At 65.6% G+C, this 57,671-nt stretch carries 42 protein-coding genes (1 of these 42 only partly in view); 25 read left to right on the top strand and 17 right to left on the bottom strand.

Going from position 1 to position 57,671, the window contains the following annotated elements; all coding sequences use genetic code 11:
* Together SRU_RS09525 and SRU_RS09520 are read left to right on the top strand one after the other, a co-directional pair.
* Positions 1–2,742, top strand: the 3' portion of a protein-coding gene (locus SRU_RS09525; protein ID WP_237701701.1) for a PD-(D/E)XK nuclease family protein. 351 nt of this gene lie to the left of the window's left edge; 2,742 of the gene's 3,093 nt are visible here — the last part of the coding sequence; its start codon lies off the left edge, out of view; it ends in the stop codon at positions 2,740–2,742.
* A 48-nt stretch (positions 2,743–2,790) separates the two neighbouring features.
* A complete protein-coding gene (locus SRU_RS09520; RefSeq protein ID WP_112904208.1) occupies positions 2,791–6,216 on the top strand; it encodes a UvrD-helicase domain-containing protein in 3,426 nt (1,141 codons plus the stop codon).
* A gap of 35 nt (positions 6,217–6,251) precedes the next feature.
* Here SRU_RS09520 and SRU_RS09515 read toward each other — a convergent pair whose 3' ends face one another.
* Both SRU_RS09515 and SRU_RS09510 read right to left on the bottom strand, forming a co-directional pair.
* Positions 6,252–7,658: an aminopeptidase P family protein gene (locus SRU_RS09515; RefSeq protein WP_112904206.1), complete on the bottom strand. Its 1,407-nt coding sequence runs from the start codon at positions 7,656–7,658 to the stop codon at positions 6,252–6,254.
* 107 nt (positions 7,659–7,765) lie between these two features.
* Positions 7,766–8,170, bottom strand: coding sequence for a hypothetical protein (locus tag SRU_RS09510; RefSeq protein ID WP_103017016.1), 405 nt, complete (start codon positions 8,168–8,170; stop codon positions 7,766–7,768).
* 256 nt (positions 8,171–8,426) lie between these two features.
* Here SRU_RS09510 and SRU_RS09505 point away from each other — a divergent pair, with 256 nt between their 5' ends.
* Positions 8,427–9,230, top strand: a complete 804-nt coding sequence (locus tag SRU_RS09505; RefSeq protein ID WP_237701700.1) for a TerB family tellurite resistance protein — start codon at positions 8,427–8,429, stop codon at positions 9,228–9,230.
* A gap of 28 nt (positions 9,231–9,258) precedes the next feature.
* Here SRU_RS09505 and SRU_RS09500 read toward each other — a convergent pair whose 3' ends face one another.
* The 6 genes from SRU_RS09500 to SRU_RS09475 all read right to left on the bottom strand — a co-directional run bounded on the left by SRU_RS09500 (position 9,259) and on the right by SRU_RS09475 (position 16,294).
* Positions 9,259–9,825: an FxsA family protein gene (locus tag SRU_RS09500; protein ID WP_011404544.1), complete on the bottom strand. Its 567-nt coding sequence runs from the start codon at positions 9,823–9,825 to the stop codon at positions 9,259–9,261.
* 129 nt (positions 9,826–9,954) lie between these two features.
* A complete protein-coding gene (locus tag SRU_RS09495; protein WP_013062236.1) occupies positions 9,955–10,725 on the bottom strand; it encodes a ferredoxin--NADP reductase in 771 nt (256 codons plus the stop codon).
* Between the two features lie 157 nt (positions 10,726–10,882).
* Positions 10,883–11,878, bottom strand: coding sequence for an AAA family ATPase (locus SRU_RS09490; protein ID WP_011404542.1), 996 nt, complete (start codon positions 11,876–11,878; stop codon positions 10,883–10,885).
* A gap of 74 nt (positions 11,879–11,952) precedes the next feature.
* Positions 11,953–13,347 (bottom strand): peptidylprolyl isomerase, encoded by a 1,395-nt coding sequence (locus SRU_RS09485; RefSeq protein WP_011404541.1) that lies wholly within the window; start codon positions 13,345–13,347, stop codon positions 11,953–11,955.
* A gap of 54 nt (positions 13,348–13,401) precedes the next feature.
* Positions 13,402–14,271 (bottom strand): peptidylprolyl isomerase, encoded by an 870-nt coding sequence (locus tag SRU_RS09480; protein WP_112904202.1) that lies wholly within the window; start codon positions 14,269–14,271, stop codon positions 13,402–13,404.
* Between the two features lie 22 nt (positions 14,272–14,293).
* Positions 14,294–16,294 (bottom strand): peptidylprolyl isomerase, encoded by a 2,001-nt coding sequence (locus tag SRU_RS09475; RefSeq protein ID WP_237701699.1) that lies wholly within the window; start codon positions 16,292–16,294, stop codon positions 14,294–14,296.
* 358 nt (positions 16,295–16,652) lie between these two features.
* On the opposite strand from SRU_RS09475, the gene gltX reads away from it, so the two are divergent.
* Positions 16,653–18,119, top strand: a complete 1,467-nt coding sequence (gene gltX / locus SRU_RS09470; RefSeq protein ID WP_112904198.1) for a glutamate--tRNA ligase — start codon at positions 16,653–16,655, stop codon at positions 18,117–18,119.
* A 33-nt stretch (positions 18,120–18,152) separates the two neighbouring features.
* Here gltX and SRU_RS09465 read toward each other — a convergent pair whose 3' ends face one another.
* From SRU_RS09465 to SRU_RS09440, 6 genes are all read right to left on the bottom strand, one after another.
* The gene (locus SRU_RS09465; protein ID WP_011404537.1) at positions 18,153–20,519 is read right to left on the bottom strand and encodes a glutamine--tRNA ligase/YqeY domain fusion protein; all 2,367 of its coding nucleotides are present in this window, start codon (positions 20,517–20,519) and stop codon (positions 18,153–18,155) included.
* A gap of 92 nt (positions 20,520–20,611) precedes the next feature.
* On the bottom strand, positions 20,612–21,157 hold the full coding sequence (locus SRU_RS09460) for a hypothetical protein (protein WP_011404536.1): 546 nt from the start codon (positions 21,155–21,157) through the stop codon (positions 20,612–20,614).
* 44 nt (positions 21,158–21,201) lie between these two features.
* Positions 21,202–22,239 (bottom strand): methylmalonyl Co-A mutase-associated GTPase MeaB, encoded by a 1,038-nt coding sequence (meaB, locus tag SRU_RS09455; RefSeq protein ID WP_011404535.1) that lies wholly within the window; start codon positions 22,237–22,239, stop codon positions 21,202–21,204.
* Positions 22,240–22,283: 44 nt separating this feature from the next.
* Positions 22,284–24,437: a methylmalonyl-CoA mutase gene (scpA, locus tag SRU_RS09450; RefSeq protein WP_011404534.1), complete on the bottom strand. Its 2,154-nt coding sequence runs from the start codon at positions 24,435–24,437 to the stop codon at positions 22,284–22,286.
* Between the two features lie 64 nt (positions 24,438–24,501).
* Positions 24,502–26,523, bottom strand: a complete 2,022-nt coding sequence (locus tag SRU_RS09445) for a methylmalonyl-CoA mutase family protein (RefSeq protein WP_112904191.1) — start codon at positions 26,521–26,523, stop codon at positions 24,502–24,504.
* Positions 26,524–26,582: 59 nt separating this feature from the next.
* Positions 26,583–27,146: a TrmH family RNA methyltransferase gene (locus SRU_RS09440; RefSeq protein ID WP_011404532.1), complete on the bottom strand. Its 564-nt coding sequence runs from the start codon at positions 27,144–27,146 to the stop codon at positions 26,583–26,585.
* A gap of 139 nt (positions 27,147–27,285) precedes the next feature.
* On the opposite strand from SRU_RS09440, the gene SRU_RS09435 reads away from it, so the two are divergent.
* From SRU_RS09435 to SRU_RS09405, 7 genes are all read left to right on the top strand, one after another.
* Positions 27,286–27,873, top strand: a complete 588-nt coding sequence (locus SRU_RS09435) for an LEA type 2 family protein (protein WP_237701698.1) — start codon at positions 27,286–27,288, stop codon at positions 27,871–27,873.
* A gap of 47 nt (positions 27,874–27,920) precedes the next feature.
* A complete protein-coding gene (cmk, locus tag SRU_RS09430; protein ID WP_011404530.1) occupies positions 27,921–28,604 on the top strand; it encodes a (d)CMP kinase in 684 nt (227 codons plus the stop codon).
* Positions 28,605–28,826: 222 nt separating this feature from the next.
* Positions 28,827–31,442: a 30S ribosomal protein S1 gene (rpsA, locus tag SRU_RS09425; RefSeq protein WP_011404529.1), complete on the top strand. Its 2,616-nt coding sequence runs from the start codon at positions 28,827–28,829 to the stop codon at positions 31,440–31,442.
* Between the two features lie 160 nt (positions 31,443–31,602).
* On the top strand, positions 31,603–33,024 hold the full coding sequence (locus SRU_RS09420) for a malic enzyme-like NAD(P)-binding protein (RefSeq protein ID WP_112904189.1): 1,422 nt from the start codon (positions 31,603–31,605) through the stop codon (positions 33,022–33,024).
* Positions 33,025–33,081: 57 nt separating this feature from the next.
* Positions 33,082–33,819 (top strand): DUF434 domain-containing protein, encoded by a 738-nt coding sequence (locus SRU_RS09415; RefSeq protein ID WP_112904187.1) that lies wholly within the window; start codon positions 33,082–33,084, stop codon positions 33,817–33,819.
* A gap of 79 nt (positions 33,820–33,898) precedes the next feature.
* Positions 33,899–34,249, top strand: a complete 351-nt coding sequence (locus SRU_RS09410) for a hypothetical protein (protein WP_011404526.1) — start codon at positions 33,899–33,901, stop codon at positions 34,247–34,249.
* A gap of 178 nt (positions 34,250–34,427) precedes the next feature.
* Positions 34,428–34,736, top strand: a complete 309-nt coding sequence (locus SRU_RS09405) for a hypothetical protein (RefSeq protein ID WP_011404525.1) — start codon at positions 34,428–34,430, stop codon at positions 34,734–34,736.
* Between the two features lie 138 nt (positions 34,737–34,874).
* Here the strand turns inward: SRU_RS09405 and SRU_RS09400 are convergent, their stop codons facing one another.
* On the bottom strand, positions 34,875–36,362 hold the full coding sequence (locus SRU_RS09400) for an aldehyde dehydrogenase family protein (RefSeq protein WP_112904185.1): 1,488 nt from the start codon (positions 36,360–36,362) through the stop codon (positions 34,875–34,877).
* A gap of 189 nt (positions 36,363–36,551) precedes the next feature.
* Between SRU_RS09400 and SRU_RS09395 the strand changes: the two genes are divergently transcribed.
* The 13 genes from SRU_RS09395 to SRU_RS09335 all read left to right on the top strand — a co-directional run bounded on the left by SRU_RS09395 (position 36,552) and on the right by SRU_RS09335 (position 53,637).
* Entirely contained in the window at positions 36,552–37,754 is a 1,203-nt protein-coding gene (locus SRU_RS09395; protein ID WP_013062220.1) for a pyridoxal phosphate-dependent aminotransferase, read from the top strand.
* Between the two features lie 107 nt (positions 37,755–37,861).
* Positions 37,862–38,999 (top strand): peptide chain release factor 2 gene (prfB, locus tag SRU_RS09390; RefSeq protein WP_011404522.1). Its coding sequence is split into 2 segments (ribosomal slippage): positions 37,862–37,930 and positions 37,932–38,999, totalling 1,137 coding nucleotides; the frame shifts between segments, so codons are not numbered across the junction.
* A gap of 257 nt (positions 39,000–39,256) precedes the next feature.
* Positions 39,257–39,739: a ribosome maturation factor RimP gene (rimP, locus tag SRU_RS09385; protein ID WP_118826748.1), complete on the top strand. Its 483-nt coding sequence runs from the start codon at positions 39,257–39,259 to the stop codon at positions 39,737–39,739.
* Positions 39,740–39,802: 63 nt separating this feature from the next.
* Positions 39,803–41,443, top strand: a complete 1,641-nt coding sequence (gene nusA / locus SRU_RS09380) for a transcription termination factor NusA (RefSeq protein ID WP_011404520.1) — start codon at positions 39,803–39,805, stop codon at positions 41,441–41,443.
* Positions 41,444–41,513: 70 nt separating this feature from the next.
* Positions 41,514–44,603: a translation initiation factor IF-2 gene (gene infB, locus SRU_RS09375; RefSeq protein ID WP_011404519.1), complete on the top strand. Its 3,090-nt coding sequence runs from the start codon at positions 41,514–41,516 to the stop codon at positions 44,601–44,603.
* A 76-nt stretch (positions 44,604–44,679) separates the two neighbouring features.
* Complete coding sequence (gene rbfA / locus SRU_RS09370) at positions 44,680–45,078, top strand: 30S ribosome-binding factor RbfA (RefSeq protein ID WP_011404518.1); 399 nt, start codon at positions 44,680–44,682, stop codon at positions 45,076–45,078.
* Positions 45,079–45,344: 266 nt separating this feature from the next.
* On the top strand, positions 45,345–46,280 hold the full coding sequence (locus SRU_RS09365) for a bifunctional riboflavin kinase/FAD synthetase (RefSeq protein WP_011404517.1): 936 nt from the start codon (positions 45,345–45,347) through the stop codon (positions 46,278–46,280).
* Positions 46,281–46,405: 125 nt separating this feature from the next.
* Positions 46,406–46,672, top strand: coding sequence for a 30S ribosomal protein S15 (gene rpsO / locus SRU_RS09360; RefSeq protein ID WP_011404516.1), 267 nt, complete (start codon positions 46,406–46,408; stop codon positions 46,670–46,672).
* A gap of 141 nt (positions 46,673–46,813) precedes the next feature.
* The gene (pnp, locus tag SRU_RS09355) at positions 46,814–48,952 is read left to right on the top strand and encodes a polyribonucleotide nucleotidyltransferase (RefSeq protein WP_237701697.1); all 2,139 of its coding nucleotides are present in this window, start codon (positions 46,814–46,816) and stop codon (positions 48,950–48,952) included.
* A 149-nt stretch (positions 48,953–49,101) separates the two neighbouring features.
* Positions 49,102–50,088 (top strand): UDP-glucose 4-epimerase GalE, encoded by a 987-nt coding sequence (galE, locus tag SRU_RS09350; protein ID WP_011404514.1) that lies wholly within the window; start codon positions 49,102–49,104, stop codon positions 50,086–50,088.
* Between the two features lie 260 nt (positions 50,089–50,348).
* A complete protein-coding gene (locus SRU_RS09345; RefSeq protein ID WP_011404513.1) occupies positions 50,349–51,170 on the top strand; it encodes a segregation and condensation protein A in 822 nt (273 codons plus the stop codon).
* A 534-nt stretch (positions 51,171–51,704) separates the two neighbouring features.
* The gene (locus tag SRU_RS09340; protein WP_112904175.1) at positions 51,705–53,306 is read left to right on the top strand and encodes a carboxypeptidase regulatory-like domain-containing protein; all 1,602 of its coding nucleotides are present in this window, start codon (positions 51,705–51,707) and stop codon (positions 53,304–53,306) included.
* Between the two features lie 88 nt (positions 53,307–53,394).
* Positions 53,395–53,637: a hypothetical protein gene (locus SRU_RS09335; RefSeq protein ID WP_011404511.1), complete on the top strand. Its 243-nt coding sequence runs from the start codon at positions 53,395–53,397 to the stop codon at positions 53,635–53,637.
* Positions 53,638–53,761: 124 nt separating this feature from the next.
* Here the strand turns inward: SRU_RS09335 and SRU_RS09330 are convergent, their stop codons facing one another.
* Both SRU_RS09330 and SRU_RS09325 read right to left on the bottom strand, forming a co-directional pair.
* The gene (locus SRU_RS09330; RefSeq protein ID WP_011404510.1) at positions 53,762–54,073 is read right to left on the bottom strand and encodes a hypothetical protein; all 312 of its coding nucleotides are present in this window, start codon (positions 54,071–54,073) and stop codon (positions 53,762–53,764) included.
* Positions 54,074–54,244: 171 nt separating this feature from the next.
* Positions 54,245–56,029 (bottom strand): SLC13 family permease, encoded by a 1,785-nt coding sequence (locus tag SRU_RS09325; protein ID WP_164923594.1) that lies wholly within the window; start codon positions 56,027–56,029, stop codon positions 54,245–54,247.
* A gap of 447 nt (positions 56,030–56,476) precedes the next feature.
* Between SRU_RS09325 and tuf the strand changes: the two genes are divergently transcribed.
* A complete protein-coding gene (gene tuf, locus SRU_RS09320) occupies positions 56,477–57,667 on the top strand; it encodes an elongation factor Tu (protein ID WP_011403793.1) in 1,191 nt (396 codons plus the stop codon).
* Positions 57,668–57,671 lie beyond the last annotated feature (4 nt).

The raw sequence follows: 57,671 nt of genomic DNA, 5'->3' as shown, positions 1-57,671 counted from the left end.
ATCGAGACACTCCGGCGGAATGGCGCCCCGCTAGCAGACGTGCAGGCGCGTGCCCAGACGGAAGATGCGTCGGCGACGTTTCGGGTGGTGGCGGACTGCTACGAGGGATACCTGGACGCGCTGGACGCACACGGCCTCTACGACGACGCGCAGGTCCTCCGGTGGGCTGCCGAATCTGTGCGAGAGGCAACGCCCCCAGCCGTAGAGGCCTCCGTGGTGGCGGTGTGCGACGCCGTAGACCTGCCGGAAGAGGCCCAGCAGTTTGTGCGGGCCGTCCGGGCCGGGGCCGAGGCATTCTACCGGATCGGCCGCCCGCAGCCGGAGGCCCCGCCTCCGCAGACGGCCGCTGCGCGCTTTGTGGACGCCCCGCTGCCGCCCGGTGAAACGGCAAATGGGACGGTGCAGGAGGTTCATGTGCGGCGGGCGGTCGGGAGTGCCAAGGAGGTGGACGCGCTCGTCCGCGATCTCCTCGACGCCGACGTCCCGTTCGACGAGGTGGAGATTGCCGTGGCGGGGGAGCAGCCCTACGTCTCCCTGATCGCCGACCGGGCCGCGCGCGTGGGCCTGCCGGTGTCCATCGCGACCGGGGTGTCTGCGGGACAGACCCGCACGGGCACGGCCCTCCTCGCGTTCTTGGAGTGGGTGACCGAGGACTTCGACCCGGCGGTCCTGATCCGGATGCTGCGGAGTGGGCATCTCCGCATCGACCGGATGCGTTCCGAGATGGAGAACGAGACGGGGGCGGGTTCCCTCGAAGCCCACGAGGTTGCCACCCTGCTGGCCGCACGCCGCTACGAGCCCGGGCGGGACGGGTACGCCAAGGCCCTCGGGGCCGCAATTGGGGAACTCGAGGACCGCATCGCGGAGCTGGAGGAGCAGGGGCTCGAGCCGGAGCGGGATCGGGAGCGGCGACGGGCACTTCGGTTCGTTGCCCGACTCGTGGAGGCCCTGTTGGACCTCGTCCCGCGAGAGGCCTCCGTGCAGGAGATGGCGGCGCGGGCACAGCGGTTCGTCGAGCGGTTCGGGCCCGTCGACCCGCCCCCCGAGGACAAACCGGAGGCGGATCGGACGCTCGACGAGGCGGGCCGTACCGTGCTTTGGCAGCGCCTCGACCGCCTCGTACGCGTTCCGGTGGACTACGAGGCGTCCGGCCCGCAACTCGCCGCGCTCCTCCGGCGCTGGCTCGAGGGACAGTACGTGCGGGCCGAGCATCCGCGGCCCGGCACCGCGCACGTCGTGCCGCTCGAAAGTGCGGGGTATGGCGCCCGCTCGCACCTGTACGTCGTCGGGATGGATAGCGACACGCTCTCCACGGCGGCGGTGGAGGGGGCCATGCTCCGCGACCCGGACCGCCGTGCGCTCAGCGACTCCATGGACGGTGAGCTCCCTGAGCGGCGCTCGGCCTCGGACGAGGCGCAGTGGCACCACGAACAGGCCCTTGCGCGACACACCGGGGTCCTGTCCCTGTATACCCGCATCTTCGACCTCGACAGTGGGGAGGAGCGGTATCCCTCCCCGCTCTTCCTGCGGCTGGCGGAGGCCCCCACGGTCGAGTCCGAGCGTACCGAAGGCATCGTGCCGACCGGCGAGCGCACCCGCCTCAACGACATGGAGGCGTGGCTGACGGCTTTTCGGAACCGGGGCGGTGAGGGCAGGGGGACGGGCACCGCCCGCGACGCGCTCTCCGACTGCTATCCCTGGCTCCGGCGTGGGGAGGATGCGCGACAGGCCCGCCAGAGCGACGCGTACACGGCGCACGACGGACTGCTTGAGGCGGGCACGTATCCGGAGCTCGATTTTCTTCGGGACCGCGAAAACGGCGGGCCGATGTCGGCGGGTCGACTGGAGACCTTCGCCGAGACCCCGTATCTGTACTTTCTGAAATACGTCCTGGGCGTCGAGCCCCTGGACGAGCCCGCGCTGGACGACGAGCCCTGGCTCAACGCCCTTCGCCGCGGCAGCATTCTCCACGCCACCTTTGAGGCGTTCATGACGACCCTCCGGGAGGGGGACGAGCGGCCCGCGGCCGAGCACGAACCGCTTCTCGAAGACACGCTCCAGGCCGCATTTAAAGCGGAAACCGAACAGGTCGCGCCCCCGAGCGACGTCGTCGAAGAGGCGGCGTTTCGCCGGCTCCGGGCGGATGCGCTCGTGTTTTTGCGGGCCGAGACGGCGCACTGTCGCACCCACGCGCCGCTGTACCACGAGGTCGGGTTCGGCTACGGCCCGTATCGACGCCAGGAGGAAGACTTCGGGGCGGTTACAATCCCGGTCGAGGGGCGCGAGATGTCGCTCCGAGGACGGATCGACCGGGTGGACCGCCGGCCGGATGGGACCCTGGCGGTCTGGGATTACAAGACGGGGCGTGCGTCTTCATTCGAGGAGGGCGACCCCGTTGCCGACGGCGCCCAACTGCAGTGGGCGCTCTACGCCTATGCGCTCTCCACACTGACGGACGAGACGGTGGGGACGTCCGGCTACTACTTCCCAACGACCCGAGAGCGGGGCACGCGGCTCGCCTTCGACCCGGGCCGGTACCGGACTGAGGTGGAGCGGCTTCTCGACCGGCTGAGCTCCCTCGCCGCCTCGGGAAGCTTCCCGATGCACCCTCGCGCCCGGTACCTCAACGCGTGGCGGTACCGGGGCTACGACCGCCTCTTCCGCGATCTAGCGGCCCGGAGCACGGCCCTTCAGGCGAAGGCGTATCCCGACGAGCGCCCCACCCCACCGTCCTTCGGATAGTCGCCGGCCGTTTCACCTGTCGTTTCTCACCCACACTGAACCGCGCCCATGTCCGCCCCCCACTCGGCCTCCTCAACGTACGACGACGCCGCCGTCCGCCGGCGGATTGGTCCGTGGCAGGAAGACGACGTGCCGACCCTTTCGGCCTTTGAACCGGACACGAACTTCTTCGTCCGGGCGGCGGCCGGCTCCGGCAAAACGACGGCCCTCGTGGCCCGCATGGTGGCCCTCGTGCGCTCGGGGGTGCCGGTGGAGGACCTTACGGCCATCACCTTTACCCGGAAGGCGGCCGGGGAGATGAGCAAACGGTTCTACGAGGAGCTCCGGCGCGCCCAGACCGCACTGCCGGCGGAAGGCCCGCAGCGACGACGGGTCACGGCCGCCCTCCGGGATGCGCAGCAGGCCTTCATCGGCACCATCCACGCCTTCTGCGCGCGCCTCCTGCGGGAGCGGCCGATCGCCGCAGACCTGCCGCCCGGCTTCGTCGCGGGCCTGGAGGACCGCGAGGAACGAGAGCTCCGTGACCGCGCCTGGCAGGACTACCTCCAGACCGTACGGGCCGACCGGCCGGCCCGCATGGAGGCGCTCACGAGCCTGGGCCTGGAGCCGGAGGACCTGGACGCCTACTTTGAACGGCTGTGCGAACACCCCGAGCTGGACCCGTACGTCAACGCCCCGGACACCGTCCCCGACCTGACGCAGGCCGCGGCGGCGGTGCGGGCCGAGCTCGACGCGTGGCAGGCCCGCCGTCCGGATGCGCTGCCCGAAGGCCGCGACGACGCAATGCAGGCGTTCGACAGGGCGGAGAAACTGATTGCGCAGACAGGGGTGGAGACCCCGGCACAGCGCGCCGAGCTCCTTGAGCTGTTCGCCGGCGTGGCCGACGAGGAGTCGGCGGACGTGACGCTAAAGTGCTGGCGCGGCCCGCACACGGACGCCTACGACTGGGCGCGGACCCTGCGAGACGAGCACCTGCCCGCGCTGGTGCGCGACGTGGTGCAGCCGGCCCTGCGCCGGTGGCGGGCCTACGTCCACGAGGAGGTCGTGGCGTTCGTCCGCCCGGCCGTGGAGCGGTTCGCGTCTCTCCGTCAGGCGGAGGGGCGGCTTACCTTTCACGACCTGCTCGCCTGCACCCGGGACCTGCTGCGCGACCACCCCGGCCTCCGAACGACCATTCAGGAGCGCCACCCCCGCCTGCTGGTCGACGAGTTTCAGGACACCGATCCGCTGCAGGCGGAGCTGCTCTTCTACCTCACCAGCCGCAATCCGACCGAGACGACCTGGACCGACTGCCGCCCGCTTCCGGGCAGCTTGTTCATCGTCGGGGACGACAAGCAGTCCATCTACCGATTCCGGCGGGCGGACATGGAGGTGTTCGAGGCCGTCGGCGAGCGCATCGAAGACACGGGGGGCGAGGCCGTGATGCTGACCAAGAACTTCCGCTCGCTCGACGTCATCTGTGACTGGTGCGACGCGGCATTCGGGGCTCTCTTCGACGACGCGGACCTGATGGACCGTCAGGCCACGTACACCCCGTTCGATCCCCAGCGCACGACAGAGCGGGACGTGGACGGGGTGCGGCGGATCAACCTCGACAAGGTGCGGGGGAACTGGGGAACCGACATCGCCGCACAGGACGCCGGGCGCATTGCCCGTTTCATTCAAGGCGCTCGGGACGGCGGGCGCAGCGGGAGGGGGGCGGACCGGCACGGCGCGCTCTTCGCCGGTGGGGCGGACTATTCCGACTTCCTCATTCTGACGCGGACCAAGTCGCGCCTTTCCGTCTACGCCGAGGCCCTGGCCGAGCGCGGCATCCCGTACACCGTCACCGGGAGTGAAGACCTGGGCGAGGCGGCCGAGCTGAAAGCCCTCGTGGACCTGCTCACCTGCGCCCTCCGACCGGACGACGAGGTGGCGTGTGTGGCGTACCTGAAAGGGCCCCTCGTGGGGGCGAGCGACGATGACCTGTACCGGTTTTCGCGGGCCGGTGGCGAGTTTGGTCGCATGCACGAGCCGGTGCCGGCGTCTGTGCTGGAGGCCCTTCCGCACGAGACGGCGCAACGGTTCGAAGAGGCCTTCGGACACCTGCGTGCGGCGCGGCGCCGGCTCCACGAGCAGCGTCCGGGCGTCGCGATCGAACAACTCATTGACGACCTGGGACTGCTCGCGGGGGCCGCCCACCCGCCGGACGCGGCCGAGGGGTCGCTCCGGGCCGGGCGCGTGCTCCGCACGATCACCTACGTGCAGGATCTTGCCGCCCAGGGACTCGGGTGGGCCGAGGTGCTGGACGAGCTGCAGCGGGTGGTCGACGGGGAGGAAGAGGTGGACGGCATGACCCTGGAGACGGGCGGCGACGATGCGGTGCGCGTGATGAACGTGCACCAGGCCAAGGGGCTGGAGGCGCCGGTCGTATTCCTGGCCGATCCGTACAGCCGGAGCGGCGGGCCGTCGGTGCGGCGTCACCTCCGCCGGGAGGCCGGTGAGCTCGTCGCCCCAATCGTGCAGGGAAGCGGCTACCGCGAACGGGTGACGCACCCGCCGCTGGGGTGGGAGAGGCCCGTAGACGGGCGGGACGAGAGCTTCCGCGAGAGCGAAGAGCGCCACGAGGCGGCCGAGGAGCGGCGCCTCCTGTACGTGGCGGCCACCCGGGCACAGAATCTATTGGTCGTGTCGACCTACCCGGAAAAACCGGACGACGGCCCCTGGGCGCCCCTCTACCCGCATCTGGACGCGGCGGACGTTCCCGAACTGGGGCGCCCGGACGCGGAGCCCTCCAGCGACCGGCCGGAGGCGCCCGCCCCTGCCCTGACGGATCAGCGCGCCGGGCGAGACGCTCAGCTTGAGGCGCAGTCCCGTCCTTCGTACCGGACGGAGTCCGTCACCGACGGCGACCGCGCCTCCCCCGTGCGCTCGTCTCTGGCGTCGGAGGGCTACGGAGAGGCGTTTGGCTCAGCAATCCACCAGCTCTTGGAGCAGTGCGTCCGCACGGGCCGCCCCACCCCGTGGACCGACGAGTCAGTGGCGGCGTCCGTTCTCGAACGCACAGGAGCAGAGGACACGCCCGACGCCGTTGAGCGGGCCACGACGATGGTCCAGCGGTTTTTGGACAGCCGTGTGTGGGGGCGGGTGCAGGGCGCCGATCGTGTGTACGCCGAGTACCCGATCGCCCACGCTGTTCGGCGCGAGACCCCCGTGGTGCGTCGGGGGGTGATCGACCTGGCCTGGCGGGCGGACGGCCGCTGGACGCTCGTCGACCACAAGACCGATCGTGTCCAGGGGCGCCCGCCGGAGACGCTGTCCCCCGACCATGCCTATGTCCAACAGCTCCAAGCGTACGCGCGGGCCTGGGCCGCCGTGGTCAACGAGCCCGTCGCGGAGGTGGGGCTCTGGCTTGCGGACGCCGGGACGCACCTGTTCGGAGAACCCACGGGGGAGGAGCACTCCCTGTCCCTGGGCCGTCGCGCTGCGGACTGATCGGCCGTGCTCGCGGACACGCCCTCCCCTCGACGCTAGGCGGCACGGGACGAACCGGCCCGATCGGCCACCTCGCCCGGCGCCTTCGGAATGTCGGGCCCCAGGATCCGGGCCCCATCTTCGGTCACCAGCATGTCGTCCTCAATGCGGATCCCACCGAATCCGAGGAAGTCCTCCACCCGCTCGTAGTTGATGAACCGCTCGTGTCGTCGCTCTTCCCGCCACTGCTTGATGAGCGGCGGGATGAAGTAACACCCCGGCTCCACGGTGATTACAAATCCGGGCCGGAGGGGACGCCCCAGGCGCAAGGTGTGGAGGCCGAACTGGTCCGGCCGCGTCTGGTCCTCGGCGTACCCCACAAACGTCTCCCCCAGGCTTTCCATGTCGTGGACGTCGAGGCCCATCATGTGCCCCAGGCCGTGCGGGAAGAAGAGGGCGTGGGCCCCCGCCGCGACCGCCTCGTCGGCGGCGCCCTGCATGAGCCCCAGGTCGATGAGGTGCTCCGTGAGGGTGCGGGCGGCGTGCTTGTGGATCTCGATGAAAGGGACGTCGGGGGCAACGGCGTTGATGGCGGCGGTCTGGGCCGACAGCACGGCGTCGTAGATGGCCCGCTGTTGCGGCGTGAAGCCCCCTCCGACCGGCGTTACGCGGGTCACGTCGCCGGCGTAGTGACATGGGGAGGTGGCCCCGGCGTCCACCAGAAGAAGGTCGCCCTCCTCAAGGGTGTTCGGGTACGAGTGGTTGTGTAGCACCTCGCCCCGCACCGAACAGGTCGGTGTGAACGAGAAGGTGCTCCCCTCGGTCGTCAGGAGGCCGGTCATGGCGCCCACGATTTCCTGCTCGGACGCGCCAGGGATCGCACGCTCCTGGGCACAGGCGTGGGCCTGGGCGGTGCGTTCGAGGGCCGTTTCGATTTCGGCCACCTCCTCCGAGGATTTGACCGACCGCTGCCGGACCACGGCGCGAATCAGGGGCTCCGAGACGGCGTCGTCGAGTTGGGTGTGTGGGCGGCCCAGCAGCGTCTCCAGGCGGAGCCGGTGCTCGTCGCGGTACGGGGGAAGGACGTGAACGGGGCGGCCCTGCTGGCGGGCCTGCGCGATTCGAGCATCGAGCGCAGAAGGCGGATCGACCGTGTCGATGCCGACCGCGGCGGCGTCTTCCCGGAGGGCGGTCTGCTCGCCTTCCCACACGACGTCGTCGAGGGTTGCCTCTTCGCCGTACAGGGTCGAGGCGCCCGCGTCGAGGTTAATGAGGCCGTACAGGTCGGGGCGGTCGAGCCCAAAGTAATAGAGAAAGGTGCCGTCCTGGCGGAAAGGGTGGGGGTTATCGACGTAGTTGCGCGGCGAGCGCCGATTTCCGAGCAGCAGTACGAGGCCGGAGTCCGGGCGCTCGTGCTCAACGAGTGTGCGACGCCGCGAACGATAGGTGGCGGGGGGGAACATTAACCAGGAGAAATTCAGGAGAAAGGCGTTGGGCGGGGGCACTGAGTGGAGTGGGAGCGGCGTTTAGGCTCCTTTCTCCCCCAGCTAACGCGTCGTGGAAATGCCAGTCATCCGTCTGCGGACGGGCCGTTCATCAGAATCTGGAGAAGGGCCCGCGTTTCCGATAGGTGGCGGATCTGGCGCACGGTCTGGTGGGTGGCGTACAGCCCATACACCGCCACGAGGAGTGTGGGGGCGAGCCAGAGGGCGATGCGGCTCCAGGTGGACCCATCGACCAGCCACAACCCCACGAGGAGCCCAAAATAAATCCCGGCAACGACCATCGACAGCAGTGAGTACCGACTTTGAGTCAGGCGCTGGTCGATGGCGCCAAGCACCTCGCCGTAGCGGCGTTCCTCCAGGGCCTCCAGGTCCACAACCCCGGAAAGGGCCGACTGGACGCCGTCGCTGCCGTGGGGATCAAGCCGCTGGGCAACCTGAGACTCCAGGGCGTCAGGGTCAATGGCGGGCATGGCAGAAGGGACGGATGAAAAGGACATCAGGAACTGAACGCAACAACACACTCAACATCGGTGGTAAATCTGGACGAATGCAACACCGATGGGAATAGATCACGACCAGTTTCACAGGGAAACCGTCGGATGTCTGGCTGTCTTTGACGGCGCCGGCCCTCCCGCTTCAGGGCGGCCGTCCCGGCCCCGTTGCGTTTCGGGGCGGTCGTTCTGTATACTTGCGACATGGCGTCCTGTGAATTCAGCCCTTGCTCCCATGAACGCTTCCAGCGACTGGACGACGACACACGACCTGGCGGTCGTATACATTGCCCTGGCCTACGGCACCGACCACGAGCTCAGCGACGAGGAGCTCCGGGTCCTCAAAAACGCCCTTCAGGCGTGGGAGTCGATGGACGAGCCTGCCGTCCAGGATCTGATCGTGGAGGCCGCTACGGTGTTTACCGAGCGGGAGGCCGAGGCGGAGTTCCGGCGGGCCGTTCAGGACCTCAGGTCGGCCCTTTCTCCCGAGGAGCGGCGCGACACAATTCGGCACTTGATTCGCATTGCGGAGGCCGACGGGGTGCTCTTGGAGCGAGAACAGGGGCTCATCCACACACTGGCGGACGCGTGGTCGCTCAAGGCCCTCAGCGAGGACCTTCTGGAAAATACGTCGGCCGTCGTGCAGCGGAGGGGGGAGGACTGGGGGCTCATTCACGAGCTGGCCTTTCTCTACATCCTCGTGGGACACGCTGCCGACGAGGATCTGTCGGGGAGCACGGTAGACGTGATGGTAGAGCGGCTGCAGGAGTGGCAACCCGAGCGGTCGCTGGAGGAGTTGCGCAACGTGGTGCGGCGGGCGCTGCAGGTGTACGCGGAGCAGCCCCGGGAAGACCTCATTTACGACTCGGTGGAGGCGCTGAAAGAAGCGCTGTCAAGCACGCATCGCCTGACGGCCCTCGACGACCTCTACACCGTGGCTCGGGCCGACGGCCCCCTCACCCGGACCGAGCGGGATCTCATCTCGTCCCTGGCACAGGCCTGGGACGTGAACGTGCGCATGAACGGGCACGGCGGGTGAGCGTCGTTGGGCGGTCTGAGCCCTGGGGCTAGGGGGAAGACGAGGCCGTTCCGTTCCCGTCTCCCTGCGGTTCGTCTGCGTGGTTGGGTCGGTCCTGAGGCCGCCCCTCCCACGTGTCGTCCGGGGCGGACCGGCGGGGGCCATCGGGGGAACGAGGGGGGACATTCGCCCCCTTGGAATCGGAGGCGGTAGGGCCCCCAAACATGCCAAACTGCACCTGCATGGTCCCTTGGTCAACCTTGCCCTGGAACCAGCGCATCAGCACGTTGCGGAAGCGGGTGCGGGTGACGGGAATCAGGCCGGAGAACCCAATCACGTCGGTCAGGATGCCGGGTGTGATGAGCAGGGCGCCCGCTACCAGGATGATGACGCCGTCGGCGAGTTCTTTCCCGGGCAGGTCTCCGGCCTGCAGTCGGCGGTTGAGGCGGCCCCAGGTCGACAGTCCCTCTCGGCGGGCGAGGTGACTCCCCACGACGCCGGTTACGATGATCAGCGCGATTGTGGCCCAGAACCCGATCAGCTGGTCTACCTGGATGAGGAGGGCCAACTCCACTGCGGGCGTGAGCAAGAAGAGCAGAATCAGGCGACCAAGCATGGGGCAATCCCGTGAGGGGGCTGGTGAGGGGCAGGCAGGGACTCTTCCTCCGTCCTCGGTGGACCACAGGCAAATCTACCGTCTGGTGTACGGTTCCCTACCGGGGCCCTCTGCTCGCGGTTGCGGGGACTATCCGTCCCCGTTACGCTCCACGAAGTATTTCTCTTCGTGGATTGCGTCTTCCTCAAAGCCGGCCCGCTGGAGAATGCCCTGGGCCTTGTCGATCATTTTTGGGTGCCCACAGGTGTAGGCAGCGCTGTCGGACGGGACGAACGAGGTGGCGTCCAGGTGCTTCCGCAGGACATCCTCAACCCGCCCGTACTCGCCGTCCCACTCCGGATCCTCCCAGGGACGACTGACGGTGGGAACGTACTCGAACCACTCCACCTGATCGGAGAGCGCCTGAAGTTCGTCGAGATACGTGCCCAATTCCCAGGATCGACTCGCCCCGTGCAGGACGAGCATCGGGTCCGGCGTGTCCAGGGCCCCGGCCCGAAGTTTCTGGAGCTGATCCCGAATGATGCTGACGTACGGCCCCACGCCGGTCACCGTCGCCGCCATGAGGTGGTGGGTGCGATCCGGATCCAGGGTGAACCGGCCGACGATTTTGTTCCGCATCCACACGTCTGCCCCCCGGTCGAGGTCCCAGAGCTTCGGCGTGAGCGCCCCGTCGTCCACCCGCTCAATGAAGAACTCGAGCTCCGTCTCTCCGGGGGCCGAGGCGACCGAGTAGGGGCGAAGCAGTGGGCGGTCGCGGTCGTCGTTCATCAGCCCGAGGGTGGCGTACTGGCCCGGCGTGAAGTCAACAGGCGTGTCTGCACGGAGACGAAACACCGCAAGCTCTTCGGAAAAGTCGACCCGTTCCACAAAGGTCAACCGGCTGTACCGGGAAGCATCCATTCTGCGTTCGGCAGCGTCGTGAAGAAACCATCGGGAGCGGGCGGGGACGGGCCCGCTCGTTCGCAAGAGAGCACCCCTTCTTTTCTTCCCCGTAGAAGTGCTACTGCCGGTTGAGAGTCGAGTTTTCGTCCGCCCGACCCGCGTCCTCAAGATGCCGTTACATCTCGTCGAGGAGCTGGTCGATCAGGCCGACCGACGACACGTCGTCCGCCTCCGCGTTGAAGCTCGGAACGATGCGGTGCCGCAGAACGGGCACGGCCATCCGGCGCACATCGTCCTCCACCGGGGTCATTCGCCCGTCCAGGGCGGAGAGGGTCTTCGCCCCCAGGACGAGGTACTGGGAGGCCCGGGGCCCGGCGCCGTAGCTCAGGTAGTCCTGAATGAACTCGGGGGCCTCTCCGGAGTCGGGGCGGGTGCGGGTCACGAGCTGTACGGCGTACTCGATGACGTTGTCGGCGACCGGAATCTGCCGGACAAACTCCTGGTAGGACTGCAGCTCGTCGGCGCTCATGACGGGGGACACCTCCGACTGGGGGCCGGCGGTGGTGCTCCGAACCACCTCGGTCTCCTCGTCGAACGAGGGATAGTCGAGCCAGAGGTTGAGCATGAACCGGTCCAGCTGAGCCTCGGGCAGGGGATAGGTGCCCTCCTGCTCGATGGGGTTTTGCGTGGCGAGAACGAAGAACGGATCGTCCAGCGTGTGCGTCTCGCCCGCGGCGGTGACGTGCTGCTCCTGCATGGCCTCCAGGAGGGCCGCCTGGGTTTTGGGGGGGGTGCGGTTGATCTCGTCCGCAAGGATCACGTTTGCAAAGACGGGCCCGGCCGCAAACTCGAAGTGACGCCCGTCCTGGGTGTCCTGAATGATCTCCGTGCCCGTGATGTCACTGGGCATGAGGTCGGGCGTGAACTGGATCCGGCTAAAGTCCAGGTCGAGTGCCCCGGCGAGGGTGCGCACGAGGAGGGTCTTGGCGAGGCCGGGCACCCCGATCAGGAGGGTGTGCCCGCGGGCCATGAGGCAGACCACCACCATCTCGATGATGTCTTCCTGCCCCACGATCACCTTTCCGATCTCCTGCCGAAGGCGGTCGTAGGCCGTGCTGAGGTCGTCGAGCGTCTCGGGGTCCTGCGGAGGGGAGGACGAGGAAGGAGGCATAGGAAAATCGACTCGGAAGCAGAGCAAGGCCCATCAACCGGACCGGACGAACAGCGGCGACAGACGGGGGCCGTTTAGCGGCGGCGCATGGCCGTCAGCTCCGACTCCGTGATGCGAATGTCCACGTAGATTTTCTCTCGGAGCTGATCGGTCCATTCCCGCATCTTTCGACTGCGCTTGTCCTGAAGGGCCCGCTGGCGAATTTGCTCGTAGTCGGTTTCGAGGCTGGCACGGTGGGCGGGCACGCGGCGGTCAAGACGGACGATGTGGTAGGCCTCGTCGTCGTTCAGGAGTTGCACGCGCGAGGGCTCGCTGATGTCGCCGGCCTCCAGGGGCCGAATCGTCCGGGTCCAGGAGGGCCCGAGGGCATCCAGAACCAGGTCGCGCGCCCCAGACTCCGGGTCGGTCACGCGGCCGCCATTTTGGGCCGTACGGTCCTCCTCGGAGTGCCGCCGCGCCATGCGCTCGAAGGAGACATCCTCGTTGTTGACGAGGGTGTCGCGCACGGCGCTCAGGTACTCCTTCGCACGCTTGCCGGTGGGGGCGTTGGGCTTGATGAGCACGTGGTGAAGGTCCACGGTGCTTCCGTCCTTGGCGTCGATCCGGAGAATGTGAAAGCCGTTCTGACTCTCGTTGTAGAAGGGCTGCGAGATCTGGCCGACAGGGGTTCGGGACGCGACCGCGGCAAATTCGGGCACAAGGTCGTTGAGGTTGACGTCCGTGAGGGCCCCGGACGCGGTGCCGGCGGCGTCCGGCGCGGAAAACTGGCGGGCCATGGCCTCCAGGGACGCGCCGCCGTTGACGATGGAGTCCCGAACGGACGTGATCAGCGACTTCGCCTGCTGGCGAGACGCCTCCGTCGGCTTCGGGTACCGGACGATGTGCGAGAGGCGAACGGTCTTGGGCAGCTGCGGCAGTGAGTCCTGCGGGATCTGCTCGAACCACTGGCGCACCTCACTGGGGGTGATGTCGATGCTCTGCATGCGCCGCCGCCGCAGCTGCTGAGACAAAATTTGACCCCGGAGATCCTCCCGGAACTGTTCTTTGATTTCGAGGATGCTCTTGCCGTACGCCTGCTCCAGGCGCTCCTCGCTTCCCGCGCGCTCGACGTACTGGCTGATCCGGCGGTCGAGCTGATCGCTCAGTTGCTGGTCCGAGACCGTGATGGTCGTGTCGCGCCGCGCCTGTTCCGCCAGAAGCTTCTGGTCGACCAGTTGCCGAAGGGCCTCCATCCAGAGGGAGTTGGAGTACGAGACGTTTTGTTGTCGGGTTTGGCGGCGGACGAGCTGGTCGACCTCGGATTTCAGGACGATCTCATCCCCCACGACGGCGGCGATGCGGTCCACCACCTGAGCGTTCTGGCCGTGGGCGGGAGCGGGCGACAGGCTGGCGAGGAGCAGGGCGGCCCCGAGCAGTATGCCTCCACCGTATCGGAAAGAAGATGAGAAAACGCGGCACACGTGACGCATGCAAGTACAGCTCGTATTCGAAGGGGGTGAACGACGGGGCGCAGTGGGGAAATGCTACGGCAATTCGAGGGTCCCGTCGGCCTGGGCTCTGTTGCGCAGGCGTTGAACCTCGGTTGCGTGGATCTGTTTCCGGGCGCGAATTCGGAGGCGCCGGCGGATTTTGGGCTCAACCCAGTCGAGCTCCGGCGGCGTGCCCTCCGAGAGCCGCCGGTCGAGACGGAGCACGTGGTAGCGCCCGCTGGCCTGGACGACCGGGGTGGTCTCCCCCTCCTGAAGATCCGCGAGCCGGTCCGCAAGGGCGGGCACCTGCTGGCCAAGTCGACTCTGCGGAACGAAGCGGCGAGACAGCCGGCGGGCCCGGGTCGTGTCCGTGGCGTACTCGGTAACAAGGCGGGCCCAAGTGGTATCGGGCGGCGCGGGGGGCGTGCGCAGGGCCTGCCGGGCGGTCTGGGCCGTGGGGCGGTCCGGGGCGGCCAGGTACTGGACCCGCACGTACGGCTCCCGGAGACGCAGCTGCTCCTTGTGGCGCTCAAAGTAGGTGCGCACTTTCTCCGGTGTGGGACGCACGTCGGCCTCCTCTTCGAGCCGTGTGCGCAGGGCCGACACGAGAACGGCGCGCCGCTGGCGCCGCAACCGCTGCTGGACCTCGTCGTTGGAGCTCAGGTTCAGCCGCTCGGCCTCCCGGTACAGGAGCGTGCGGGTCACCCACTGGTCGACTGCCTGTTTCCGGGCTTCGGTGGAGTCGCGAACAGGGCCCATGCCGGCGAGCATCCGGTCTAGGTCGGCCCCAGTCAAGTAGTGGGTCCCCACGCGGGCCACGTACGAGTCGGGCGGGGCCTCGGTCTGGCATCCGGCCAGCCCTGCGCTGAGAAGAAGCACAAGGAGGACACGGAGGCGCGTGGCGTGGAGGGCGGTGACGGGCATGGGTGCAGAGAAAGCCGTGCGATCAAGGGGCGGTGGGGGCGTCACTGACTGGGGGGCGGAGGCGTTCCGGGAACGCCTCCGCGTCGTAGCGCTCCCGAAGCCGGCGCAGCACCCGCCGTTCAAGGCGGTCCTGGTGATCCTGGACGACGCGGCGTCGGGCCTCCTCGAACCGCATGGGACGGGGCGGAAGGCGGGCGTCCCGGATCAAGAATAGCCACTCCTCGCCGTGGGGCAGCGGGCCCACGGCCTCCCCGTCGGCAGCAGCGCGGGCCGACCGGTAGACGTCCGCGGAGCGGTCGGTGACGTATACGGTGTCGGTCGAGACCAGGGAATCGGTCGCGGCCGCATCGAGGACGGCCGTGATCGACGAATCGCGTTCGTAACGCGTGGCGTAGGGGCGGAGCACCGAGTCTGCGGGGGTGCGGAGCACGAGGGTCCGGACGCGCTCCGGAAACTGATACTGCGTGCGGTTTTGCCGGTAGGTTTTGCGGAGGCCGGCCGTGTCCCGGGCCGCGGCCGTCCAGACCGAGTCCTGCACGTAGTGGAAAAGAAGCGTGCCGTTGCGGTACTTTTGAACCTCACGACGGAGGGCCGGGTCGGTCTGGGCGCGGCGGGTCGCGGCGTACTGGAGGGCCTTCTCGTTTAGAAACGACTCCATCAGCTCCGCGACGGTCGTTTGGGCGCCCCCGTCGGTCTGCATGAGGTGGCGGGCCATCTGGTCGACGGTGTAGACCGAGTCGCCCAGGGTGGCCGCCGGGCGCGCAGCGCCCGACAAAGTATCGGCATGCGTGAGGAGGGGGCGAGCGAGCGAATCCACCGAGCCGGCCCGTGCGATTGTGAGAAGCCGTGCGGTGTCCGCGGCGGCCCCCACCTCCGCACGAACCGTGCGGGCGAAGGCGGCCGTGCGCTCCTCGGCCCGCGGCTGGCCGACGAGGCGGTCCTTCAGTTCGCTGTACGCCTCGTCGAAGGAGGGCCGCTCCGACCGGTCGATGAGCTTCAGAAGGTGATATCCGAAGCGGGTCTGAACGATGCCCGACACCGCACCGGCCGAGTCGAGTGCCGCTACGGTTTTGCGGAGGGGCGGTGGGAGCGCCCGGGGCGTGACCTCCCCGAGGGCCCCGCCCTTTGAGGCCGACTGCCGGTCCTGGGAGTACTCTCGGGCCGCCGCGGCGAACGACAGGGGGCCGTCCCGAATTTCCGTCCGGAGGGAGTCGAGCAGGCGGCGGGAGGTGGCGCTATCGCCCTGCGGGCGGCGCAGGATGTGGGCCAGCTCGACGGGTTGCGCCGCGGGCCGTCGGTCGTGGACCTTGAGAATGTGGTAGCCAAACTTGGTCCGAAAGATGTCGCTCGTCCCGCCGGGCGGAACCGCGTACATGCGATCCTCGAACGGCTCCACGATGTCTCCGGCCTGGAGATAGCCGAGCCGGCCTCGGTATCCGCGACGCCCCTCCGTGCGGGCCGCTGGGGCGTCGGAGTTTCGTAGCGCCAGGTCACCGAACGGGACGCCCCGCCCGACCGAGTCGGCAATGGCCTGGGCTTCGCGGTAGGCCGCGAGGGTGTCCGAGGACGAGGCGGGGCGGATTAAGATGTGGCTTACGTCCACGGCCTGGGTCCGGCGCTCGTACAGGGTGCGCGCGAGGGGCGCGTACACTTCCGTCCGCAGAAGTTGGGGCCGGGCCCGCTCCTGCCGGTAGTCGTGGACCTCCCGGCGGATGCGTGGGAGGGTGTCCAGCCCGGCGTCACGGGCGGCACGCACCTTCAGGCGAAAGTGGAGGTACCGATCGAGGAAGTCCCGGTAGGCCCGGAGGGAGCTATCGGCCGCAGCTTGGGGGCCACCCGCGGCGTCGACGAAGGCCGAGTCCAACTCAGCCAGCGTGAGGGTCGTATCGGCGTAGCGGGCGACGATCGCGTCGTCGGGGGGCGGAGCGCTGGAGGGGACTTCGGTGGCCTCTGGGCCGCTACTGCAGGCCATGCCGAGGACGGCGAGGAAGAAAACGCCGACCGTGCGTCCGAGACGAATCATGGAGGGAGGAGGCCGCACAAATGGGGCACCGGTTTGACGAGAGGCCCGGAGAAACATTTACATGCTACCGACCCGGACTCGCAGATTCCAACCGAAAGCCCTCGTCTGCACCAGGGATTGATACGAAGCCGTGTCGCCATGCTCGACTGGTCTCGGCGACAGTGGGAATTGTGCTTCGCAAATCCCCCGCCAATTCCAGTGCGTGGGGGAACCGGGGGGCGACCCCACTTTACAAAGTGCCGTCTGATAACTCCGCACCGCGTGTTGTTTGGTCGGCGCTGTTCGATCAGACACGCCAGGGCGGGTGGGCCCGTGCCCTGTCTCGACTTCTTTCTCTGACGCACCGATCTCGTCCACGATGGCTTCCGACGCCCCTGTTCGTGTTCGCTTCGCACCAAGCCCGACCGGTCGCCTCCACATCGGTGGGCTGCGAACGGCCCTGTATAACTATCTCTTCGCCCGCAAGCACGACGGCGATTTCGTGCTGCGAATCGAGGACACCGACCAGGCCCGCTACGAACCCGGGGCCGAAGACGACATTCGGGAGGCCCTCGCCTGGACGGGGCTGGAGCACGACGAGGGCCCCGAGCAGGGCGGGGACTACGCCCCGTACCGGCAGTCCGAGCGCTCGGAGCACTACCACGAGTACGCCCAGAAGCTCGTTGAGGCCGGCCGGGCGTACTACGCCTTCGACACGGAAGAGGAGCTCGAAGAGCTACGGGAAGAGCATGGGGCATACGACGGCTCGACGCGTCGCCAGATGCGAAATTCGCTGACCCTGTCCGACGAGAAGGTCGAACAGCGCATCGATGAGGGCGACGACTACGTCATTCGGCTCAAGGTCCCGCGCCAGGAGTCGGTGCAGGTCGAGGACGAAATCCGCGGCACCGTGTCCTTCGACACCTCGGAAATCGACGACCAGGTGTTGGTGAAGTCCGACGGCATGCCCACCTACCACCTGGCCAACATCGTCGACGATCACCTCATGAACATCTCGCACGTGATTCGGGGCGAGGAGTGGCTCTCGTCGACCCCGAAGCACGTGCTCATGTACGATGCTCTAGGGTGGGAGCCGCCCGCCTTTGCGCACCTGCCGCTGATTCTGAGCCCGAACGGCGGGAAGCTCTCGAAGCGGGACGCCAACGAGCTGGGCATTCCGGTCTACGTCATGGACTACCGGGAGGCCGGCTACGAGCCCGAGGCGCTCCTCAACTTTCTCGCGCTCCTGGGCTGGAGCCCCGGGACGGAGGAGGAGCTCTTCGCCCTCGACGAGATGGTCGAGACATTCAGTCTCGATCGTGTGGGGGCCAGTGGCGTGCAGTTCGACCTCGACAAGCTGCGCTGGGTCAACGAGCACTACGTCCGCGCCCTCTCGGTCGACGCGCTCGCGGAAAAGGCCCGTCCCCACGTGGAGGCGGCCGGCTACGACGTGAGTGACGATCGCCTCCAGACCATCTGCGGGCTGGTCCAGGATCGCATCCAGGTGGTGCCGGAGGTCGTGACCGACAACCGCTACTTCTTCGAGGACCCGGAGGCGTACGAGGAGGCGGGCGTGGAGAAGCGCTGGAACGAGGAATCCGCCGACCTTCTGCTCGCCTACGCCGATCGGCTGGAGGGGGTCGATGCCTTCGACACGGACACGGTGGAAACGGAGCTCCGGGACCTGGCCGACGAGAAGGATGTGGGGGCCGGCGCCATCATCCACCCGTCTCGCCTTGCCGTGAGTGGGCGATCCTACGGGCCAGGCGTGTTCGGCCTGCTCGCCGCGGTGGGGAAAGAGGCCTGCATTCGCCGGATGCACCGGGCGGTGGAGGCGCTCGGGTAGGGAGCGGTCGGGAGGCGCGCGGCCCGATCAGCCTCAGGCGGAGGGGTCAAGTTCCTGCTGCAGAAGCTCGCGGGCAAGCTCGGGACTGGCGGCGCCGTCGGTGGCGTCCATCACCTGCCCCATGAAGAAGCCGATCAGTCCTTTCTTGCCGTCGCGGTAGCGGCTTACCTCGTCGGGGTGGTCGTCGAGAACGGACTGAACGGTGGGGCGGAGGGCCTCGGTGTCGTCCACCTGGCGCAGGCCGCGGTCGTCCACAATGCGTTCAGGGGACCCCCCGTCTTCAAGGAGCGCGTCTAGAACCGCGTCGCCCCCGCGGGTGGAGATGAACTCCGTGTCCACGAGCCGCACCAGTTCCGCGAACGCGTCCGGTCCGAACGGAAGGTCCGCTACCGTCTGGTCCTGCAACCGGCCGAGGAGCTCGTTGACGGTCCAGTTGGCGACGGGCACCGGGGCGTCGTAGTGCGCCAGCGCCTGTTCGAAGAAGCCCGCCAGTGCGCCGTTCCCGGCGATGGTGGCGGCGTCTTCCCGGTCGATGCCCAGCTCGTCGTGGAATCGGTCGAACCGGTCCCGTTGGGCGTCGTCCAGATGCTCGGCGGGGTCGGTCTTGCCGTCGAGCGAGCGCCGTCTCTGCTCCTGTTTGCGCTGCTCCTTGGCCCGCCGTCGCCGCGCCAACTCCTCCTGCGTAAGTCCGTCTTCGTCCTCGCCCCACGTGTCGCGGAGCGGCACGATTTGGTTGTACACGAGCGCGTCCGGGCGGGACGCCTCCGGGTCCGGCCAGAAGTAGCCCTGCCGCTCAAACTGCACCCGCTGGTCGGCCTCCAGGTCGCGCACGGCCGGCTCCAGAACGCCCTGTCGGACGTTGAGCGAGTCCGGGTTGAGAAACTCGGTGAAGTGCTCGTCGCGGGCGTCGGGGTCGGGCACCTCGAAGAGGCGGTCGTAGAGCCGCGCCTCGAACGGAAGGCCGTGGGCGGCGGAGACCCAGTGCAGCGTGCCCTCCGGGGAGCGCCCATCGGGGGCGGTGCTGTCGCGCGTCTCGGGGTCGATGGTGCCGCGCAGCTCCGTCACGACGCCGTCCTCGTCCCGCACGACCTCTTCACAGGTAAAGAAGTAGGCGTGGCGCAGGCGCACCTCGCGACCCGGGGCGAGCCGGATGAAGTCCTCGGGCGGGTCCTCCCGGAAGTCGTCCCGCTCAATGTAGAACTCGCGGGTGAAGGGCACCGGCCGCGTCTCGTCCTTGTCGATGTCGCGCGGCCAGTGGTTCGCGTCGATCCAGTCGACCGCGTCCGCGTCCACGTTCGTGGCCACCACCTTCAGCGGGTCGAGCACGGCCATCACCCGGGGGGCCTTCGCGTTCAGGTCGTCGCGGAGCGCGTGCTCGAAGTGGCCGATTTGGACGCGGCTCTGCGACCGGGTCACGCCCACCGTTCGGCAGAACGAACGGATGGCGCTCGGGGGCACGCCCCGGCGGCGGAGGCCCGAGATCGTGGGGAGGCGCGGGTCGTCCCACCCCCCCACGAGGTCTTCCTCGATCAGGTGACGGAGCTTCGTCTTGCTCATCACCGTGTAGCCGAGGTTGAGCCGGTTGAACTCGTACTGCCGGGGGCGGGACGGGAGTTCGTTCTCGTCCAGGCAGTGCTCCATCACCCAGTCGTACACGCGCCGGTTGTTGTCGAACTCCAGCGTGCAGAGCGAATGGGTGATGTTCTCGATGGCGTCCTCCAGCGGGTGGGCGTAATCGTACATCGGGTAGATGCACCATTCGTCCCCTCGCCGGTAGTGGTGGGCGTGTTTGATGCGGAAGAGGAGGGGATCCCGCATGATCATGTGCGGGGAGCTCATGTCGATCTTCGCCCGCAGCACGTGCTCGCCGTCGTCGAACTCCCCGTCCCTCATTTTGCGAAACAGCTCCAGGTTTTCCTCGACGGATCGGTCGCGGTACGGCGACGGGGTGCCGGGCTCGTCCACCGTCCCGCGGTACTCCCGAATTTCTTCCTCGCTGAGGCTATCGACGTACGCGTCGCCCTGCTCGATGAGCGTCACCGCGTACTGGTAGAACTGCTCGAAGTAGTCGGAGGCGTGGTACTCGTGCTCCTCCCAGTCGTACCCCAACCACTGCACCGCCTCCTTGATCGACTCGACGTACTCGGTGCTCTCGGTGTCCGGGTTTGTGTCGTCGAACCGGAGGTGACAGCGGGTGTCGGCCCGGTCGGCGTAGTCGTGCTTGATGCCAAAGTTGAGGACGATGGACTTCGCGTGCCCGATGTGGAGATAGCCGTTCGGCTCGGGCGGGAACCGGGTGACGACCCGGCCGTCGTACGTTCCGTGCTCCAGGTCCTCGTCGATGATGTCGTAAATAAAGTTGTCGCGCGGGCGCTCGGCCGAAGGGTCCGACGTGCTCACAAAGGGGAAAGGCTTGAGTTGAGGCGTTTTTCGAAAACAGTCAGACTATTGAAAGTCCGCGGCTTCCCGAAAGATCCGCCCGTTCTCGCAGGTCAGTCGCAGTCGCCAGCCTCCCGCAGGAGAGAGCGGCACTCCAGAACCCCTGGTTTGTCCACCGCGGTGGCACTCCGAACGCGACGGGCAAACAGCGACGCCGAGCGGAACTGCGACCGGGTGCGGGACTGGCGCCGGGTCGTCACCTCCCACTGAGACCGGCGGAGAACCCCCGTGAACCGGCCGTCTTCGATGTACCCGGAGATGCGGAGGTCCCGGAGGTCAATCTCCAACCGAGAGTCGCGTACCCTCACGCTGGCGCGCAATCGACCGAGTCGCTGATCGCGCACGACGCCCCGCAGGTCTCCGTCCTGCATGGTGATGCGGAAGCGGCCCTGGTCGAGGGGGGCAATGTCCTCGACCTCGTACGACCAGGTGCCCACCGCCGCGGCCCGAGCCGCGACTTCGTCCTGCGCCGACCGGGATGAGGCACACCCCCCTAGAAGTCCCGCCCCGAGAACGAGCAGAAGGAGGAGCCGAATGCGGTGGGGAGGAAGCATGGCGAGCGGAGACAGCGTATCCGGGCGGCCAAGGAGGTCGGGCAATATTGTTAAAATTTAGTGAGTCGGGCGTTCCGGGACGTGAGGCGCTAGCTCGTTGAATCACGGTAGATGGACAGGAGCCGTTCGGCGGCGGCCAACGAGCTGAGACGTCCGTCCTGGAGGGCCTCCTCCACGTCCCCCCGTGCCGCCTGGACGTCGGGATCGGAAAAAAACTCCTCGTGCAGCCGCTGCTCAATGGCCTGCTCCATCCAGTGCTGCGCCTGTCGGCGGCGCTGCTCTTCAAAGAAGCCGGTCTCCTGCGTGTAGGCGCGGTAGCGCTCCACGGCGCCCCACACCTCGTCGATGCCCGCGCCGGTCTGCGACGAACACGTGAGCACGGGGGGCTCCCACCCGGAGTCGGGGTCCGACAAGAGGCGCAGGGCCTTTTCGTACTCGGCGCGCGCCGCCTTGGCGGGGGCCCGGTTGTCCCCGTCCGCCTTCGTGATGGCGATGGCGTCAGCGACCTCCACGATGCCTCGCTTGATGCCCTGCAGCTCGTCGCCGGCGCCGGCCAGGGCGAGGAGCAGGAAAAAGTCGACCATCGAGCGCACGCTGATCTCCGACTGGCCGACCCCCACTGTTTCGACGAACACGGTGTCGTACCCGGCCGCCTCGCACAACAGAATGGCCTCGCGGGTTCGGGGGGCCACGCCCCCGAGGGTGCCCGCGGTGGGGGACGGGCGAATAAACGCGTCCTCCTCGGAGGCCAGGGTTCCCATCCGGGTCTTGTCCCCGAGAATGCTGCCCTTCGACCGCTCGCTGCTGGGGTCGACCGTCAGGACGGCGAGGTGGCGGCCCGCCGCCACGAGCCGCTGCCCGAGGGCTTCGATGAACGTGCTCTTGCCGACGCCGGGGACGCCGGTGACGGCCACCCGAATCGAGTCGCCACTGTGGGGGAGGCATTCCTCCACGACCGTCCGGGCGGTGTCGCGGTGGTCCGGGCGGGTGCTCTCCAGCAGGGTAATGGCCTGGCTCAAGGTGACCCGGTTCCCGTCGAGAATGCCGGTCACGTAGTCGGCGGCCGACCGTGCATCCGAGCGGGACGGCCGGGACTGGTGGTCGAGGTTGGGATTGAGGGGAGCCACAACTGAGGGAACTGCAGGTGCCTGCGGCGGAGAAGTGCGGTCGGTTACGCCCCGATGGGCGCCTCCTCGTCGTACCGGTCGAGGAGTACGTCGAGGATCTGGGTGGCGGCCTCCGCGATGTTGGTGCCGGGGCCAAAGATGGCGGCCACGCCCTGGTCGTAGAGCGTCTCGTAGTCGTCGTGCGGAATGACGCCCCCTACCACCACGAGAATATCGTCCCGCCCGTACTGCTGCAGGGCGTCGATGACCTCCGGCACGAGCGTCTTGTGGCCGCCGGCGAGGCTGGAGATCCCGAGGATGTGGACGTCGTTCTCGACGGCCTGGCGGGCCACCTCGTCCGGGGTTTGAAAGAGCGGGCCGACGTCCACGTCGAAGCCCACGTCGGCAAACGAGGTCGCGATGACCTTCGCCCCGCGGTCGTGCCCGTCCTGGCCCATCTTGGCCACCATGATGCGGGGGCGTCGGCCGGCGGCCTGTGCGAAGCGGTCGGCCCGGTCGCGGGCCGCGTGGAAGTGGTCGTTGTGGTCGGCTTCCGAGGCGTACACCCCCGAGATGGTTTCCGTCCGCGCCGTGTGCCGGCCGAACACGTCTTCGAGGGCCGACGAGATTTCGCCCAGGGTGGCCCGCTTGCGCGCCGCGTCCACGGCACGAGCCAGCAGGTTGCCGTCGCCCGTCTCGGCGCTTTCGGTCAGGGCGTTCAGCGCGTTTCGGACCGCAGCGTCGTCCCGCTCGTCCTTGATGCGATCGAGGCGCTCGAGCTGTGCGCACCGGACCGCCTCGTTGTCCACCTCCAGCCGTTCGACGGGCTCGTCGGCCTCCGTCTGATGGGCGTTGACGCCCACGATCGTCTCGGCGCCGGTGTCGATGCGGGCCTGCTTGCGGGCGGCGGCCTCCTCAATCTTGCGTTTGGGGAGGCCCTGCTCGATGGCGCGTGTCATGCCGCCCTTTTCTTCGACTTCTTGGATTAGCGTCCACGCGCGCCGGGCCAGCGCGCCGGTGAGGTGCTCGACGTAGTAGGAGCCGGCCCACGGGTCGACGGCCTCCGTGATGTCGGTCTCGTCTTGCAGGTACAGCTGCGTGTTGCGGGCGATTCGGGCGGCGAACTCGCTGGGCAGCGCGATGGCCTCGTCCAGCGCGTTTGTGTGGAGCGACTGTGTGCCACCGAACGCCGCGGCCATCGCCTCGATGGTTGTGCGCGCCACGTTGTTGAACGGATCCTGCTCGGCGAGGCTGTAGCCGGAGGTCTGGCAGTGGGTCCGCAGGGCCATCGACTTCGGGTTCTCCGGGTCGAACTGCTTCACGAGCTTGGCCCACAGCATCCGCCCGGCCCGCATCTTCGCGATCTCCATGAAGTGGTTCATGCCGATCGCCCAGAAGAAGGAGACCCGCGGTGCAAAGTCGTCGATGCCGAGCCCGGCGTCGAGCCCAGTGCGCAGGTACTCCAGGCCGTCGGCCAGCGTGTAGGCCAGCTCAAGGTCCGCCGGGGCCCCCGCCTCGTGCATGTGGTAGCCGCTCACGGAGATGGCGTTGAACCTCGGCATCTCCGCGGCGCAGTAGGCGAAAATCTCCCCCACGATCCGCATCGAGGGCTGCGGCGGGTAGATGTACGTGTTGCGCACCATGAACTCCTTCAGGACATCGTTCTGGATGGTGCCCGCCAGCTCTTCGTGGGCGACGCCCTGCTCCTCCGCGGCGGCGATGTAGAAGGCCATCACGGGAAGCACCGCCCCGTTCATCGTCATCGAGACCGACACGTCGCCGAGCGGGATGCCCTCGAACAGGCGCTTCATGTCCTCAACCGTGTCGATGGCCACGCCGGCCTTGCCCACGTCGCCCCGCACCCGATCGTGGTCGGAGTCGTAGCCCCGATGTGTGGCCAGGTCGAAGGCCACGGAGAGCCCCTTCTGGCCGGACGCGAGGGCCTCGCGGTAGAACTTGTTGGACTCCTCCGCGGTCGAAAAGCCCGCGTACTGCCGGATGGTCCACGGCCGAAACTTGTACATGGTCGTGTACGGCCCGCGGAGGTAAGGGGGGAGGCCCGCGTCGAAGTCAAGGTGATCCAGGTCCTCGAGCGCGTCGGGCCCGTACACCGGTTCGACGTCAATCTGCTCGGGCGTCGACCACGTCGCGTCCCCCGTCGGCGTGGCGTCGGCCTTGGAGGGCGGGTCGTACTGGATGTCGGAGAAGTCGGGACGCATAGGCTCTTGGGGTTGAGTGAGTGAGGCGTGACGCGTGATGCGCGAGCGGCTGGGTCCGTACGCATCACGGATCACTCATCACATCGATGCCAAGGCGGTCCTGGAGCATTTCGAGCGTTTCTTTCAGGGGGCTGCCCTGGTGGACGAAGAAATCAGCGGCGTTGTCAACGTCGATGTCGTCGGGCGCACCGGCGATCCCGAGGAGGGCCTCCCGGTCGCGGTCGGCAAGCGCCGCGGCGAGAGCAGGGGCCAGGTCGGCGTAGCTGTCGTTCGAGCTGCAGAGGACCACGGTGTCGGCGTCCTTCTCGACTGCGGCGTCGGCCACCGCGTCGACGGACTCGAACTTCAAGGGCTCCGTAATCGCAAACCCTGCCACGCCGAGGAAGTTGCGACAGAAGTTCGAACGGGCGCTGCGGACGGCGGGCGGGCCGAGTGGGGCGAGCAAGACCTGCGGCGGCCCGTCGTGGGACTCGGCGTGCGCCTCGGTCCGGAGGCGGATGGCTTCGAGCTCCTCGGCAAGCCGGATCTGGGGCAACGGGTCGATTCCGGACGAGTCCGACTGGAGGGCCGAGGCCACGTCCTGGGGCGCGTGGCCGTCGCGGAGGGCCGTTCGGAGCGCATCGGTGGACGAGGCGTCGAGGGAGGCGGGGGAGTCTCCGTTCGCCGACGAGGCACGGCGTACCACGAGGTCGTCCCGCCGCCGTTCATCGAGGGCGGGATAGTGCGTGGTGCCCACGAGCACCTGGTCCCGCTCGTCGAGGGCCCGTCGCCGTTCCGTCCGCGTCTCGGCAATTTGTGTCTGCAGGGTGCCGGTGCGAAGGGCCTGTACAATCCCCCCCTCCGCCTCGAGGTCCTGAAACTGAGCCCAGGCCCGTTGGGCGAGCCGGTCGGTCAGGGTCTCGATGTAGTACGACCCGGCGGCCGGATCGGCCACCTGGTCGAAATGCGCCTCGTGGCGCAGGATGAGTTGTGTGTTGCGGGCAATGCGGAGGCCGAACTCATCGGGGGGCCTCACGGCGCCGTCGTAGGGCCGGATAGTGAGTGCATCGCAGCCCCCGAGCGCCGCGGCCATGGCCTCGGTGGTGGCCCGAAGCATGTTCACGTACGGGTCGTAGATCGTCTCCACACGCCGAGAGGTCGTGGCGTGGACAAAAACGTCGGCGGGGGCCACGCTGAGGGACGCCCCAGTCTCAGAAGCGAATGCGTCGACGACCTGGGGCACGAGAAGGCGGAGGGCGCGGAGCTTGGCCATCTCGACGAAGTAGGAGGTCGAGACGGGCACGCGGACCTGTAGGTTGTCGAGGAGGGCGGGAAGCGGGAGGCCTCGTTCCGTGCTTCGGGCGAGGCGTTCGGCGAGGGCCCCGAGCGCGCCGGCCAATTCCTGAACGGCCGACGCCCCCGCGTCGTGGTACGGACCGGTATCGACGGTCACCGTGCGGAAGTGCGGCAGTTCTGCAGCGTCCGCCGCAAGGTCGTCGGCGAGCGAGAACGCCTGGGCCGGGTCGGCGCCCGACGCCACCGCCGCCACGGGATCAAACAGAAGCGATCCCTTGGGGGCACTGGGATCGGCCGGCGTGCCCGAGAGGTGTTCACGGAGCAGTGCGTACAGCGGAGGGGCGGCCGAGCCCCCGCCGAGGTGCAGGGGGGTGTCTGCCAGATCGATCCCGTCGAGGATCGGAGCGAGATTGTCCGCAGAGCGGGGCGCGGTGTCAGGGGCACCGGCGTGCAGGAACGGGGGGGCAAGTTGAAGGGCATCGGCCCCCCCGCCGACGGCAGCCCGGGCGTGCTCTCCCGCCACCTCGGGGTCGGGGTGTCCGATGGGTTGGCACACGGTCCACGTGTTGGCCGGCCCGTCCCCGGAGTGGGCCAGCGGCGGATGGCCCCCTTCCGGGTCGGTGTGTAGGGCCTCCCGCAGGGCCTCGGGGGCGAGGTACGCCGGGAGCGACATCCCTTCGAGGGACGACCATCTCAGAAACGCCTCCGGGGACGTGCCGCCGAGGTCCGATCGCACGTGCTCGTGCCACTCCGCAGGAGCGACCGCGTCGAACTCGTCGAAGAGCGGTGGAAACGCTTCCGATTCGGACATGAAAGGAGGAGAGATGGTTGCCGAAAGCGGGAGGGGAGGAGCGGGGAGAACGCCCTGATCTACTCCATACGATCTTCGTCTCCAGGCGGTCCGAGGAGGGTCCGCGAGCGACGGATCAGGTCGTAGACCGCGATGCCGTAGGCGACGCCCACGTTCAGCGAAATCTTGGCGCCATACTGAGGAATTTCGAGGGCGAGGTCGACCGCGTCTAGCACATCCGGCTCGATTCCCCGCACCTCGTTGCCCACCACGAGCGCGATCGGAAAGGCATCGGCCGGGGCCGCGTCGGGACGCTGCGTGTGGTCTGTCTGCTCAAGGGCCGCGATCGTGTACCCGGCGTCTTTCAGGTCACGGAGAAGGGGGCGTGGCTCGTCGTGCTGGCTCCACTCCACGGCGTCCTGTGCGCCGAGGGCGGTTTTGTGAAGGTCTTTGTGCTCCGGGGTGCCGGTAAAGCCGGTGAGGTGAATGTGCTCGATGCGGGCCGCGTCGGACGTGCGAAACATCGATCCGACGTTGTGGATCGAGCGCACGTTGTGCACGACGAGCCGCACGGGGTGCTTTGGCAGTGTTGGGATCTCTTCGGGAGCCGGCCGCTCAATTTCATCCCAACTAAGCTTGCGCATGAGGCAACTGGTAGAGAGATTTGTAAAAGGCGATGGGTTCTTGATCCGTCCCCTGAATTCGCTTTCCGAAGCCCTGTTTCTTGCCGGGCGCTCCTCGTGTAGGCGCTGCGCCATGTTCGTTCTCCGGTCCCAATGGGTCTTGCCGTGTGTTCTCGGCCTTCTCCTCCTGGCCGCCACCGGGTGTACGGCGTTCCGGGAGGTCGCCAACCTGCGCAAGGTCCAGTTTTCGATCGATCGGGTGGCGCAGCCCCGCCTGGCAGGGGTGGACCTGGCGAGGGTGCAGTCCTACGATGATCTCCGGTCGACCGACGTGCTTCGGCTTGGCTCGGCCCTCTCCAACGGGTCCCTTCCCTTGTCCGTCACCCTCCACCTGGATGCCGAGAACCCGTCGCCGAACAGTGTCGATGCGCGGCTCACTCAGATGGACTGGACCCTCCTGCTTGAAGACAAGGAGACAGTGTCGGGTCGGTTTGAGCGGGAGGTGGTTCTGCCGCCCGGGGAGCCCACGGACGTGCCGGTCGACGTGGAGGTCGACCTCGTCCGGTTTTTTGACGACAACCTACAGGGCCTCGTGGACCTGGCCGCGGCCATCGACGGCGACGCGCCCCCGCAAACCCTCAAACTGCGCGTGCAGCCGACCGTGGACACGAGGCTCGGGCCGCTCCAATACCCGTCCCCCATCACGGTCGTGAGCAGGCGCGTGGGGGACGGCGCCCAGACGCCCTAGCCGGGCCTCCTCGTTGCGTCCGTTATGTTCATTGAGAGTCTTTCGACGTGATTGTCACCATTGACGGTCCTGCCGGCTCCGGCAAGAGCACCACGGCCCAACGCGCCGCCGCCCGGCTCGAATACGTATATCTGGACACGGGGGCCATGTACCGGGCCGTGGCCCTCGGCTTTCTGCGGGCCGAGGCGCCCGCCACCCGCTCGGGGGCGGAGGCCGTGCTCCCGTCCCTGACGGTCGACGTGGAGTACCGGGGCGACACGATGCAGGTCTTCCTCGGCGACGACGCCGTGACCGACCGCATCCGAAGCGCGGAAGTGGGACGCGTCGTGAGCGACATCTCGACCCTGGCGCCGGTTCGTGAGTACATGGTGGAGCAGCAGCGTCGGATTGGGCGCGCCCAGGCCGACCGACACGGCGGCGTGGTGCTGGACGGACGCGACACCGGCACGGTCGTCTTCCCGAAGGCCCCGGTCAAGATTTTCATGGTGGCCGACATCGACGAGCGGGCCCGGCGCCGGCTTCAGGAATACGAGGCAGCAGGGGAGGAGGTGACCTTCGAAGAGGTCCGCGCCGAGATCGAACAGCGGGACCAGCAGGACCGGACCCGGGACATCGCCCCCCTTCGGCGTGCCGACGACGCCATCGTCTTCGACACGACCGACTGTACCATTGCGGAGCAGGTTGACTTTGTCGTAGATCGCGTTAAAGCTCAGGACGGCCGTGGAACGTAGAGGTCCGGGCATGATACAACTGTCGCCTATCAGTGAGTCACTCGTGCTCACTACGGGCCCGCCTGACATTCAAACCTGTGCTTTGATGCGGACGGATCCGTCCGCAGGCTTCCTTCACCCTCTTCACCTTCCCTCCTGGACTGTCAGGACCAGGCAGGTACAAATTGCACTTGTCGCTGGCCGGCGAGAGGGCCAGCGCCGCGCAAACCTACCACACCGTATATGGCAGAACAAGAACAAGTAGCTTCCAAGGACGACACTCAAGATACTGCTGACGCTCAGCCCGCTCCCGCCGAGGCAGAGGAGGCGGCCGAGGCCGAAGCGCCGCCCGCCGACGCTGCGGATTCGGGGGACGACGTGGAGGCCGCGGACCCCGAGGCCCCGTCGACCCCGGACGCGGGGGGCGAAGACGTCGACGAGCCCGCCGCCGAAGAGCCGGCGCCCGCCGAGGACGCCCCGGCGGATGCTGCGGACGAGAGCGGCGACGGGGCCCCTGCGGATCCCCCGCCGGAGCCCGGCTTCGTGAGCCGCATTCTCGAGGAGGCCGTCGAGGAAGCTTCCCAGGACCTCCCGATGCCGTCGGGCGACGAGGCTTCGGTCGACGTGTCCGAGTTTGATGAGCCAACGGAGACCGTCTCGCCCGACGAGCTCGAACGGACGGAAGAGGCACAGGGCTTCACGGGCGAGACCTATGGAGAGACGGTTTCGCTCGACGAGCTGGAGACCGAGGAGCAGGCCCCGGCCGACACCTCGGTGTACGACCAGTTCCGCGATGTCGTCGACGAGACCTCCATCGATGTCCGCGAACAGGACATCGTGGAAGGCCGCGTGCTTCGGGTCAACGAAGACTACGTGGTGATCGACATCGGCTACAAGAGCGACGGGATTGTCTCCCGGGACGAGTTCGGGGAGGAGGAGATCCACCCCGGAGACACCGTGGAGGTGTACCTGGAGCGGAAGGAAGACCGCGACGGGCAGCTCGTGCTCTCGAAGGAGCAGGCCGACAAGGTCCGACGCTGGCAGCGTGTCGAAGAGATCTACGAGAACGAGGAGGTCATCGAAGGCACGATCATCCGCCGCATCAAGGGCGGTATGATCGTGGAGCTCTTCGACGGAATGGAGGCCTTCCTGCCCGGCTCGCAGATCGACGTCCGCCCGGTTCGGGACTTCGAGTCCTACCTGGAGACGCGGATGGAATTCAAGATCGTCAAGCTCAACCCCGAGAACGAGAACATCGTCGTCTCGCACCGCGAGCTCATCGAGCACGAGCTCGAGGAGCAGCGACAAGAAATTCTTGAGCAGCTCGAGGTTGGTCAGGTGCTTGAGGGCACCGTCAAGAACATCGTCGACTTTGGGGTCTTCATCGACCTGGGGGGCGTCGACGGGCTTCTGCACATTACGGATCTGTCCTGGGGCCGCGTCTCGCACCCGAGCGAGGTCGTGGAGCTCGACCAGGAGCTCGAAGTTGTGGTCCTCGACTACGAGGAGGAGCGCCAGCGCATTTCCCTCGGCCTGAAGCAGCTTCGGGACCATCCCTGGGATCAGATCGGCAACAAGTACGACGAGGGCGACGTGGTGGAGGGGAAGGTCGTCTCGATCACGAACTACGGGGCCTTCGTCGAAATTGAGAAGGGCATCGAGGGGCTCGTCCACATCAGTGAGATGTCGTGGACGCGCCACATCGAGCACCCCAGTCAAATGGTGTCGCTCGGCCAGGTGGTCGATGTCAAGATTCTCAACATCGATCAGGAGGAGCGGAAGATCTCGCTCGGGATGAAGCAGCTGGAGCCCGATCCCTGGGAAGGCATCAGCGACCGCTACCCGGCGGGCACGGTGCTTACCGGCACGGTGCGCAACATCACCAACTTCGGCGTCTTCGTCGAGATCGAGCCCGGCATCGACGGGCTGGTGCACGTCTCGGACCTCTCCTGGACCAAGAAGATTCGCCACCCGGGCGACATGGTCGATGAGGAACAGGAGCTCGATGTCGTGATCCTCAATATCGACGAGGAGCGGCGTCGGATCTCGCTGGGCCACAAGCAGGTGAAGACCAACCCGTGGGACCAGTTTGCCGACGCCTACGAGGAGGGCAACGACACAACCGGCGAGGTCGTCCGCGTGGAGGACAAGGGCCTCGTCGTCCAGTTGCCGCTGGACGTGGAGGCCTTTGTCCCGGGCAGTGAGCTGAAGAACGGCCCGAAGGCCTTCAAAAACCACTACCACGAAGGCGACGAGCTCGAACTGCAGGTCATTCGGTTCGACAAGGACCAGAAGGACATCGTCCTCAGCGAGACGGCCAAGGAAGAGGCCGAACGCCAAGAGGAGCAGGACGAACAAGAGCGCGAGTCCCGCCGAGAAGAGCGCGAGCGGGAAGAGGCCGTGCGCGACTTCAAGGACGAGCCGGAGCCCGAGCCGGACGAGCCGACGACCGGACCCACCACGCTCGGTGAGCTTTCCGGCCTGGCTGACCTGCGCCGTGAGATGGAGGAAGAGGAGGCCGAGGAAGAGACTGCCGCGGAGGACGACGACGCCGAAGCCGACGATGCTCAGGCCGAAACCCCCGACGAGGAGGAGGCTGCGTCTGAGGGCGAGGCGGGCGACGAGCCCGACGCCGAGGCGCCGTCGGAGGACGACGATGCGTCCACCTTCGACGAAACGGCCGGCTTTCCGGAGAACTTCCCACGCGTCTCGCGACTTGAGAATGCGGGCGTGACCTCCCTTGCGGATGCCCGTGAGGTGGACGACCTCACCGACCTCGACGGCATTGGGTCTGCCTACGCGGAGGAGATCTCCGACGCCCTCGATGAGTTCGACGAGACGGGCTCTGTAAGCAGCTAGTCCTCCCGGGCTACGACGACGTATTCCTGACGCACAAAGGGCGGCTTCCCTGTCGGAAGCCGTCCTTTTTCTTTGGGGTTCGGGAGCGGACGGTCCGTACTTGTCGCTTCCACAATTCCTTTTCGTTTGCACCACGACTCCCACCACGACGCGCCATCCTATGGAAGAGACCGAAGAGTACCTGCCAAGTGCCAGCAACTCCATCACCGTCCGGGTGGTCATTTCCAACCGCCCCGGCATGCTTGCAAAAGTGACGTCCGTGATTGGGGAGCACGGCGGCAACATCGGGGCCATCGACATTGTCCGGGCCGAGAAGGACGAGCTGACCCGCGACATTACCATCAACACCCGGAGCGACGACCACGCCGAATCGATCGTTCAGGCGCTGCGCGACCTCGACGGCGTCGAGGTGGTCAACATCTCGGACCGCACCTTCCTGTTGCACCTTGGAGGGAAGGTGGAAGTGGAGAGCAAGTCCCCGCTCCGCACGCGCGATCAGCTCTCGATGGCGTACACGCCCGGGGTGGCCCGCGTGTGTGAGGCGATCCACGAGACGCCCGAGGACACGCACCGACTCACGATCAAGAGCAACACGGTTGCGGTCGTCTCTGACGGCACGGCCGTCCTGGGACTGGGCGACATTGGGTCGGGCGCCGCGCTTCCGGTGATGGAGGGCAAGGCGCAGCTCCTCAAGGAGTTTGCGAACGTAAACGGATTTCCCATCTGCCTCGACACGACCGACGTCGACGAGATCGTCAACACGGTCCGCCGTATCGCGCCGGTCTTCGGGGGGATCAACCTGGAGGACATTGCGGCCCCGCGCTGCTTTGCCGTGGAGGAGCGCCTCAAGGACGAGCTCGACATCCCGGTCTTTCACGACGACCAACACGGCACGGCGGTCGTGACGGCCGCCGCCCTCCTCAACGCACTGAAGATTGTGGAGAAGGACCTCGACGAGATCAAGGTCGTGACGGTCGGCATTGGGGCGGCGGGCACCGCGGTGACGGAGATGTTCATGGAGATGGGGGTTGAGAACATCGTCGGGGTGGACAGCCACGGGCCGGTGACCCCGGAACGCGATGACCTGAACGACGCAAAGCGGCAGTACGCGGAGATGACGGACCCGTCCGTGACCGGGGATACGCTGTCGGCGGTCATGGAGGGCGCCGATGTGTTCATCGGGTTGAGCGTTCCGGACATCCTCGACGTGGAGGACCTGAACCGCATGGCTCGCGACCCCATCGTCTTCGCGATGGCCAATCCCCGTCCGGAGATCATGCCGGAGGTGGCCTACCCACACGTGGCCGTAATGGCCACCGGCCGGAGCGACTACCCGAACCAGATTAACAACGTGCTGTGCTTCCCGGGCCTCTTTAAGGGGGCGCTCGACTGCCGCGCGAAGGGCATTACCAGTGAAATGAAAATTGCGGCGGCCGAGGCGATTGCCAATGCAATCGATGATCAGAGCCTGACGCCGGACTACATCATTCCCAGTGTGTTTGACGAGAACGTGGTGGCTCAGGTGTCAAGCGCCGTGTCCCAGACGGCCCAGAAGCAGGGGCTGGCCCGGAAGCGTACATAGAGTCCGGCAAGGCCCACTCCGCCGTGCGTCCCCCGCATTGAGATCTGCTTCGTCCGCATGCCTGTGAATCGTGGGGCCCATCCGGAGGACCCCGGACTGTTCGGGGACGACCAGCGTGATCGGCTCCGGGCCGCTGTGCGGGATCTGTCGTGGCTTCGCACCCGGGGCTACAGTGGGGACAGTGCCCCGGAGCTCGTGGGAAACCGGTACCAACTGAAGCGCCGCCAGCGCGACGCGGTCGCACGATCGTCCTGCAGCGACGCCGAGCGAGCGCACCGGCTTCAGGGGCGTCTGCCCCCGGACGCCATCGCGGGACAGGAGCTTCACCTCGACGGCTTCAACGTGCTCATTACCATCGAGGCGATGATCGGTGGGGCGTACGCGTTTGTGGGGCGCGATGCCGCCTACCGCGACGTAGATCCCGTGCAAGGCACCTACCGCATTGCCCACCAGACCACGCCTGCCCTGCGGCGCCTTGCGGACACCCTGCAGGCCTTGCGCCCAGCGCGGGTCACGTGGCACCTCGATCGCTCGGTCTCAAACGTCGGGCGCGTGACGGATCGGATTGCGGACGTCTCCGCCGAGACGGAGCGCCCCTGGTCCCTTAACGCGCACGCGGGGGTGGACGCCACATTGAAGGAGGCATCCGCCCCCGTTGTGAACAGCGACAGCGCGGTGCTCGACGCAAGCGACGCGTGGTTGCCGTTGGAGGGGCTCGTTCATGCCCGCCACGTGCCCGATGCGCACGTCGTTGATCTCCGACCCGATGGGGAGTGCTCTCGGGAGACTCGGTAGGAAGCGGGCCCCCAGATGGGGAACGGCGCCGCCCCTGAATTCCGTAGTGACTTGAAAATAAATTCTTCAGAGTGTCCCGATGGCGACTGTCGTCACATACCTGCTCGTTTCCAACCCGGAAGACCCCGAGGCCGTCCGCTCCCACGCGCTCATCGACGAACACGAGCTCGAAGAGCGACCGATTGAGGACGACGAGACCGAAGAAACGTGCCCGGCCCTCAAATTTGCGGCGACGAGCGCCCTAGAAGACCGTGCCGACCTGGAATCCCCCTGCCGACAACTCTCGGAGGCGTTCCCGGAGGCAACGGTCACGTACTGTGAAGTGGAAGAACGATTCGATCACGTTGAACACCTCCGATCCGTCGTCTTTATCGGTGGGAAACGGGCAGGACATATCGAGCATGGATATGTGTTTAATGTCGGCACATGAGTCGCACCTTGGGTATTGACGAGCCTGTTTTCAATCCCACGGATGCGTACGATGAAGTACGTTTGGATTCGAAATGATAGGTGTAGACATTAAATGAAGCCGAAAGAAGAAGGGAACCATACCCTTGATTTCAAATTCTATATCCATGCGGATCTCAGTAACGATTATATTTTGAATTATGAACGCAGATTTTCAGATGGAAGTCATGGATCAGCAGGACGCCGAACGTGAACTCGGGGCGAGCGGGGGACGCGGCCGTACGTCCAAGTACGAGCCGATTGCCCAGAAGTGGAGTGACGTTGGCGACGACGAGGCAATTGTGCTCTCGGATCTTGAGCAGAACGACATTCAAAACCTTCGCAACCTTCTGTATCGCCGCTTCGGCAAGGAGAACGTCATTGTGCGTTCGGCCCAGCAGGAGGACGAAAGTTACAAAGCCGTCGTCCGGGCCCGGGAAGACGATGAGTACCTCCGAAATGACGAGTAACTGAGAGAGGCGTCCCGTGCACGCGGGAGGCCCTTCCACCAGGGATCCTCGTTTCTGCAATACAAAACGGGTGGTGATGCGCTCCATCACCACCCGCATTGCAGAGCGAGATGCACAAAAGAGAAGACCACTTCTACTTTAGTCTTCCACCGAGTCCATCTGGGCTTTTTGTAGCTGGCCGGAGTAGTCAACGTAGAGGGTTTTGTGCTCCGTCCAGAACTCGAAGGCCGCGTAGCCCCCGTCCCGTTGGCCGTTGCCGGTGTCCTTTACCCCCCCGAAGGGCATGTGCGCCTCGGCCCCGATCGTGGGGCCGTTGACGTAGGTGATGCCGGCCTCCAGGTCCCGCATCGCCCGGAAGCTCTTGTTCACGTCCTGGGTGTAGATGGAAGAGGAGAGCCCGTACTGGGTATCGTTGGCCACCGTCACGGCCTCGTCGTAGGACCCGACCTCAAACGTCGCGAGCACCGGCCCAAAGATTTCTTCTTGGGCAATCGTCATGTCGGGCGTCACGTCCGTGAAGAGGGTCGGCTCGTAGAAGTGACCGTCGAGGCCGTCAACCGACGCAGGCGCGCCGCCCATCTCCAGGGTGGCGCCCTCCTCCTGTCCGATCTCGACGTACCGGTGCACCGTTTCCGCGGCGGCCTGATTGATGAGGGGCCCCACGTCGGTGTCCGCGTCGTTTCCATCACCAAGGACGAGCGCTTCTGCCTCGTCCCGAATCATCGCCACGAGCTCGTCGTGCACCGATTCGTGACAGATGAGGCGGCTGGTGGCCGTGCACCGCTGGCCCGTGGTGCCGTAGGCGCCCCAGATGGCGCCCTCCAGCGCGAGGTCGAGGTCGGCGTCGTCCATCACGATCATCGGGTTCTTGCCGCCCATCTCCAGGGACACCGGCGTGTTGAGGCGGCCGCAGGTTTCGGCAATCGCGGTGCCGACCTCGTAGGACCCGGTGAAGCCGATGGCGTCGACCTCCGGGTGCTCCACGAGCGCCTGCCCCGCCTCGTCCGCGCCGTGCACCACGTTGATCACCCCATCCGGAATGCCCGCGTCGATCAGCGTCTGCACGAAGCGCAGGCCGCTGTGCGGGGCGTCCTCGCTCGGCTTAAAGACGATCGTATTGCCGGCGGCGAGGGCCGGGAAGATCTTCCAGGACGGCACGGCGACGGGAAAATTCCAGGCCGTGATGATGCCACACACCCCGAGCGGGCGACGGATGGCCATGTTCATCTTGTCGGGCAGCTCACTCGGGACCGTGGTGCCGAACAGCCGTCGCGTTTCGCTGGCCGCGTAGTAGGCCGTGTCGATGGCCTCCTGCACATCGCCCTTCGTCTCGAAGAAGGGCTTGCCCATCTCGCGGGTCATCGAGCGGGCGATTTCGTCTTTTCGCTCCGCTAGCAGGTCGCCGGAGGCTTTCAGAATCTTCCCGCGGTCCGGAGCGGGGGTGCTGCCCCAGTCCGAGAAGGCGTCTTGGGCCGCCTGCACGGCGGCGTCAACGTCGGCGGGGGCCGAATCCGGAAAGTCGCCGATGTGGTCGTCGGGGTCGGCCGGGTTTCGGTTGTCGAAGGTGGCCTGTGAGGCGGCGCCGGTCCAGCGGCCGCCAATGTAGTTTTCGAACGTATCGGGCATACCAGACACAAAGAGAGACAATTTGGAGGGGAACAGTGCTTTCCCAAACCTAGGTGCCGAGAACTTCAAAGTACAATCCGTTGTCCGGCGTCCGGTCGGCACCGCCGGGGACGAATTGAACCTCCCGGGAGGGACAGAGTACGCGCCTACACCAACTGCTTGCTTGACCTCAGACCCAAAACCTGTTCTATGGCCGCTCCTGCCACCGCCCCCGATCTCGATACGTACGTCTCAGATCGCGTGCGTGAGACGCCCCCGAGCGGCATCCGCCGGTTCTTCGACATTGCCGCCACGATGGACAACGTCATCTCGCTTGGCATCGGGGAGCCGGACTTCAACTCGCCGGACGCGGCGCTGGAGGCCGGCGTCGACGCGCTGGAGAACGGGCGCACGAGCTACACCTCCAATGCCGGCATGGAGGAGCTCCGCGAGCTCATCGCGGAGGACTACGAGGAGCGACACGGCCTCTCGTACGACCCGGAGAGCGAAATCGTCGCCACGGTGGGGTGCAGCGAGGCGATGCAGCTGGCCATGCAGGCTTTTCTCGAGCCGGGGGACGAAGTGCTGATCCCTGAGCCCTGCTTCGTGTCCTACGGCCCGTCCGCCCGATTTGCAGGGGGGGAGGTGGTGCATGTCCCGACCCACGTCGAGAACGACTTTCAGGTGACGGCCGCCGACATTGAGCCGCACCTTAGTGACCGGTCCAAGGTGCTCTTCCTGGGATACCCGAACAACCCGACCGGGGCGGTGCTGCGGCGCGACACGCTTCAAGAGATTGCCCAGCTCGTGGTCGACAACGACCTGCTGGTCGTCTCTGACGAGATCTACGACCAGTTGATCTACGGCACCGCCCACGACCGGGGGCACGTGTGCGTCCCCACCGTTGAGGGACTACGCGAACGGACGGTGCTGCTGGGGGGCTTCTCGAAGAACTACGCGATGACGGGATGGCGAATCGGGTTTGCCTGCGCGCCGAAACCGCTCTCGCAGGCGATGCTCAAGGTGCACCAGTACATGATTATGAGCGCGCCGACGATGGCCCAGGAAGGGGCCATCGCTGCGCTGCGTGAGGCCAGGGGCGACGTGGAGAAGATGCGGCAGAGCTACGACGAGCGCCGCCGCACCATCGTGTCGGGGCTGAACGACGCGGGCCTTCCCACCTTCGAGCCGGAGGGCGCCTTTTACTGCTTTCCCGACGTGACTTCTACGGGGATGACGTCCGAGGAATTTGCCCAGCGGCTCCTGGAAGAAGAGAAGGTGGCGTGCGTCCCGGGAACCGCCTTCGGCCCAAGTGGAGAAGGGTACGTGCGGTGCTCCTACGCCACCGGCCTGGACGACATCACGGAGGCGCTCACCCGCATTGACCGGTTTGTGTCGCGGCACCAGTCCTGAAGGCCCGCTCCCAATCGGTCCGGAGAAACATCCCGCTTCGGGCCGTAGTTTCTGCCGCCACAAAGTTTTGGCTCCGGTCTCCCCTCACCAAAATCCTCTCTTCTACCATGAAGTCGTACTCGGACGAGGACCTCGAACAGCTCGCTGAGCGCGTGGAGGCGCTCGGGGGCTATCTTTGACGTAGACGGTCGCCGCATGACCGTCGAAGAGCTCAACCAGGAGCGGATGGACCCCGACTTTTGGGACGACCCGGATCGGGCCCGCGAGATCGAAAAGCGAATTGCCCGCGAAGAAGAATGGATCGAGGCGTGGGAGGACGTCAAGGAGCAGGCCGAGGACATTGAGACCCTTCAGCTTCTCTCCGAAGAGGAGGGGGAAGACATGTCGGACGAGATCGACGCGGAGGCGCGAAAGCTCGAACAGAAGCTCGATCGGTTGGAGTTGGAAAGTCTTCTCGACGACCCCGACGACGAGCGAGACGCCATCGTCGAAATCAACCCGGGTGCCGGGGGCACCGAAAGCCAAGACTGGGCAGAAATGCTGCTCCGCATGTACATGCGGTGGGCCGAGGACCAAGACTACGACGTGGAACTCGTCCACCAGCAGCCTGGAGAGGAGGCCGGCATCAAGAGCGCAACCCTGAATGTGCAGGGACGGCACGCCTACGGCCGCCTCAAAAGCGAAACCGGCGTGCACCGACTGGTCCGCATCTCCCCGTTCGACGCCGACAGCCGCCGCCACACCTCGTTCGCGAGCGTCTTTGTCTACCCCGAGGTTGACGACAGCATTGGGGTGGACTTGAGTGAGGGCGAAATAGAACTCCAGACCTTCCGGTCCGGCGGCAAGGGGGGGCAGCACGTCAACAAGGTGGAAACGGGCGTCCGTTTGATCTGGACCGGCACCCTGTCCAACGGCGAGGAGACCACCGTCCGGGCCGCGTGCACCCAGGAGCGGAGCCAGCACCAGAACCGTCGTCGCGCCCGAGAGATGCTCAAGAGCCGCATCTACCAGGCGGAGCGGGAGCTCAAAGAAGAAGAAAAAGAGCGGCTTGAGAGTTCGAAGAAAAGCATCGAATGGGGGAGTCAGATCCGCTCGTACGTGCTCCACCCCTACAAGATGGTGAACGACCACCGGACGGACACCAAGCGGAACGACGCGGAGGCCGTGCTGGAAGGGGAGCTGGACCCGTTCATCAAGGCCTATCTCCTCAAAGGCAAGAAAGACCGGGACACGTCTCCAGTGTAGGGGCGCGCAGCGCAGCTGCTGGAGGGGCGGACGCGTAGAAACATCGGGCGGGGCCCAACGTTACACCGTTTTGACACGCGTATTTCGTGGTCCGCTGGGAAAACAGCGCGAGAAGGTGGCCTCCGACGCCACCTTTTTGTACTGATGCCTGCGGGCATCCGAGAATTGGAGAGGCGGTTCGGCGATCCCGGGCCGCACATGGCGTTCGTCCCGCCTGTCGGGCCGGGCGCTTTTTTGCACTAGGTGCTTCTGGACGCTTGACAACTGCATTTGTGAACCCCACGCAACAACATCTTGCCGACCGGGTTTCCGGACTGACCGAAGAGGTGATCGTCGGAACCGACTACTTTCTGGTGGACGTGGAGGTGCGGGGGCACAAGGGGACACGGGTCGTGGAAGTGTACATTGACTCCGAGGAGGAGGTGGGCCACGATGACCTCGCCCTCATTAGCAAAGAGATCGGGTTTCTGCTTGACGTGGAGGACGTGGTGGATGGAAGCTACAAGCTGGAGCTTTCCTCGCCCGGGATTAAGCGTCCTTTGACGATGCCGGCGCAGTATCGGAAGAACGTTGGCCGCACCTTGCGTGTACGATTTGAAAGCGACGGCGACGAGGAGATCGTGGTGGGGGACTTGACCGACGCGGACGACGAAGAGATTGAACTGGAGCTGCCCTCTGCGGAGCGCCTTCAGCTGCCATACACGACAATCACCCAGGCTCGGATCGAGCTGCCCTGGTAAGGGGAATTGGGACACACGCGGCGGGCCACGCGGAACTTACTTCTTCACAGGACGAGACGGATTATGCGAAGCGAAGACCTGATCTCCTCATTTGGGGAAATAGCCCGGTCCAAAGACATGGACCGGGACACGCTCCAGATTATCGTGGAGGACGTGTTCCGCGCGATGCTTCGCAAGCGGTACGGGTCGGACGAGGCCTTCGAGATCATTTTCAATCCGAAGCAGGGGGACATCCAGATTCTCCACATTCAAGAGGTCGTTGGGGACTGGGAGGTGGAAGACCCGGTGACCGAGATTAAGGAGTCCGAGGCCAAGAAGATTGACGACGGCTTTGCGGTTGGCGACGAGGTGGCGGGGGGGCTGGACGTCAGCGAGTTTGGGCGCCGGGCCGTGATGACTGCGCGGCAGACCTTTCGCCAGCGGATCCGTGACATCGAGAAGGAGCAGGTCTACCAGGAGTACACGGAGCTCATTGGGGACATCGTCGTCGGGGAGATTTACCAGGTCCGTCGCCACGAGACGCTCCTGATGCACGAGGACACCGAACTCGTGCTGCCCCGCGACGAACAAATTCCGGGGGATCACTACCGGAAGGGCAACATGCTTCGGACCGTCGTCAAGGAAGTGCGGCGCGATGCGGGGAGCGACCCGCAGGTGGTGGTCAGCCGCACCTCCCCGGTGTTCATGGAGCGCCTCTTCGAAGTCGAGGTGCCGGAGGTGCACGACGGCATCGTCGAGATCAAGAAGGTGGCCCGGATTCCTGGCGACCGCGCCAAGGTGGCGGTCGAGAGTCACGACGAGAAGGTGGATCCGGTAGGGGCATGCGTGGGCGTCAAGGGCGTCCGGATCAACGCCGTCGTCCGGGAGCTCTCCGACGAGAACATCGACGTGATGCAGTGGTCCGACGACCCCCAGGAGCTGATTGCTCGGGCACTGTCGCCGGCCGAGCCGACGAACGTTTCGTTGAATCAGGACGAGGACCCGCCACGGGCCCGCGTGGAGGTGCCGGCCGACGAGGTCAGCCAGGCCATCGGCAAGCGCGGCGTCAACATTAAGCTTGCCTCGCAGTTGACCGGATACGAAATCGATGTCTACCGCGAAATCCCGGCGGACGAGGAAGACATTGACATCGAGCAGTTTGGCGATGAACTTACGGAAGAAACCATCGGGAAGCTGAAGCGGATCGGGTGCGACACCGGAAAGGCCGTGCTCGAACTGTCGGCGGACGCCCTGGCCCGGCGTGCCGACCTCGACCGCGACACCGCCAAGCAGGTGCTGGAGATCATCGAGACTGAATTCGAGAAGGGGCCGGGCATCATCGAGTCGATCCGACAGGGGCGATTCACGGTGGAGTCTGTGCAGACGGCGGAGGCGGCCGACACGGACGGCACCACCCCCAGCGAGGCGTCGACCGAGTCCTCCGCGTCTTCTGCCGGCGCGACCGAGTCCGCCGATTCGAAGGGCCCGGGCGATGCGGACGAGGAGCCGCCCGAGGCCGGCGCACCGGCCCCCGACGCGGACGGGGAGGAGACGGTCGTCGACGGGCCGGCCCCGAACGAGCCCGAGCAGGCCGACGGAGACAGCGAGGCAACAGAAGAAGGCGGTGACGAAGAGGTCGAAGAACAGGACGAGATTCCCCAAAGCCCCTCCGAAGAGCAGCAGGAAGCGGAGTCGACCCCCGAAGAGCCTGAGGTTCGATCTTAGCTGCGCATGCCGCCGAAAACGACTTCGGCGGTCGCTTTTGTAGTGAGTCTGAGCAACAACCGATTGCCATATGGCAACCAAGACGAAAGACTTTCAAGAGAAGAAGCTCTTTCAGGTCGTTCGGGAGCTGAATGTTTCCGAGGACCGCGTGGTAGAGTTTCTGGAAGAGGAGGGCTACGAAGAGGCCCTCTCCGGTTCTGGTCTCAACGCGAAGATTGTCGACGAGGAGGCGTACCTCGTCCTGCGGGAGGAGTACGCCGACGACGCAGAAGTGGCGGCCCGCATTCGGGAGCTCCGCTCAGAGGAGGACGACGGCGGCCCGGAGCGGGACGAGGTGGCCACCCTTGATGAGGAACAGGCGGCCGAGCCGGAGTCTGCCACCGAGACGGCAGAAGAGGCGGCGGAGCCCGCTGTCGCGGACGACGAGGAGGAGCCACGTGCCTCAGGCGACGCAGCGCCGGAAGCGGCCCCGGCAGAAGAGGACACCTCGGATGCAACGGCCCCCGCGGACGCAGAGGCAGAGCCTTCCGGGGACGAGGCCTCGGCCGAGGCGTCCGCCGACGACGCACCGGCGGACGAAGCGCCCACGGACGAAGCCGAGACGGCCCCTGTCGACGCGGCCGACAAGGACGCCGCGGCGATTGCGGACGAGCAGAAGCAGGCCGCGCAAGAACCAGACGCCGAGGCGGACGCTTCGGGCCAAGACACGGGCGAGGAGACCTCCGACACGGACGCGGCCACGGAGGCGGACGCTACAGACGACGCCGAGGCCGAATCCGCCGCGCCCGAACCGACCGAGGCGGAGCCCGAGACGCCCGCCGACGAGACGGAGGCGGAAGACGTGTCGGCTGATAAGGAGACAGCGTCGGCCGAGGAGGCGGACGATCACGCCTCCGACGAACACGCTCCCGATGAAGACGCGGAGGCGCCGGAAGAGCCCACGGAGGCCGAAGGCGAGGCCGACGACACGACGGAGGAAGAGACCCCGGCTGAAGGTGCTGACGATGCGGCGGACGACGAGGCGGACGAAGAGGGGGAGACGCTTAAGGCCGGGCGCTACCGTCTCAAGGGGCCCAGCGTGGTCGGCAAGATGGACAGCGATCAACTTCAGCGTCCGGATCGCAAGCGCAAGCGGAAAGATAAAGACAAGGACAAAGACAAGAGCAGTAAAAAGGACAAAAAGGATAAGAGTAACAAGAAGAGTAAGAGCAAAGGGAAGAAGCAGAAGGGCGGCGGCGGTGGGGGCCCCGACGAGGAAGACATTGAGCAGACGCTTCAAGAGACGCTCCAGGAGCTGGAACAGGGCGCCAGCCGCGAACGCCAGCGCCGCCGGCGCCGTCGGCGCAAGCGACACGAGGAGGAGCGACAGCGCCGCCGAGAGCGCAAGCGCGAGCAGGAGAATATTCTCGAAGTGACCGAGTTCGTCACGACCGGCGAGCTCGCAAACCTGATTGGGGAGCCGGTGAGCGACGTGATCGACACGTTGTTCGACGCGGGCATGATGGTGTCCATCAACCAGCGTCTCGACACGGAGACGATCGAGTTCGTCGCCGACGAGTACGGCTACGAGGTTGAGTTTGTCGCGGAGCGGGACACGCAGGCCGTCGAGGTTGAGGAGGACGACCCGGAAGACCTCGAGCCGCGCGCCCCGGTCGTGACGGTGATGGGGCACGTCGACCACGGCAAAACCTCCCTGCTCGACTACGTCCGAAACGCCAACGTGGTGGCCGGGGAAGAGGGAGGCATCACGCAGCACGTGGGGGCCCACTACGTAGAGCTCACCGACCACGACAACGAGGCGATTGCCTTCCTTGACACGCCGGGCCACGAGGCCTTCACCGCCATGCGTGCCCGTGGGGCCAAGGCCACCGACATCGTGATCCTGGTCGTCGCCGCGGACGATTCCGTCATGCCGCGGACGAAGGAGGCGATTAACCACGCTCAGGCCGCCGACGTGCCCATCGTGGTGGCCATCAACAAGATGGACAAGCGCGAGGCGGACGCCGAGAAAGTGCGGGCCGAGCTTGCCGACCAGAACGTGCTCGTGGAGGAGTACGGCGGGGACGTGCAGTCCGCCGAGGTGTCCGCGAAGACGGGGGACGGCATCAACGAGCTGCTCGACAAGGTCCTTCTGCAGTCCGAGATCATGGAGCTGAAGGCCAACCCCAACCGGGAAGCCTCCGGCGTCATCATCGAAAGCCGGCTGGAAAAGGGCCGCGGGAACGTGATCACTGTCCTTGTGCAAAACGGTACCCTCGAGACGGGCGATCCCTTCCTGGCCGGGATTCACAGCGGAAGCGTCCGTGCCATGTTCAATGAGCGGGACAACCGCATTGAGTCCGTGGGGCCGTCCCAACCGGCTCTGGTTCTCGGGTGCGACGGATCGCCGGAGGTCGGCGACCAATTCGTCGTCATGGACAGCGAGGGCGAGGCCCGAGACGTGGCCCAGGAGCGCCAGCGGATCCACCGCGAGCAGGAGCTCCGGCGACAGAGCCAGGTTTCGCTCGATCAGGTCAGCCGCCAGATGGCCGAGGGCGAGTTCCACGAGCTCAACCTTATCATCAAGGCCGACGTGGGCGGTTCTGTCGAGGCACTCTCCGATGCCCTCCTGAAGCTGAAGACCGACGAGGTGGCCGTCAATGTGATCCACAGCGGCGTGGGGGCCATCACCGAGAGCGACGTGATGCTGGCCCGCGCCTCGGACGCCATCATCCTTGGCTTCCAGGTGCGTCCCACGTCCGGGGCCCGTGAGGCGTCCCAACGAGAAGAGGTCGACATTCGGACCTACTCGGTCATCTACGCGGCCATCGAGGATGTCCGCGATGCGCTGGAGGGACTGCTCTCCCCCGAGCGCCGCGAAGAGACGAAGGGCCGGGCCGAGGTCCGAGACACCTTCAGCGTCCCCGACGTGGGAATGGTGGCGGGGTGCTACGTCAACGAGGGCACCGTGGGGCGAAACCAAAAGGTGCGTCTTGTGCGGGATGGCGTGGTGCAGTACGAGGGAGAGATTAGTTCGCTCAAGCGCTTTGAGGAGGACGTCAGTGAGGTCCAGAGCGGGTACGAGTGTGGGCTCTCGATCGAAAACTTCGACGACCTGAAGGTTGGGGACGAGCTCGAAACCTACGTAATTGTTGAGGAGGCACGGGAGCTTGAGGTCTAACCTCGCTCCGCCACGCCGACGCCGTTTCTGGCTCGGCCTCGTCCTCTGATGGTTTCACCCCTACCTCCCGCCTACCATGAGTGTATATACCGAACGCGTCGCGGAGCTCGTCCAGCGCGAGGTTGCCCGCATTCTGCAGCGCGAGTACGCAGACCGGCTCCAGCCGATGGTGACGATCACCCGAGCCCGAGTAACCGGCGACCTCTCCATCGCGTACCTGTATGCGAGTGTGATGGGGGACACCGCCGAAGAACGGGAGGCCACCTTCCGGCAGCTGGAGAGCCTCGCGGACGAAATTCGGAACCAACTGGCGTCTCGCATCCGGCACAAAGTCCGAGAAATTCCGGAGCTCAAATTTTTCCACGACGAGTCGCTGGAAGAAGCCAAGCGGATGGAGAACCTGTTTGACCGCATCCGCGAGGAGCGGGAGCGGCGGCTCGAGGACGGAGAGGATTCCGCTGATGCCCGTGAATGAGCATGCCGGCCGGAAAGACGGAAAGACGCGTTCCCCTCTCGCCAACCGTTGTTCTCTGCTTTTGGGGCCTACGTCCACTTCGAAGCCGTCTGCACGCCCCCTCCGGCGCCTGCAAGGGCCCCTCGGTGAAAGAGCCCCCCTTGAGACCGCGCCCGTGGCCTGAAGGAACCCGCACAGCATGGCGCCACCGGGCGGTCTGCCAGAGCATGGGACTGAACCTCAGGGGCCCCTGCCGGATCCGCTGACCAAGGACGAGCCGATTCCCTATGAAGCGTGAAATTGGATGGGATGCCATCAGCCGCGACCCCCAATCGGTTGTCACCGTTGGGACATTTGACGGCGTGCACCGTGGCCACCAAGCGATCATCGAGTACCTGCAGGACCGAGCCGAGGCCCAGAACGGACCCAGCACGCTCGTGTCGTTTGATCCCCACCCGCGAGCCGTAGTGCACGACGAAGAGGTCCCGCTCCTGACGACCGTGGCCGAGCGGGCGGACCTGCTCGAACGCCTTGGCCTCGACCGGTTTGTGGTTGTTCCGTTCTCGGACGACTTTGCGCAGCTCAGCCCCACGGCCTACGTCGAAGAGGTGCTCGTGGACCGGATCGGCGTCCAGGAGATCACGGTCGGGTACGACCATCGATTCGGGAAAGACCGGGCTGGCGACGTGGAGGCCCTTCGGGAGCTCGGGGGGGAATACGGGTTTTCGGTCGACGTCATCCCCCCGCAGGAAGTCGACCACGACGTTGTATCGTCCCGTACCATCCGATCCTTGCTGGTAGAGGAGGGGCGCGTTGAGCAGGCGACCGACCGGCTCGGACGCCCTTACCAGCTCCAGGGCGTCGTTTCGAGGGGCCAAGGGCGCGGACGCAAGCTCGGCTACCCCACCGCGAACCTTGCCCTCGGGGACGCCCGCAAGTTGGTCCCGAAGCAAGGGGTCTACGCCACTGCGGTCACACTGCCGAATGGGGACCGTCGGGGGGGCATGATGAATATCGGAAGCAGGCCCACGTTCGACGAAATGGACGTCACCGTCGAGGTGCATCTCCTCGACTATGAGGGCGACCTATACGGGGCGTCCCTCTCTGTTGAGTTCCTGCAAAGATTGCGGGCCGAACAGAAGTTTGAATCCGCGGAGGCACTGGCGGCGCAACTTTCTGAAGACGAAGAGCGTTGCAGAACCGTTATTCGAACACAGGCCTGACGGCTGTTTGCTGTTCCGGTGTCCCGGGACGAAGATGGTGTTCGGCACGTTCGCCCGCGAACCCACGCTGGAGTCGCGGTTTCTTCTTTAGCATGGCATAATCTAAAGAGGTATTTCACCGCACGATGATTACACAAGAAGAGCAACAGAAAATCATAGACCGGTTCGGCAACGGACCGAACGACACAGGGACCCCGGAGGTGCAAATTGCGATCTTCACGAAGCGGATCGAACACCTCACGGAGCACCTCGAAGACCACCCCAATGACAATTCCACCCGGCAGGGACTCCTTGATCTCGTCGGAAAGCGCCGACGGTTGCTGAATTACCTTCAGGAAAACGAGATCGAGCGGTACCGTACCATCCGAGATGAACTGGAGCTCCGAAAGTAGTCTGTTCCGCAATGCGGCGTCCCGGCCTCGCCGGGAGGCCGTTTGCTGTACGGGGGGCATACGGAGTGCCCTGGCCGACGGGCCCCGCGTCGGAACCCCTTTCGCCTTTTGTTGACTTATGAGAGTAGCAGATTGAGACGTATGAAGCCTGAAGCCCATATTGAAGACATCGAGTTCGTTCCCGACCGATCGCTGTCGCTGGAGACAGGCCGCATCGCCAAGCAGGCCGACGGGTCCGTCGTGGCCCGGCTGGGCGACACGATGGTGCTCTCCACCGCCACACTCAGCGACTCCGTTAACGAGTCGAACTTCTTCCCGCTCACCGTTGACTACCGGGAAAAGTTTGCGGCCGGGGGGAAGGTGCCGGGCGGGTTTATCAAGCGCGAGGGGCGTCCCACCGACAAGGAGACGCTCACCTCACGGCTCATTGATCGCGCGATCCGGCCGCTCTTTCCGGACGGCTTCTACCACGACGTCCACGTCGTGAACTTCGTCATCTCGGCCGGCCAGGACTTCGACGCCGACGTGATTGCCGGGGTGGGATCGTCCGCGGCCCTCATGCTGTCGGGGGCGCCCTTCGCGGGGCCCTTCGCGGAGGTTCGCGTGGGCCGTGTGGATGGGGACTACATCGTAAACCCCACGATGCAGCAGACCGAAGAGAGCGACATCGACCTCGTGGTGGCGGGGAAGGAAGACGCCCTCGTCATGGTGGAGGGGGAGGCCGAAGAGATCAGCGAGGAGAGCATGATCGAGGCCCTCGACGTGGCCCACCGGTCGATTCGTCGGCTCTGTGAGGGACAACACCGCCTCGTGGAGCAGGCGGGCGAGCCCGATCCGTTTGAGTGGGAGGCGGACCGCGTGCCGGAGCAACTGGTGCAGCGCATGCGAGAGGAGTACGGACCGAAGGTGGCCGACCACATCCACGGGCCGTACAGCAAAGAGACGTTTCACGGCGGGATCGGAGACCTCAAGGACCAGGCCGTCGACGACGTGCTCGGCGATGCGTCCGAAACCCCGGAGGGCTACACCGCCTCGGACATTCGCGACGCCATTGGGGAGGTGGAGAAGGGCGAGATGCGCAACATGATCGTCGAGGAGGGCAAGCGCATCGACGGACGCGACCAGACCGACGTTCGGGATCTTTGGATGGAGGTCGGTTATCTGCCGCGTGTCCACGGGTCCGCTATCTTCACACGGGGCGAGACGCAGGTGCTCGGCTCCATTACGCTCGGCACGTCGGACGACGTACAGCCGGTCGACGAGGTCTTCGCCGACACGGACAAGTCGTTCTACCTCCACTACCGCTTCCCGCCGTTCTCGGTGGGCGAGGCCAGTTACCTGCGTGGGCCCAAGCGCCGCGAAATCGGCCACAGCATGCTTGCGGAGCGGGCCCTGCGGCCGGTCATCCCGGAGCAGGACGAGTTCCCGTATACGATCCGCATCAACGCCGACGTCATGGAGTCGAACGGCTCCTCCTCAATGGCCAGCGTCTGCGCCGGCAGCCTGGCCCTCATGGATGCCGGGGTGCCCATCGAGAAGCCGGTGGCCGGCATCGCGATGGGACTCGTGCAGGAGGACGACGAGACCACCGTCCTCACCGACATCCTCGGCCAGGAGGACCACCTGGGCGACATGGACTTCAAGCTCACGGGCACCCGGGACGGCATCACGGCCTGTCAGATGGACATGAAGATTGAAGGCCTGTCCCGCGACGTCATGCTGAAGGCCCTGAAGCAGTCCCGAGACGCGCGCCACCACATTCTCGACCGCATGGAGGAGACCATTGCCGAGCCGCGGGCGGAGCTGTCCAGCCACGCCCCGCGCCTCACCAAGCTTACGATCGACCCCGACCGGATTGGGGCCGTCATTGGCCCGGGGGGCAAGGTCGTCAAGAGTGTTCAGGAAGAGACGAACACCGAGATCACGGTCGAGGAGGAAGAAGGCGTGGGCATCGTGACGATCGCGGCCACCAACCAGCGCGATGCCGAGGCGGCCATCGAGCGGATCAAGCAAATCGTGGCCGTGCCGGAGGAGGGCGAGGACTACGTCGGCACCGTCAAGGGCATCCGCGACTTCGGGGCCTTCGTCGAGATCATGCCCGAGAAGACGGGCCTGCTCCATGTCTCCGAGATCGACTACGACTACGTCGAGAACGTTGAGGACTACCTTGAGGTGGGCGACAAGGTGAAGGTTCATCTCCTTGAGGTCCACGACGATGGCAAGATGCGCCTCACGCGAAAGCCGTTCGTCTCCGAAGAAAATGGAGAGCAGAACGAGTAGCCGAGACGGCCCCGGCTCCTGCCCGGGGCCCGAAGGCACATGCGATTGCACAAAAGGCGAGGGCCCCTGGGCTCTCGCCTTTTGTATAGGCCCGGAGTGTATCGGGGCCGTTCGCCGTTGCAATGAATCACACCACCGAGCCGACGTTCATGCGCGTTCTTGTTACTGGAGGGGCCGGGTACATCGGAAGCACCGTCGCCCGCCAACTCGTCGAGACCGGAGACGACGTGATCGTGCTCGACAACTTGTCGCAGGGGCACCGGGCGGCGGTGCCGGACGATGCGGCCTTCGTTCACGGGGACCTGAACGACCGTGGACTGATTGATCGCACCCTCGCCGAGCATCGACCCGAGGCGATCATGCACTTCGCGTCGCATACCCTGGTCGGGGAGTCGATGGAAGAGCCGTTCCTCTATCTCGACGAAAATGTGCGGTGCGGAATGAACCTGATGAAGTCCGCCGTGGAGCACGACGTGGATCGCTTCATCCTGTCCTCAACCGCGAACCTGTTCGGCACCCCGGAGCGCATTCCCATCGACGAAGACGTGACGGTCGACCCGGGAAGCCCCTACGGCGAGTCAAAGTTTATTCTGGAGCGGACCCTCCACTGGCTCGATGAGACCGAGGACCTCTCCTACGCCGCGCTCCGCTACTTTAACGCGGCCGGGGCCGCCGGGCCCAATCAGGGCGAGGACCATGCCCCCGAGACGCACCTCATCCCCATCGTGCTGGAAGTCGCACTCGGTCAGCGCGATAAGATCGTCATCTTCGGGGACGACTACGACACCCCCGACGGCACGTGTGTGCGGGACTACGTCCATGTGCTCGACCTCGCGCAGGCGCACGTTCTGGCCCTGAACGCCCTGGACGATGGAAGCCGCGTGTATAACCTGGGCAACGGGAAGGGATACAGCGTGCGGGAGGTCATCGAGACGGCCCGCCGCGTTACAGGCCACGAGATTCCCGCCGAGGAGGGCGCTCCCCGCCCCGGAGACCCGCCGGTCCTCATCGCAAGCAGCGACAAGATCCGGGAAGAGCTCGGATGGGCCCCGGAACACAGCGCCCTCGACGACATCATCGGCTCCGCTTGGGAATGGCACCGGCGCCACCCGAACGGGTATGATGGACTACAGTGAACGGCTCCGCCACCGAGAGCCTGATTTGATTTTGGGTCGGATTGCGAGAGCGAGAATTGACGGAACGAAAATCGCACCCTGAACGAAGCCTGTAGCGGTGCGCCCTGAGTACAGCGAAGAAGTGCTTTCAGAGTGCTGCCGGTTGAGTGAAGGGGCGATGTGCAGTCCGTCAAGGCCGCTCGCAGCCCGAGAGATAAACCAAAACAGACTCTGAGGGCCAAACAAGCGCCGTCGTCCTTTCCACAACGGCACGAGCGGACATGTACCGCGTTGAGCTGGAGCAATTTGAGGGCCCGATGGACCTCCTCCTGTTTTTCATCAAGCGGGACGAGATCGACATATACGACATCCCCATCGCCCGCATCGCGGACGAATACCTCGCGTACGTCCGTGTAATGGAGGAAATCGACCTCGACGGGGTGGGCGACTTTATCTACATGGCGGCCCTCCTCATCAACATCAAGGCCCGCATGCTCCTGCCCTCACAGGAGGCCGACGAGGACGGAGAATCCGTCGATCCGCGCCGCGAGCTGGTGGAGCGCCTTCTGGAGTACGTGCGGTTCAAAGAGGCGGCCGACCAACTGTCCACCCGTCGGGAGCGACGCCGCGAGCACTTCGTGCGGGGGGACGCGTCCTCGGACCGGGAGCGCATCGAAGAATCCCACGAAGTAGAGGTGGATGCGTCCGTCTACGAGTTGGTCGAGGCGCTCGGACGAGTCCTCGAGGCCGACGAGGAGGACGAGGACGACGAGCCCATCCATGAGGTCGAGCCGCTCGAATACACCGTCGAGGAACAGCAGCAGTACGTGATTGAGCGCCTGCGTCGCGAGCCACAGGTCTCCTTTCGGGCCCTGATTCAGGGAGAATCGCGCGGCTTCGTCATTGCGACCTTCCTGGCGCTTCTGGAACTGACGCGACAGCAACATCTCCGGCTTCGAATCGAGGAGCGAGCCTCGGACTTCTCCGTGGAAGCACGAGGCGACACGTCGCTTCGGGCCGACGATCCGGCCCAGCAAAACCTCTCTCGGCCCCAAGGAGATGGGGCCGTCGGGGGAGGCTCAGGGGACTCCGACGAACCCTGAGGAGGGGACAGGGGGGGCTCTAATGTGCGCCGGGCGGTCCGCTGCCAGGCCCTCCCAGTCCGGGCCCACCACAGGCGCCCACCCTCCGGATCCCGACGCTGCTTTCTGGTTCACCCCTCCTCCCAACGGGCGGCCTCCGACCGGGGGAGAGCGGCCGATGGCGCAAGGCCCCGAGGCCGTGAAAGGACCGGAGTGTAAAAACACCAGCTCTGCCGTTACGAAAGGCACCCTCCCGGTTGGGCCTGACCTAATTGTCATCTTTTGGATGAACAAGAGTCCATAATAATACTCCAAAAGTACACAAAAATCGGGCCGGGGACCCGTCTCTACGGCGACACGGGGCAAAATCTGCTTTCCTTCAGTCGCATTGCCCTTCTGTTTGTTGTTTTTAGGCCGCACTGAACTCAGAGACGGCCCGAGAAACCGCCGGTGCCCAGTCGGTTTGTGTGGCGCCCCACGAGGGGCAGGCAGATTCCGGAATGCTTCTTGCCGCATCATGATGATGCGCTGGCTTCCGACTCCCGTTCCGGTTCCATGTTCTGTTCTCTTCGCGCCGGTCGACCGCTGTCCCTCGTCCTGGCGACCGCTCTTCTTTTGACTGTTGGACTTGGCTGTGACCTCGGCGGGGGCGGCTCCGGCGACGCGACCGTGGCCGGCCAAGTGCTCAACGCCGCCTCTGACCCCGTGGTGGGTGCGCAGGTCGTCATTCAGTTCACGGACGACGCAGGCGAGCAGGTTGAAGAGACGGCCACGACCGATTCGACGGGCCGCTTCAACGAGAGAATTGATATCGGCGATCCGACGGAGGTTGTCATCACGGTGTCGAAAAAGGGGGTGGATGCTCAGCAGACGCGGCAGGCATCGCCCGATGCGGGCGCGTCCGACCTGAGCTTCACGCTCGAGATTGGGGGGGAAGAAAACCGAGAGCCCGGACGTCCCACCGACATTGTGTTGCAGGACCAATCGGCCAGTTCGATCCGCGTGCAGGAGAGCGGGGGGACGAGCATCGCGCGGTTGACGTTCCAGGTCGTCGACTCGACCGGGAAGGCCATCGAGGCGGACCAGGCCGTGGACGTAGACTTCCGATTCGGGCAGCGGCCCGAAGGGGCCAGCCTGACCCCGAGCACCGTGGAGACCAACGGGCAGGGGCAGGCCACCGTGAATGTATCGAGCGGAAAGGAGGCGGGCGTGATACAGGTGGTGGCCCAGACCGAACGGCCCGACGAGACGACCTTCCAGTCCAAGCCGGTCGGGCTCTCCATCCATGGGGGCCTCCCCAATAAATGTCACTTCAGCCTCGCCCCGGAACGGACAAACTTCCCTGGTTTCGAGAATCCTGGTGTAACGACTCCGGTCCAGGTGTTCGTGGGAGACAAGTACGGGAATCCCGTGGTGCCGGGCACCTCCGTTTCCTTCAGTACGAACGCGGGGCTCATCGGGGGCTCTGTCCAGACCGACGATCAGGGACAGGGATCTGTCACACTCACGTCCGCAAATCCGTTGCCGCTCGATGGGGTTGCTACCGTGCAAGCCAGTACGGTGGGGACCGACGACGTCAATACGATCGTGGACCCTGACAACTGCCCCGACCCGGCGGAGACGGGCAACGAGAACACGATCGTCGAGACGATTCCCGTTGTCTTCTCGGGGCGGCCGGAGGTAAAGGTGGATCCCATGAAGATCGAGCCGAGTCCGACGGATCTGCCTCAGACCTATGAACTGACGGTGCAAGACGTGCAGAATAAGAATCCGCTGGCTCCGGGCACGTCCATCCAGGTAACAGCCGAGGGAACGAACGTGAAGGCAGTGGGCAGCACCGCAGTCACTCTCGGCGATACAGCACTTAAAGACGAAAACGGAGATGGCTACGGCAAGGAAGACATCCAGAACAGAGAGGACCTCACCCTCTTCACCTTCCGAGTCGTCAAAGATGTGGAGGGGAAAGACAATCCCGAACCGCCCGAGGTTCGGGCCGTGACGATTACCGTAGATGGGCCCAACGGAAGTGTAGAGACGGTTCTTACTCAGTCCAGCCCGAAGACCAACTCCTCGTTGCAGTCCTTGACGCCCACCCAGGGGGCAACCGTGCACCGGGCGGCTTCGGGTGGGGTGGTGGTTCGTGCGCCGCAGGAGTAAGACACCCATCCCTACGTCGCCTCCGGAGGCCTGAGGGCCTTGTTGGGGCGGTGACATCCCCGCGATTCCCCCAAAAGCAGTTAAGGCAATGATACCGATCGATGTCGAGCGTCACGGAGCCGTTGTAACCGTGACGACCGACAGCAAGAAACGCATGTACGCGGTCATTCACCTTGCCGTACCGGCAGGATTCGATCCGTCGGATTTCACGCTGACCCGCGTGGAGATGAATCAGTGGGAGCTCTCGTTCGAGAGCGTGTCGACCGCCCACCGCTTCAAACGCCTGATGGACGAGGCCGCAAACCTCGTGGGGCAAAAGGTCCCCGGATAGGCAGCCCGGGCCCCGCCTCCCCATTCCGGGGACGCGTGTGGGCTCGTAGTAATGCCAGCCCAAGCCGGCCGTGTCCCCTGAACGCGGCGGTGGGCACGGGCATCGGGGAGAGCGGGGGCACTTCCTACTCGCGCGCCACAGGAGAAATTTCGAGCAGCTCGGCGCTTACGCGACCCACGTCCGCCTCCGTCATCGCGATGCAGCGGAGCTCAGGGTTGGTCGGGCGGTCGTGGCCTTCTCCGTCCTTGGACGCCCCCGTGTCGATAAGTGGCTCGATGCCGGCGCGGTCCATGGCGTCCAGCAGCTCGGAGCTCGTCGTCTCCAAGGCATCGGCCCAGTCGGCCAGGCGTCCAGTGATGATGCCGGACTGGGAGGTAAGCTCTCCACTTCGGGTATGAGGTTGTACCTTCTGACTTCTAGCGGAACGGGACCTCATGGATGAACGGAGTCGTCAAAAGAAAGACGGCGGGTCAAGTTGACACTGCGGGCGCAAGCAAACCCCTGCAGTACGGACAAAAAGGTACCAGTGGAAGAGCCCTCGGGTTTCTCTGTGCGCATTGTGTGAAGCAGGCGCACGTCCCGAGACGAGCCCCTTCGGTACAGGCGCTTACAGGTAGAACAGATAAAGCATTGTGGTGGTGACGAGCACGAAGATGAGCGACAGAGCGCTCCCGGCACGGAGGTAGTCCGGGACGCGGTAGCCGCCCGGCGTCATGAGGAGGGCGTTCACGTGGTGGGTAGGCAGAATGAACGAGTTTGCCGCACAGAGCCCCACCTGAAGGACCAACACCTGTGCCGTGAGGTCGATGGTGCCGGCCATCTCAAGCACGAGGGGCGCCATGAGAACGGTGGCCGCCACGTTGGACATGACCAGGGAGAAGAAGGTCATCAACAGGCCCAGGGAAAACAAGATTAGGAACGGATGGACGCCCTGGACCAGGGCCGCCAGGGTTTGGGCAATGACCGAGGCGGCCCCCGATTCCTCCATGGCGATGCCGATGGGGATGAGGCCCGCGATCAGAAAGACGACTTTCCATTCGACCGAGCGATAGGCCTCTTCGATCGTCAGTACGCCGCCAAGAATCATGGCGATGGCCCCGGTAAGAAAGCCGATGGAGATGGAAAGGTCGAGGGCGAGGACCAGCCCGATCGCTCCGGCGAAGCTGCCCACCGACAGCCAGGCCTTCTCGGGATGTTTGGGCTCATACTCCAGTGGGGTCACGGTGATAAAGTTCTCGCTCTGCCTGAAGAACTCCAGGCTCTCCCACTTCGCGTGCAGGACCATCGTGTCTCCGGCCTGAATGACCCGGTCGGCCCAGCCCTTCTCCACCACCTCGCTTTCACTGAAAAAGAGCACCACCTGCGCGTTGTAGGTGTCGCGGAGCGGCACGTCCCGCAGGGTTTTGCCCACGAGACTGGACCGGGCCGGAATGACAACCTCTATGTACCCGCCGCTTGATCCAAGATCCGACTTGTCTTCTTCTTCTGTAAGTTCGAGGCCGTAGGTGCTTTTGAAGGCCTCGACGTCCCCCTCCTGGCCCTGGACCACAATCTTCTGCTGCTTCTGGAACCGAATCTCCCGCCAAATGTCGTAGTCCGACTGCTCGTCGTCGTACACCTCCAACAGGTTGATATTGTAGTTGGCGCCCATTCGGGACTCCTCGGCGGATTTCCCGATGAGGTCGCTGCCGCCAGGAATCTGGAAGGTATAGATGCTGTCCGAGAGGCCCCATACGTTCAGCAGCTTTTGGCCGGGGGAGGTAGTGTCGCTCTCCTCGCGCTTGGAGGGAAGCACGTACGGACCGAGAAGAGAAAAGTACCCGACGCCCACGATCAGCAGGACGAGCCCGATGGGGAAGACGCTGAAGAGGCCAAACGTCGAGAGGCCCCGGGCCGTGAGGAGGTCGTTGAGAACGATCAGCGAACTCGTTCCGACCATCGTCAGGGTGCCCCCGAGCAGGGCGGCGAAGCCCATCGGCATCAGGAGGCTAGAGATGGAAATCTGTTCCCGCTTCGAGATGCCGGTCATGACGGGAAGGAAGAGAGCGGCGGCCCCCAGGTTCTGCATGAGGCCGGACATCAGCCCGACGGTGACCGATACTGTGGAGATGATTTGACGCCGCCCCGCCCCTGCAATCTGCAGAATGAAACTGGCAATCCTCTCGGTGATGCCCGATTTGTAAAGGCCCCGCCCCATAATCATGACCGCAATGATGGCGAAGACAGCATTGCTTGAGAAGCCCGACCGTGCCTGCTCCGGTGTGATGCTGCCGGCCCAGACCAGCGAGAGCATGGCCAGGATTGCCACCACGTCAATCCGAAATGCCTCGGTCACAATCAGGGTGACAGTGAGCCCTAGGATCGCAAATACAATTAGCAACTGTGGGTCCATACGACGGAGAAGCGGACTACCGGAGGGGAGAAGGTGTACGTGAATCTGCCTTCGCTGCAACCGGTACACGGCGGCATTGGTCTGAATGCGCGCCGGAAAACGGGAAGAAGTGTGCGAATACTGGTGGGACACAGGGGCTACACGGCACGAGTCCCCTCTGCGTCTGTCGGGAGCCGGAACCAAACGTTGGGCCCCGAAGTCTCTCTACGTGGCGCTAGGCACCCGGACGCAGACCGCGGAGACGAAAACGTCAGAGTTGGAAAGCCAGTGAAGTCAGTGTCGCGCCGGAACCCTGCGTGACATGGAAGGTTTTCTCAGACTGCACAGCAAATGATCCGGGGGCGTCTGCTGCGGACGCCCCTGAGGCGAAGGCCCCTTCCGCCGGACCACGGCGGATGTCCTGCATCCACTCCGATTCACCCTGAATACGACCACCACATAGACGTTATGGCCAAGGAAGAGTTTGCGCGGGAGAAGCCGCATGTGAACGTAGGAACGATCGGACACGTCGACCACGGGAAGACGACCTTGACGGCGGCGATCACGAAGGTACTGGCCGAGCGCGTCGGCGGGGCGGCGGAGCAGACCTTTGAGGCGATCGACAACGCGCCGGAGGAGCGGGAGCGCGGCATTACGATTGCCACGAGCCACGTCGAGTACGAGACGGAGAACCGGCACTACGCTCATGTCGACTGCCCGGGGCACGCGGACTACGTCAAGAACATGGTGACGGGGGCGGCGCAGATGGACGGAGCCATTCTCGTTGTGGGGTCGGACGACGGCCCGATGCCCCAGACCCGAGAGCACATTCTTTTGGCCCGTCAGGTGGGGGTGCCCTACCTGGTGGTGTTCATGAACAAGACCGATCTGGTCGACGACGCGGAGCTGTTGGAGCTGGTGGAGATGGAGGTCCGGGAGCTTTTGACCGAGTACGAGTTCCCGGGCGACGAGGTGCCGGTGGTGCGGGGGTCGGCGCTGCAGGCCCTCGAGTCCAGCGAGGAGCACGAGGAGAAGATCATGGAGCTGATGGAGGCGGTCGACGAGTACATTCCGACGCCGGAGCGGGACGTGGAGAAGCCGTTTTTGATGCCGGTGGAGGATATCTTTTCGATCACGGGCCGGGGGACGGTGGTGACCGGTCGGATTGAGCGGGGCCGGGTGCAGCTGCAGGACGAGATTGAGATTGTCGGGATGCAGGAGGAGAAGATGGACTCGGTGGTCACCGGCATTGAGATGTTCAACAAGACCTTGGAGGAGGGGGAGGCAGGGGACAACGCAGGCATTTTGCTTCGGGGGATTGAGAAGGAGGAGGTCAAGCGGGGGATGGTACTGGCGGAGCCGGGGACGGTGACGCCGCACAAGGAGTTTGAGTGCGAGGTGTACGTGCTCAGCAAGGAGGAGGGGGGTCGTCACACGCCGTTTTTCGACGGGTACCAGCCGCAGTTTTACTTTCGGACGACCGATGTGACCGGGTCGATTGAGCTGCCCGAGGGGGTAGAGATGGTGATGCCGGGGGATAACGCGACGTTTGAGGGGAGCTTGATTGAGCCGGTGGCGCTGGAGGAGGGCCTGCGGTTTGCGATTCGGGAGGGGGGGCACACGGTCGGCGCCGGGGTGGTGACCGACATCCTGGACTAGGACA

Origin of the sequence: Salinibacter ruber DSM 13855 (genome assembly GCF_000013045.1) — a bacterium.
Taxonomy (GTDB): Bacteria; Bacteroidota; Rhodothermia; order Rhodothermales; family Salinibacteraceae; genus Salinibacter; species Salinibacter ruber.
Note: the sequence above shows the minus strand (reverse complement) of the source record. Positions and strands in the feature narration are given on the sequence as shown.

Coding starts and splice junctions, on each gene's coding strand:
- pnp (WP_237701697.1), top strand. CDS start 46,814: ATGAAGCCTGAAGCCCATATTGAAGACATCGAGTTCGTTCCCGACCGA.
- tuf (WP_011403793.1), top strand. CDS start 56,477: ATGGCCAAGGAAGAGTTTGCGCGGGAGAAGCCGCATGTGAACGTAGGA.
- rpsO (WP_011404516.1), top strand. CDS start 46,406: ATGATTACACAAGAAGAGCAACAGAAAATCATAGACCGGTTCGGCAAC.
- infB (WP_011404519.1), top strand. CDS start 41,514: ATGGCAACCAAGACGAAAGACTTTCAAGAGAAGAAGCTCTTTCAGGTC.
- SRU_RS09335 (WP_011404511.1), top strand. CDS start 53,395: ATGATACCGATCGATGTCGAGCGTCACGGAGCCGTTGTAACCGTGACG.
- SRU_RS09440 (WP_011404532.1), bottom strand. CDS start 27,146: ATGCGCAAGCTTAGTTGGGATGAAATTGAGCGGCCGGCTCCCGAAGAG.
- SRU_RS09480 (WP_112904202.1), bottom strand. CDS start 14,271: ATGCCCGTCACCGCCCTCCACGCCACGCGCCTCCGTGTCCTCCTTGTG.
- SRU_RS09495 (WP_013062236.1), bottom strand. CDS start 10,725: ATGGATGCTTCCCGGTACAGCCGGTTGACCTTTGTGGAACGGGTCGAC.
- galE (WP_011404514.1), top strand. CDS start 49,102: ATGCGCGTTCTTGTTACTGGAGGGGCCGGGTACATCGGAAGCACCGTC.
- SRU_RS09340 (WP_112904175.1), top strand. CDS start 51,705: ATGTTCTGTTCTCTTCGCGCCGGTCGACCGCTGTCCCTCGTCCTGGCG.
- rbfA (WP_011404518.1), top strand. CDS start 44,680: ATGAGTGTATATACCGAACGCGTCGCGGAGCTCGTCCAGCGCGAGGTT.
- SRU_RS09395 (WP_013062220.1), top strand. CDS start 36,552: ATGGCCGCTCCTGCCACCGCCCCCGATCTCGATACGTACGTCTCAGAT.
- rpsA (WP_011404529.1), top strand. CDS start 28,827: ATGGCAGAACAAGAACAAGTAGCTTCCAAGGACGACACTCAAGATACT.
- SRU_RS09400 (WP_112904185.1), bottom strand. CDS start 36,362: ATGCCCGATACGTTCGAAAACTACATTGGCGGCCGCTGGACCGGCGCC.
- SRU_RS09405 (WP_011404525.1), top strand. CDS start 34,428: ATGAACGCAGATTTTCAGATGGAAGTCATGGATCAGCAGGACGCCGAA.
- SRU_RS09490 (WP_011404542.1), bottom strand. CDS start 11,878: ATGCCTCCTTCCTCGTCCTCCCCTCCGCAGGACCCCGAGACGCTCGAC.
- nusA (WP_011404520.1), top strand. CDS start 39,803: ATGCGAAGCGAAGACCTGATCTCCTCATTTGGGGAAATAGCCCGGTCC.
- SRU_RS09520 (WP_112904208.1), top strand. CDS start 2,791: ATGTCCGCCCCCCACTCGGCCTCCTCAACGTACGACGACGCCGCCGTC.
- SRU_RS09485 (WP_011404541.1), bottom strand. CDS start 13,347: ATGCGTCACGTGTGCCGCGTTTTCTCATCTTCTTTCCGATACGGTGGA.
- gltX (WP_112904198.1), top strand. CDS start 16,653: ATGGCTTCCGACGCCCCTGTTCGTGTTCGCTTCGCACCAAGCCCGACC.
- scpA (WP_011404534.1), bottom strand. CDS start 24,437: ATGCGTCCCGACTTCTCCGACATCCAGTACGACCCGCCCTCCAAGGCC.
- SRU_RS09420 (WP_112904189.1), top strand. CDS start 31,603: ATGGAAGAGACCGAAGAGTACCTGCCAAGTGCCAGCAACTCCATCACC.
- SRU_RS09365 (WP_011404517.1), top strand. CDS start 45,345: ATGAAGCGTGAAATTGGATGGGATGCCATCAGCCGCGACCCCCAATCG.
- SRU_RS09330 (WP_011404510.1), bottom strand. CDS start 54,073: ATGAGGTCCCGTTCCGCTAGAAGTCAGAAGGTACAACCTCATACCCGA.
- SRU_RS09500 (WP_011404544.1), bottom strand. CDS start 9,825: ATGCTTGGTCGCCTGATTCTGCTCTTCTTGCTCACGCCCGCAGTGGAG.
- SRU_RS09345 (WP_011404513.1), top strand. CDS start 50,349: ATGTACCGCGTTGAGCTGGAGCAATTTGAGGGCCCGATGGACCTCCTC.
- SRU_RS09510 (WP_103017016.1), bottom strand. CDS start 8,170: ATGCCCGCCATTGACCCTGACGCCCTGGAGTCTCAGGTTGCCCAGCGG.
- SRU_RS09445 (WP_112904191.1), bottom strand. CDS start 26,523: ATGTCCGAATCGGAAGCGTTTCCACCGCTCTTCGACGAGTTCGACGCG.
- SRU_RS09415 (WP_112904187.1), top strand. CDS start 33,082: ATGCCTGTGAATCGTGGGGCCCATCCGGAGGACCCCGGACTGTTCGGG.
- SRU_RS09505 (WP_237701700.1), top strand. CDS start 8,427: ATGAACGCTTCCAGCGACTGGACGACGACACACGACCTGGCGGTCGTA.
- SRU_RS09475 (WP_237701699.1), bottom strand. CDS start 16,294: ATGATTCGTCTCGGACGCACGGTCGGCGTTTTCTTCCTCGCCGTCCTC.
- SRU_RS09325 (WP_164923594.1), bottom strand. CDS start 56,029: ATGGACCCACAGTTGCTAATTGTATTTGCGATCCTAGGGCTCACTGTC.
- SRU_RS09515 (WP_112904206.1), bottom strand. CDS start 7,658: ATGTTCCCCCCCGCCACCTATCGTTCGCGGCGTCGCACACTCGTTGAG.
- SRU_RS09410 (WP_011404526.1), top strand. CDS start 33,899: ATGGCGACTGTCGTCACATACCTGCTCGTTTCCAACCCGGAAGACCCC.